Source organism: Cellulomonas sp. Leaf334, from assembly GCF_001424195.1.
Taxonomy (GTDB): Bacteria; Actinomycetota; Actinomycetes; order Actinomycetales; family Cellulomonadaceae; genus Cellulomonas.
Window position 1 is genome coordinate 2,090,766 of sequence record NZ_LMOO01000001.1, and the last position, 54,805, is coordinate 2,145,570.

At 73.1% G+C, this 54,805-nt stretch carries 57 protein-coding genes and 1 riboswitch (2 of these 58 only partly in view); of the genes, 38 read left to right on the top strand and 19 right to left on the bottom strand.

Translation table 11 applies throughout. The features are described 5' to 3' along the window. Together ASF78_RS09675 and ASF78_RS09680 are read left to right on the top strand one after the other, a co-directional pair. Positions 1-241: the 3' end of an NAD(P)/FAD-dependent oxidoreductase gene (locus ASF78_RS09675; protein WP_056587404.1), read on the top strand. Its footprint begins 926 nt before the window's first position; 241 of the gene's 1,167 nt are visible here — the last part of the coding sequence; its start codon lies beyond the left edge, outside the window; it ends in the stop codon at positions 239-241. A 30-nt stretch (positions 242-271) separates the two neighbouring features. Continuing rightward, on the top strand, positions 272-2,527 hold the full coding sequence (locus ASF78_RS09680; RefSeq protein WP_056587407.1) for a SpoIIE family protein phosphatase: 2,256 nt from the start codon (positions 272-274) through the stop codon (positions 2,525-2,527). 56 nt (positions 2,528-2,583) lie between these two features. On the opposite strand, the gene ASF78_RS09685 is transcribed toward ASF78_RS09680, so the two are convergent. Further along, positions 2,584-5,922, bottom strand: a complete 3,339-nt coding sequence (locus tag ASF78_RS09685; RefSeq protein ID WP_056587410.1) for a discoidin domain-containing protein — start codon at positions 5,920-5,922, stop codon at positions 2,584-2,586. A gap of 360 nt (positions 5,923-6,282) precedes the next feature. Between ASF78_RS09685 and ASF78_RS09690 the strand changes: the two genes are divergently transcribed. Then, positions 6,283-6,864: a 1-acyl-sn-glycerol-3-phosphate acyltransferase gene (locus tag ASF78_RS09690; RefSeq protein ID WP_056587414.1), complete on the top strand. Its 582-nt coding sequence runs from the start codon at positions 6,283-6,285 to the stop codon at positions 6,862-6,864. A gap of 2 nt (positions 6,865-6,866) precedes the next feature. Here ASF78_RS09690 and ASF78_RS09695 read toward each other — a convergent pair whose 3' ends face one another. Further along, entirely contained in the window at positions 6,867-7,949 is a 1,083-nt protein-coding gene (locus tag ASF78_RS09695) for an epoxide hydrolase family protein (RefSeq protein ID WP_056587417.1), read from the bottom strand. A gap of 93 nt (positions 7,950-8,042) precedes the next feature. Here ASF78_RS09695 and ASF78_RS09700 point away from each other — a divergent pair, with 93 nt between their 5' ends. The 8 genes from ASF78_RS09700 (at position 8,043) to ASF78_RS09735 (ending at position 12,589) form a co-directional block, all read left to right on the top strand. Next, positions 8,043-8,672 (top strand): TetR/AcrR family transcriptional regulator, encoded by a 630-nt coding sequence (locus ASF78_RS09700; protein ID WP_056587419.1) that lies wholly within the window; start codon positions 8,043-8,045, stop codon positions 8,670-8,672. 39 nt (positions 8,673-8,711) lie between these two features. Further along, positions 8,712-9,308 carry a DinB family protein gene (locus ASF78_RS09705; RefSeq protein WP_056587422.1) on the top strand — a complete coding sequence of 199 codons (597 nt, stop codon included), beginning with the start codon at positions 8,712-8,714 and terminating at the stop codon, positions 9,306-9,308. Continuing rightward, positions 9,298-9,744, top strand: coding sequence for an SRPBCC family protein (locus tag ASF78_RS09710; protein WP_056587425.1), 447 nt, complete (start codon positions 9,298-9,300; stop codon positions 9,742-9,744). The genes ASF78_RS09705 and ASF78_RS09710 overlap by 11 nt, the downstream gene beginning before the upstream one ends. A gap of 36 nt (positions 9,745-9,780) precedes the next feature. Continuing rightward, positions 9,781-9,951: a CsbD family protein gene (locus ASF78_RS09715; RefSeq protein WP_056587428.1), complete on the top strand. Its 171-nt coding sequence runs from the start codon at positions 9,781-9,783 to the stop codon at positions 9,949-9,951. 164 nt (positions 9,952-10,115) lie between these two features. Continuing rightward, positions 10,116-10,787: a helix-turn-helix transcriptional regulator gene (locus ASF78_RS09720; protein WP_056587431.1), complete on the top strand. Its 672-nt coding sequence runs from the start codon at positions 10,116-10,118 to the stop codon at positions 10,785-10,787. A 1-nt stretch (position 10,788) separates the two neighbouring features. Beyond that, positions 10,789-10,971: a hypothetical protein gene (locus ASF78_RS09725; protein WP_056587433.1), complete on the top strand. Its 183-nt coding sequence runs from the start codon at positions 10,789-10,791 to the stop codon at positions 10,969-10,971. A 161-nt stretch (positions 10,972-11,132) separates the two neighbouring features. Beyond that, positions 11,133-11,708, top strand: a complete 576-nt coding sequence (sigK, locus tag ASF78_RS09730; protein WP_235518462.1) for an ECF RNA polymerase sigma factor SigK — start codon at positions 11,133-11,135, stop codon at positions 11,706-11,708. Next, a complete protein-coding gene (locus tag ASF78_RS09735) occupies positions 11,705-12,589 on the top strand; it encodes an anti-sigma factor (protein ID WP_056587437.1) in 885 nt (294 codons plus the stop codon). Before sigK ends, ASF78_RS09735 begins: the two co-directional genes overlap by 4 nt. A gap of 256 nt (positions 12,590-12,845) precedes the next feature. Here the strand turns inward: ASF78_RS09735 and ASF78_RS09740 are convergent, their stop codons facing one another. Next, positions 12,846-13,520: a fasciclin domain-containing protein gene (locus tag ASF78_RS09740; RefSeq protein WP_056587440.1), complete on the bottom strand. Its 675-nt coding sequence runs from the start codon at positions 13,518-13,520 to the stop codon at positions 12,846-12,848. 156 nt (positions 13,521-13,676) lie between these two features. Between ASF78_RS09740 and ASF78_RS09745 the strand changes: the two genes are divergently transcribed. The 3 genes from ASF78_RS09745 to ASF78_RS09750 all read left to right on the top strand — a co-directional run bounded on the left by ASF78_RS09745 (position 13,677) and on the right by ASF78_RS09750 (position 16,516). Continuing rightward, positions 13,677-15,584, top strand: a complete 1,908-nt coding sequence (locus ASF78_RS09745; RefSeq protein WP_235518463.1) for a cytochrome c biogenesis protein DipZ — start codon at positions 13,677-13,679, stop codon at positions 15,582-15,584. A 124-nt stretch (positions 15,585-15,708) separates the two neighbouring features. Further along, positions 15,709-15,783, top strand: a riboswitch (cyclic di-GMP riboswitch). Between the two features lie 15 nt (positions 15,784-15,798). Further along, positions 15,799-15,945: a hypothetical protein gene (locus ASF78_RS22355; protein WP_156374094.1), complete on the top strand. Its 147-nt coding sequence runs from the start codon at positions 15,799-15,801 to the stop codon at positions 15,943-15,945. A 193-nt stretch (positions 15,946-16,138) separates the two neighbouring features. Further along, positions 16,139-16,516 (top strand): SHOCT domain-containing protein, encoded by a 378-nt coding sequence (locus ASF78_RS09750; RefSeq protein ID WP_056587442.1) that lies wholly within the window; start codon positions 16,139-16,141, stop codon positions 16,514-16,516. A 41-nt stretch (positions 16,517-16,557) separates the two neighbouring features. Here ASF78_RS09750 and ASF78_RS09755 read toward each other — a convergent pair whose 3' ends face one another. Further along, on the bottom strand, positions 16,558-19,089 hold the full coding sequence (locus ASF78_RS09755) for a lysylphosphatidylglycerol synthase transmembrane domain-containing protein (RefSeq protein ID WP_056587445.1): 2,532 nt from the start codon (positions 19,087-19,089) through the stop codon (positions 16,558-16,560). Between the two features lie 173 nt (positions 19,090-19,262). Here ASF78_RS09755 and ASF78_RS09760 point away from each other — a divergent pair, with 173 nt between their 5' ends. Then, positions 19,263-19,856 carry an HdeD family acid-resistance protein gene (locus tag ASF78_RS09760; RefSeq protein WP_056588456.1) on the top strand — a complete coding sequence of 198 codons (594 nt, stop codon included), beginning with the start codon at positions 19,263-19,265 and terminating at the stop codon, positions 19,854-19,856. Between the two features lie 3 nt (positions 19,857-19,859). On the opposite strand, the gene ASF78_RS09765 is transcribed toward ASF78_RS09760, so the two are convergent. After that, complete coding sequence (locus ASF78_RS09765; RefSeq protein WP_056588459.1) at positions 19,860-20,681, bottom strand: CPBP family intramembrane glutamic endopeptidase; 822 nt, start codon at positions 20,679-20,681, stop codon at positions 19,860-19,862. 110 nt (positions 20,682-20,791) lie between these two features. On the opposite strand from ASF78_RS09765, the gene ASF78_RS09770 reads away from it, so the two are divergent. Genes ASF78_RS09770 through ASF78_RS09785 form a run of 4 tightly spaced genes read left to right on the top strand, consistent with a single transcriptional unit; the run spans position 20,792 to position 23,397 of the window. Next, positions 20,792-21,421 (top strand): hypothetical protein, encoded by a 630-nt coding sequence (locus tag ASF78_RS09770; RefSeq protein WP_056587447.1) that lies wholly within the window; start codon positions 20,792-20,794, stop codon positions 21,419-21,421. Beyond that, positions 21,414-21,716 (top strand): transcriptional regulator, encoded by a 303-nt coding sequence (locus ASF78_RS09775; protein WP_056587450.1) that lies wholly within the window; start codon positions 21,414-21,416, stop codon positions 21,714-21,716. The genes ASF78_RS09770 and ASF78_RS09775 overlap by 8 nt, the downstream gene beginning before the upstream one ends. Then, on the top strand, positions 21,713-22,612 hold the full coding sequence (locus ASF78_RS09780) for an ABC transporter ATP-binding protein (protein ID WP_056587452.1): 900 nt from the start codon (positions 21,713-21,715) through the stop codon (positions 22,610-22,612). The genes ASF78_RS09775 and ASF78_RS09780 overlap by 4 nt, the downstream gene beginning before the upstream one ends. Next, the gene (locus tag ASF78_RS09785) at positions 22,609-23,397 is read left to right on the top strand and encodes an ABC transporter permease (RefSeq protein WP_056587454.1); all 789 of its coding nucleotides are present in this window, start codon (positions 22,609-22,611) and stop codon (positions 23,395-23,397) included. The genes ASF78_RS09780 and ASF78_RS09785 overlap by 4 nt, the downstream gene beginning before the upstream one ends. A gap of 33 nt (positions 23,398-23,430) precedes the next feature. Here ASF78_RS09785 and ASF78_RS09790 read toward each other — a convergent pair whose 3' ends face one another. From ASF78_RS09790 to ASF78_RS09800, 3 genes are read right to left on the bottom strand one after another with little or no spacing between them, the layout of a single operon-like run. Further along, on the bottom strand, positions 23,431-25,788 hold the full coding sequence (locus ASF78_RS09790) for a heavy metal translocating P-type ATPase (RefSeq protein ID WP_082494973.1): 2,358 nt from the start codon (positions 25,786-25,788) through the stop codon (positions 23,431-23,433). Positions 25,789-25,820: 32 nt separating this feature from the next. Further along, positions 25,821-26,057 carry a heavy-metal-associated domain-containing protein gene (locus tag ASF78_RS09795; RefSeq protein ID WP_056587460.1) on the bottom strand — a complete coding sequence of 79 codons (237 nt, stop codon included), beginning with the start codon at positions 26,055-26,057 and terminating at the stop codon, positions 25,821-25,823. A gap of 18 nt (positions 26,058-26,075) precedes the next feature. Continuing rightward, the gene (locus ASF78_RS09800; protein WP_056587462.1) at positions 26,076-26,369 is read right to left on the bottom strand and encodes a metal-sensitive transcriptional regulator; all 294 of its coding nucleotides are present in this window, start codon (positions 26,367-26,369) and stop codon (positions 26,076-26,078) included. Positions 26,370-26,462: 93 nt separating this feature from the next. Between ASF78_RS09800 and ASF78_RS09805 the strand changes: the two genes are divergently transcribed. Both ASF78_RS09805 and ASF78_RS09810 read left to right on the top strand, forming a co-directional pair. After that, positions 26,463-26,921, top strand: coding sequence for an Rrf2 family transcriptional regulator (locus ASF78_RS09805; RefSeq protein WP_056587465.1), 459 nt, complete (start codon positions 26,463-26,465; stop codon positions 26,919-26,921). Between the two features lie 108 nt (positions 26,922-27,029). Then, entirely contained in the window at positions 27,030-27,980 is a 951-nt protein-coding gene (locus tag ASF78_RS09810; protein WP_056587467.1) for a sulfite exporter TauE/SafE family protein, read from the top strand. Positions 27,981-28,041: 61 nt separating this feature from the next. Here the strand turns inward: ASF78_RS09810 and hemL are convergent, their stop codons facing one another. The 6 genes from hemL to hemE form a co-directional block, all read right to left on the bottom strand. Further along, a complete protein-coding gene (gene hemL / locus ASF78_RS09815) occupies positions 28,042-29,385 on the bottom strand; it encodes a glutamate-1-semialdehyde 2,1-aminomutase (RefSeq protein ID WP_056587469.1) in 1,344 nt (447 codons plus the stop codon). Continuing rightward, positions 29,382-30,371, bottom strand: coding sequence for a porphobilinogen synthase (gene hemB / locus ASF78_RS09820; RefSeq protein ID WP_056587472.1), 990 nt, complete (start codon positions 30,369-30,371; stop codon positions 29,382-29,384). The genes hemL and hemB overlap by 4 nt, the downstream gene beginning before the upstream one ends. Next, positions 30,368-31,198 (bottom strand): uroporphyrinogen-III synthase, encoded by an 831-nt coding sequence (locus ASF78_RS09825; protein WP_056587475.1) that lies wholly within the window; start codon positions 31,196-31,198, stop codon positions 30,368-30,370. Before ASF78_RS09825 ends, hemB begins: the two co-directional genes overlap by 4 nt. Continuing rightward, positions 31,195-32,166 carry a hydroxymethylbilane synthase gene (gene hemC, locus ASF78_RS09830; protein ID WP_056587477.1) on the bottom strand — a complete coding sequence of 324 codons (972 nt, stop codon included), beginning with the start codon at positions 32,164-32,166 and terminating at the stop codon, positions 31,195-31,197. The genes ASF78_RS09825 and hemC overlap by 4 nt, the downstream gene beginning before the upstream one ends. Positions 32,167-32,323: 157 nt before the next feature. Then, complete coding sequence (locus ASF78_RS09835; RefSeq protein WP_056587480.1) at positions 32,324-33,607, bottom strand: NAD(P)/FAD-dependent oxidoreductase; 1,284 nt, start codon at positions 33,605-33,607, stop codon at positions 32,324-32,326. 2 nt (positions 33,608-33,609) lie between these two features. Continuing rightward, the gene (gene hemE, locus ASF78_RS09840; RefSeq protein WP_056587482.1) at positions 33,610-34,674 is read right to left on the bottom strand and encodes a uroporphyrinogen decarboxylase; all 1,065 of its coding nucleotides are present in this window, start codon (positions 34,672-34,674) and stop codon (positions 33,610-33,612) included. A 46-nt stretch (positions 34,675-34,720) separates the two neighbouring features. On the opposite strand from hemE, the gene ASF78_RS09845 reads away from it, so the two are divergent. Then, entirely contained in the window at positions 34,721-35,986 is a 1,266-nt protein-coding gene (locus ASF78_RS09845; protein WP_056587485.1) for a glutamyl-tRNA reductase, read from the top strand. 222 nt (positions 35,987-36,208) lie between these two features. On the opposite strand, the gene ASF78_RS09850 is transcribed toward ASF78_RS09845, so the two are convergent. Both ASF78_RS09850 and purB read right to left on the bottom strand, forming a co-directional pair. After that, positions 36,209-37,063 carry a hypothetical protein gene (locus ASF78_RS09850; protein WP_235523389.1) on the bottom strand — a complete coding sequence of 285 codons (855 nt, stop codon included), beginning with the start codon at positions 37,061-37,063 and terminating at the stop codon, positions 36,209-36,211. A 271-nt stretch (positions 37,064-37,334) separates the two neighbouring features. Then, positions 37,335-38,762, bottom strand: a complete 1,428-nt coding sequence (gene purB / locus ASF78_RS09855) for an adenylosuccinate lyase (RefSeq protein ID WP_056587488.1) — start codon at positions 38,760-38,762, stop codon at positions 37,335-37,337. 99 nt (positions 38,763-38,861) lie between these two features. Here purB and ASF78_RS09860 point away from each other — a divergent pair, with 99 nt between their 5' ends. The 8 genes from ASF78_RS09860 to ASF78_RS09895 all read left to right on the top strand — a co-directional run bounded on the left by ASF78_RS09860 (position 38,862) and on the right by ASF78_RS09895 (position 45,047). Beyond that, positions 38,862-39,236, top strand: coding sequence for a DoxX family protein (locus ASF78_RS09860; protein WP_056587491.1), 375 nt, complete (start codon positions 38,862-38,864; stop codon positions 39,234-39,236). 80 nt (positions 39,237-39,316) lie between these two features. Next, positions 39,317-40,033, top strand: a complete 717-nt coding sequence (locus ASF78_RS09865) for a DUF4129 domain-containing protein (protein ID WP_056587494.1) — start codon at positions 39,317-39,319, stop codon at positions 40,031-40,033. Then, the gene (locus ASF78_RS09870) at positions 40,030-40,515 is read left to right on the top strand and encodes a hypothetical protein (RefSeq protein ID WP_156374095.1); all 486 of its coding nucleotides are present in this window, start codon (positions 40,030-40,032) and stop codon (positions 40,513-40,515) included. Before ASF78_RS09865 ends, ASF78_RS09870 begins: the two co-directional genes overlap by 4 nt. Beyond that, on the top strand, positions 40,512-41,492 hold the full coding sequence (locus ASF78_RS09875; RefSeq protein WP_056587500.1) for a MoxR family ATPase: 981 nt from the start codon (positions 40,512-40,514) through the stop codon (positions 41,490-41,492). Before ASF78_RS09870 ends, ASF78_RS09875 begins: the two co-directional genes overlap by 4 nt. Continuing rightward, positions 41,489-42,760 (top strand): DUF58 domain-containing protein, encoded by a 1,272-nt coding sequence (locus ASF78_RS09880; RefSeq protein ID WP_056587502.1) that lies wholly within the window; start codon positions 41,489-41,491, stop codon positions 42,758-42,760. The genes ASF78_RS09875 and ASF78_RS09880 overlap by 4 nt, the downstream gene beginning before the upstream one ends. 5 nt (positions 42,761-42,765) lie before the next feature. Beyond that, positions 42,766-43,269, top strand: coding sequence for a hypothetical protein (locus ASF78_RS09885; RefSeq protein ID WP_156374096.1), 504 nt, complete (start codon positions 42,766-42,768; stop codon positions 43,267-43,269). A gap of 93 nt (positions 43,270-43,362) precedes the next feature. Then, positions 43,363-43,590: a hypothetical protein gene (locus ASF78_RS09890; RefSeq protein WP_056587508.1), complete on the top strand. Its 228-nt coding sequence runs from the start codon at positions 43,363-43,365 to the stop codon at positions 43,588-43,590. Beyond that, positions 43,587-45,047 (top strand): hypothetical protein, encoded by a 1,461-nt coding sequence (locus ASF78_RS09895; RefSeq protein ID WP_056587511.1) that lies wholly within the window; start codon positions 43,587-43,589, stop codon positions 45,045-45,047. The genes ASF78_RS09890 and ASF78_RS09895 overlap by 4 nt, the downstream gene beginning before the upstream one ends. Here ASF78_RS09895 and ASF78_RS09900 read toward each other — a convergent pair. After that, positions 45,037-45,447: a phage holin family protein gene (locus tag ASF78_RS09900; protein ID WP_056587512.1), complete on the bottom strand. Its 411-nt coding sequence runs from the start codon at positions 45,445-45,447 to the stop codon at positions 45,037-45,039. The two genes, ASF78_RS09895 and ASF78_RS09900, sit on opposite strands and share 11 nt — an antisense overlap. Before the next feature lie 124 nt (positions 45,448-45,571). Here ASF78_RS09900 and hisC point away from each other — a divergent pair, with 124 nt between their 5' ends. The 5 genes from hisC to ASF78_RS09925 all read left to right on the top strand — a co-directional run bounded on the left by hisC (position 45,572) and on the right by ASF78_RS09925 (position 51,075). Continuing rightward, complete coding sequence (gene hisC / locus ASF78_RS09905) at positions 45,572-46,639, top strand: histidinol-phosphate transaminase (RefSeq protein WP_056587515.1); 1,068 nt, start codon at positions 45,572-45,574, stop codon at positions 46,637-46,639. A 157-nt stretch (positions 46,640-46,796) separates the two neighbouring features. Further along, a complete protein-coding gene (gene pdhA, locus ASF78_RS09910) occupies positions 46,797-47,930 on the top strand; it encodes a pyruvate dehydrogenase (acetyl-transferring) E1 component subunit alpha (protein ID WP_056587518.1) in 1,134 nt (377 codons plus the stop codon). After that, positions 47,927-48,913, top strand: a complete 987-nt coding sequence (locus ASF78_RS09915; RefSeq protein ID WP_056587520.1) for an alpha-ketoacid dehydrogenase subunit beta — start codon at positions 47,927-47,929, stop codon at positions 48,911-48,913. Before pdhA ends, ASF78_RS09915 begins: the two co-directional genes overlap by 4 nt. A 10-nt stretch (positions 48,914-48,923) precedes the next feature. Further along, positions 48,924-50,411: a dihydrolipoamide acetyltransferase family protein gene (locus ASF78_RS09920; RefSeq protein WP_056587523.1), complete on the top strand. Its 1,488-nt coding sequence runs from the start codon at positions 48,924-48,926 to the stop codon at positions 50,409-50,411. 28 nt (positions 50,412-50,439) lie between these two features. Further along, on the top strand, positions 50,440-51,075 hold the full coding sequence (locus ASF78_RS09925) for a hypothetical protein (RefSeq protein ID WP_056587526.1): 636 nt from the start codon (positions 50,440-50,442) through the stop codon (positions 51,073-51,075). A gap of 25 nt (positions 51,076-51,100) precedes the next feature. Here the strand turns inward: ASF78_RS09925 and ASF78_RS09930 are convergent, their stop codons facing one another. Both ASF78_RS09930 and ASF78_RS09935 read right to left on the bottom strand, forming a co-directional pair. Beyond that, positions 51,101-51,736, bottom strand: coding sequence for a hypothetical protein (locus ASF78_RS09930; protein ID WP_056587528.1), 636 nt, complete (start codon positions 51,734-51,736; stop codon positions 51,101-51,103). Next, the gene (locus ASF78_RS09935) at positions 51,733-52,695 is read right to left on the bottom strand and encodes a hypothetical protein (RefSeq protein ID WP_056587529.1); all 963 of its coding nucleotides are present in this window, start codon (positions 52,693-52,695) and stop codon (positions 51,733-51,735) included. Before ASF78_RS09935 ends, ASF78_RS09930 begins: the two co-directional genes overlap by 4 nt. 290 nt (positions 52,696-52,985) lie before the next feature. Here ASF78_RS09935 and ASF78_RS21960 point away from each other — a divergent pair, with 290 nt between their 5' ends. The 3 genes in view from ASF78_RS21960 to ASF78_RS09945 are tightly spaced (at most 38 nt apart) and all read left to right on the top strand, a layout consistent with a single transcriptional unit that may run on beyond the window. Continuing rightward, positions 52,986-53,555 carry a hypothetical protein gene (locus ASF78_RS21960; protein WP_082494892.1) on the top strand — a complete coding sequence of 190 codons (570 nt, stop codon included), beginning with the start codon at positions 52,986-52,988 and terminating at the stop codon, positions 53,553-53,555. A gap of 38 nt (positions 53,556-53,593) precedes the next feature. Continuing rightward, positions 53,594-54,613: an amidoligase family protein gene (locus ASF78_RS09940; protein WP_082494893.1), complete on the top strand. Its 1,020-nt coding sequence runs from the start codon at positions 53,594-53,596 to the stop codon at positions 54,611-54,613. After that, positions 54,610-54,805 carry the beginning of an RNA polymerase sigma factor gene (locus tag ASF78_RS09945; RefSeq protein ID WP_200940537.1) on the top strand. The gene runs 356 nt beyond the window's last position, so 196 of the gene's 552 nt are visible here — the first part of the coding sequence; it begins with the start codon at positions 54,610-54,612; the stop codon falls past the right edge of the window. The genes ASF78_RS09940 and ASF78_RS09945 overlap by 4 nt, the downstream gene beginning before the upstream one ends.

Sequence of the window (54,805 nt, forward strand, 5' to 3'; positions counted from 1 at the left end):
GGGCCGGGCGGGCAAGCCGTTCCGGTACCTCGGGCTCGGTCAGGCGGCGTCGTTCGGGGTCGGCCGCGGGGTCGCGGACCTGTACGGGTTCCCGCTCACCGGGTGGGTGGCGTGGCTGATGCGGGTCGGGTTCTTCCTGCGTTTCATGCCGTCACGCGGCCGTGCGGTGCGGGTCCCGGGCGAGCTCGTCCGACGCTCACGGAGCACCCGGATCCCGGCGCGGGTGGTCGTCCCGCGCTGAGCCCGGCCGACCACGTGACAGGGTTGGCCCATGGCGGACACGGAAGGGACGACGTTCCTCGCGCCCGGCGAGCCGGTCGACCTGGACAACTGCGCTCGCGAGCCCATCCACGTGCCGGGCAGCATCCAGCCGCGCGGGGTCTTCCTGGCCGTCACGGAGCCGGACCTGGTGGTGCGGCACGCGTCGGAGAACGTGCCCGAGATCCTCGGGCACGCGGTCGCCGACGTCCTGGGCCACCCCCTGGAGCGCGTGCTCGGGGCCGACGCAGCCGGCGCGATCGAGCACCACGTCCGCACGTGGGGCAACCTCCGAGCCCGCAACCCGGTGCTGGTCACGGTGGGTGGCGTCGAGCTCGACGTGGTCCTGCACCGCATCCTCAGCGGCGAGAGCACCCTGCTGATCGTCGAGCTGGAACCCGCGTCGGGACCGCGCCCGTTCTCGTTCCCGAACACGTACCAGGCGGTACGGGGTGCGGTCGAGCAGCTCAACCACGCGCACGACCTGGCGCAGCTCTACGAGATCACCGCGCGTGAGGTCCGGGCGCTCACGGGGTTCGACCGTGTGATGATCTACCGCTTCGACGACGAGTACAACGGCGAGGTCGTCGCGGAGGCCAGGCGCCCGGACCTCAACCCGTTCCTGGGCCTGCACTACCCCGCGTCCGACATCCCGCCGCAGGCTCGCGCGCTCTACGAGCAGAGCTGGGTGCGGCTCATCTCCGACGTCGGCTACACCCCGGCACGGATCGTGCCGGGTCTCGACGAGGAGACAGGCCTGCCGCTCGACCTCACGCACTCGATCCTGCGCAGCGTCTCGCCCATCCACATCGAGTACCTGGGCAACATGGGCGTCGCCGCGTCGATGTCGATCTCGCTGCTGCGCGACGGCCGGCTCTGGGGGCTGATCGCGTGCCACCACTACTCGGGCCCGCACGACCCTCCGTACGGGGTGCGTGCAGCGGCGGAGTTCCTCGGCTCCAGCCTGTCGCTGCGTCTGGTGGCGCGCGTCGAGGAGGACGAGCTCGAGGCCCGTGTCCGTGCGGCGCAGACCCTGACGGTGCTGCTGAGCGCCGGCCGGGACCACGACCGCGCGCTGGCGTCCACCCTCGTCGGCAGGACGTCCGTGCTCGACCTCGTCCCGGCGCAGGGTGCGGTCGTCTGCGCGGACGGCGTCGTCGACCACGTCGGGCGCGTCCCCGCCGACCCCACGGCCCTGCTGGCGTGGGTGGCGGAGCAGGACGCCGAGGTCGTCGTCCGCGACGCTCTGCCCGAGCAGGAGCCCGCGCTCGCCGCGCACGTCCCGGAGGTCGCCGGCCTGCTCGCCCTGCGCCTCCCCGACGGGCAGTCGGTCGTGTGGCTCCGGCACGAGGCGGTGCACAACGTCGACTGGGGTGGTGACCCGCACAACAAGGCGATCGCCACCCGCGAGGGCGACGACGTCCGCCTCAGCCCGCGCAAGTCGTTCGCGGCGTGGCGGGAGACCGTGCGAGGGCGCAGCGAGCCGTGGACCGAGCGGGAGGTGCGGTCCGCGGAGGAGCTGCGGGCGCGCCTGCTGGAGGTGCTCCTGGAGCGGTCACGGCTGCAGGTCCGGGCCGCCGAGACCGTGCAGCGCAGCCTGCTGCCGGCGACCGTCCCCGACCCGGAGGGCTGGTCTGTCCACGCCCGCTACGAGCCCGCCGCCGGTGGCAGGGTGGGCGGCGACTGGTACGACGCCCTCGAGCTCCCGGACGGACGGCTCGCGGTGGTGGTCGGTGACGTCGCGGGGCACGGGCTCTCGGCCGCGGCGGCGATGGGACAGCTCCGCAACGCGCTGCGGGCGTACCTGCTCCGCGGCGACTCCCCGGCGCAGACCCTCGCCTCGCTGGACCACGTGGTCCGCTGGACGATGCCGTTCGAGATGGCGACCGTCGTCGTCGCCCTCGTGGACCTGGCCGCGGGCGAGGTCGAGCTCTCGGTCGCGGGCCACCCGCGGCCCCTGCTCCTGTCACCCGGCGGTTCCGCGGAGCTGCTCGAGCTGCCCGTCGACCGGCCGCTCGGCGCCGGGACGGGCGAGCCGCCGACGACGACGCTGACCCTGCCTCCCGGTGGGGGGCTCGTGCTGTACAGCGACGGGCTCGTCGACTCCCGCCAGACCTCGCTGCGCGCGGGGCTGCGGCGTCTGCGCGCCCAGTTCGACGGGAGTGACGGGCGTCCCGTCGACATCGACGAGGTCCTGCGCGAGTGCCGCGACCCCGCGTCGGTGGACGACGTGACGCTGCTGCTGCTCTGCCGGGACGCCGACCAGTAGGGCGACGACGGACGGTCGGGACCGCACTCCGACCGTCCGCCGCCGCGATCGAGGGGTCAGTTCCGGGTGATGGTGAACGTGGACGTCGTGTTCTTGATGTCCTGCGCGTTGCCGCTCAGGCGCAGGTTGGTGAAGGTCACCGACCCGACCGCGGGCCCCTGACCCTGCTCCGGCATCTCGTTGACCCAGATGCCGAACCCGGACTTCGCGTCCCAGGCGTCGCCGCTCTTGCGGGCACCCGTGATCGACACGTTGGTGAACGTGGTGTCGGTGATCGGGTTCTGCGGCTGGCTGCCCACGTAGTTGGTCTGGAACATGATCCCGGAGTACGTCGGGTCGACGATGTCCACGTCGCTGACCCGGATGCCCTGGAACTTCTTCGAGGCGGAGAACACCCAGATCGCGGGGAACGTCTGGTTGCCCCAGAAGTGGCCGCCGGCGCGCACGATCGAGATGTTCTGGAAGCTCGTCGGTGCCGCGGAACCGAACTCGTCCATCGGGTACCCGAAGTCCAGCGAGCTGATCGTGATGCCGGAGTACACGAGCGTGTCCGCGATGTAGATGTTCCGGAACACGTTCCCGTACCCGCCGTAGACGGCGAGGCCCGCCGCGCGCCAGGTGACCAGGGACGTCAGGTTCTCGTAGACGTTCCCTGTCTGGCCGGTCCCGCCCGCGTCGGTGGCCGCGAACAGGGCGAACGAGTCGTCACCCGTGCCGCGCGCCTCGATGTTGGCGACGCGGTTGTTCGCGCTGCCGTTGGTCATGTTGATGCCGTCGGCGAACGTGTTCCGGATGCGCGAGTTCGTGATGGTGCTGCTGTCCATGTTGGACGCCCAGAACATGCAGATCATGTGCTCGACCCAGAGGTCGTCGACCGTCATGTTGGCGACGTTGGTGAAGTCCAGCACCTTGCCCGGGCCGTCGATGCGGCTGGTGTAGTTGCCGAAGTAGGCGAACCCGCGGAACTTCGAGCCGTTGGACGACGCCTCTGCACGGAAGCCGACGTCGGTGTTCTCCTGGCCCGTGGGCGCGAAGAACCGGGTGAACCAGGGCCCGGCGCCGACGATGTCGACCGCCTTGCCGTACACCTGGAACTTGCTCGACGTGCTGTAGTCCCCGGCGGGCAGGTACACGCCCTTGATCGCCCCGGTGGTGTCCATGCGCGCCCGGTCGAGCGCGTTCTGCACGTCCTGGTGCGTGAAGCCGGTGGGCTGCACGTACTGCGCCGGGTTCGGGTTCGGCTTGGCGGTCGCCAGCTCGGTGTTGATGAAGTCGATCGTCACCGGCTGCGGGTTGCTCGCGGTGCGCTGCAGGCGGATCGTGGCGCCGGCCGGGACCGTGGTGCCGAGCAGGGTGCTGGCCTCGTCGTAGATGTGCCGCGGTCCTCCCGAGCCCGGCTGGTTGTTCGGGTTGGTCTCGTTGCCGTACAGCCACGCGAACCGTGACGTCAGGTCGAGGCGCTTGAGGAACGTGCCGTTGACGACGATGTCGATGCTGCCGCTGGCCCCGGTCCCGGCCGCGTTGTCCGGGATGGAGAAGCGCGTGACCAGCGTGTTCGTCGGATTCTTCGTCGTCCATTCCACGTAGGAGCCGACGGCGGACAAGGTGGCGGCACGTCGCCCCGACGCTTCGCCGGCCAGGTCGCCGACCGTGCGGTTGGGGCCGACGAGCACCGCGCCGCCGCCCGTGCGGCCTTCCTCGGACTCGTACATGTCGAACGGCAGGCGCGCACCGCGACCGACGAAGATCCCGCTGGTGACCACGTTGTTCGCCTGCTTGCCGGGCACCTCGGTGGAGTCTGCGGCCACCGCGCTGGACACGTCGTACGTGCCGTTCCCGGCGGTCCAGGTGCCCAGGTTCACCGACCCGCTCGTCGCCCCGGCGGCGATCGCGCCGCCGATCGAGCCGGTGAGCGTCCTGACCACGGTGCCCGTCGTCGAGTCCTTGATCGTGACCGTCAGGCCGTGCGCGGCGGTCGACGTCGCGATGGTGCCGTTGTTGGCGACGGCGCCTGTGAACGTCACGACCGCGCCCGCGGCGGGGTTGCTCGGCGACCAGCTGACCACGGGGACCAGGTCGGAGCTCTGCACCGGCGAGACCACGAGCTTCGTCGGGTTGCTGAAGGCGTTGTTCGACTCGTTCTGCTCGACCACGGTGTTCGCCGGGTCGACGGTGGCGCCGATCGTGTACGAGCCGGCCGCCCGGGCGCCGATCGATCCCGTGACGGTCGCGGTGGCGCCGGCGGCCAGGGCGCCGACGTTCGCGGTGACGGCGTTCTGCCCGTCGACCTGGAACGCGAGGGTCGTGGCCGCCGACGCGGACGTGCCGACGTTCCTCACCGTCGCGGTGAGGGTGACCGGGGTGGACTCCGTCGCGTTGGCCGTCCCCGTCACCCCGGTGACGGTGAGGTCCGGGTTGGGGGCCGCCGCGCCGAACACCTGGAGCTCGGCCACCTGGCCGTTGCCGGCGCCCGTGTTGCCCGTGAAGACGAGCCGGACGTCGGTCGCGGTGCCGCTGACGGGCACGGTGACGGTGTTGCCGGTGGACGGGCTGAACGCCCGGCCCGCGGACGTCGCGAGCGTGGTGAACGCCCCGGTCCCCGTGCGGCCCTGCACCTCGAACGTCTGGGTGCGGTTGCCCCACGCGCCGTCCGGGTTGAGCTTGACCGTGACGGCCGACAGCTGGCTGGCCGACGCGAGCGTCACCGTGAGGTTGCTCGGGTACTGGCCGCCCGCACCCTCCCAGTAGGTGCCGAGGTTGCCGTCGACCGCGTTGCCGGCGCCGTAGGTCCACTCGGTGGAGGACGCGGCGATCGGGCGGCTGAGCGCGAGGTTCTGGCCGGTGGGCGGGGACGTCGTCGTCGGGGTGGGTGTCGGCGTGCTGGTGCCGTGGACCTCGAGCTCCGAGAGCTGTCCTGCGGGCCAGCCGGTGTTGCCGGTGATGCTCAGCCGGACGTACCGCACGGAGGTGTCGGTGACGTCGACGTTCACGGTGTTGGCCTGGCCGGGGTCGAACGTGTAGCCGGCCTGGCTCTTCAGGGTGCTGAACGTGGTGCCGTTGGTGGAGCCCTGCACGGTGATCGTCTGCGTGCGGGCGCCCCACGCGCCCGTCGGCAGCTTGAGGGTCAGGTCGGTGACCGTGGCGGCGCTGCCGAGGTCCACCTGCACCCACTGCGGGAACTGGTTGTTGGTCGACTCCCAGTACGTGGCCTGGTTCCCGTCGGTGACGTTGCCCGCGCCGTAGACGTCCGCCGTGCTGCTGGCGGTGGCGGGCTTGCCCGCGGCGAGGTTGGGCTCGGCGGCCGTCGCGCTCGGCGCCACCAGCGCGAGGCCGAGCGGTACGACGAGCGCAGCCGTGGTGGCGCCCGCGACGGCGAGCCTGACGTTCCTTCTCATGGGTCGTCCTCGTTCTCCCGCGTTCTGCGGGCTCGGCGCCGGGCGGGCTGCTCGGACCGAGGACCTGCGCGCCCGGCTCTGGACGCGCGGGACCGGCCCGCCGGGGGCGTCGGTGCCCCGTCGGCGCGAGCACGGCGGTGAACTGCGGAGCTGTTTTTCGGGCATGGCTTTCTTGCACGACGTAGCCGAGTCGTCCGACTGTTGCGACCCTGCACACCACTTTGTGCGCAGTCCTTGTCGAGTTTTTGCGGCTTCGTGACCAGACACTACGAAGCACGGTCGGGGGAGTCAAGGGATGGCGCGAAATGGGCACAGCAGCCTGTGACTGCACGCGCTCCCACGGCCAGGTACCGTCCCCCCGTGACGCTCCGACGAACCCTGGCCCGCGCCTACTGGCGAGTGAGCCGCTGGACCCTGCAGACGGAACGCGTGCCCGTCGACGGTGCCGGGCTGTTGATCGGCGCGCCCCACACGTCGAACTGGGACTTCATCCTCATGCTGGCGATCTCCGGCGAGGCCGGCCTGAAGATCCGCTGGCTCGGCAAGCACCAGCTCTTCACAGGCCTCGCCGGACCGCTGATGCGCGGGCTCGGCGGCATCCCGGTGGACCGTCGGGACCCCGCGGGTCTGGTCGACGAGCTCGTGGCGCGGATCCAGGGCGGCGACCGGTTCTACCTCGTCGTCACGCCCGAGGGCACGCGCAGCGGCTCGGGCTGGAAGTCGGGGTTCTACCGGATCGCCCGCGCCACCGACCTGCCGGTCACCCTCGGGTACGTGGACCGGACCACGATGACCGCCGGGCTCGGACCGACTCTGCGGCTGACCGGCGACGTCGCCGCCGACATGGACGTCGTGCGCGCCTTCTACGCCGACAAGTCCGGCTTCGCGCCCTCCCGCCGGACCGAGCCGCGCCTCCGGGAGGAGCTCCCGGAGGCGCCCTGACCTCAGGCGAGCGAGCGGAAGAACGCGTCGACGTCCTCGACCAGCACGTCCGTCGCCTCGTGCGCTGCGTAGTGGCCGGGGGTGTCGTAGACGTTCCAGCGCACGATGTTCGCGTGGTCGCGGTGCGCGAACCGGCGGACCGACAGGAAGTCGTTGGTCGAGCCGGCGAGCGCCGTGGGGGTGGTGGTCGGGCCGGCCGGGTGCTCCGTCGAGTCGGTCATCTCCTTGTAGAAGCGGATCGACGAGCCGGCGGTGCGCGTGAACCACGAGACCGCGACGTTGGCGACGACGAACTCGTCGTCCAGCCCGACCATGAGCTGGCCGTTCCAGCCGAGCAGCCCGGTCGGGGAGTCCGCGAGCGCGTGCGCGAGGGTCTGCGGCTGCTGGGACTGGAGCACGTTGAACGCGCCCATCGACTCCCAGAACCACTGCAGCTTCGCCATCGCCGCCTGCTCGTCCTCGGTGAGGTCTGCCAGCTCCGCCGGGTCACCCGACGGGAACGAGAACAGCTGGGTGACGTGCACGCCGATGACGTGCGGGTCGATCCGGCCGAGCTCGGGGGAGATCATCGAGCCGGCGTCGTTGCCCACGGCGCCGTAGCGCTCGTAGCCGAGGCGTGCCATGAGCTCCTTCCAGGCGCGGGCGGTCCGGGGGATGTCCCAGCCGCGGTCGGTCGTCGGCCCGGAGAACCCGAAGCCCGGCAGCGAGGGGATGACCAGGTCGTAGCCGGCGGCGGTGAGGGGCTCGATCACGTCGAGGTACTCGACGACGGACCCGGGCCAGCCGTGCGTGAGGATCAGCGCGACGGGGTCGGCCGCGCCGGAGCGGACGTGCAGGAAGTGGATGCTCTGCCCGTCGATCTCGGTGGTGAACTGCGGGTACGCGTTGAGGCGCGCCTCGAGCGCGCGCCAGTCGAAGGTCGTGCGCCAGTGCTCCGCCCACGCCTTCACCTGGCTGAGGGCGACGCCGTAGTCGCTGCCCGAGCCGGGGAGCTCGTCGGTCCACCGGGTGCGGGCGAGCCGGTCCTGGAGGTCGTCGAGCTCGGCCTGCGGGACATCGACGCGGAAGGGCTGGATGGTGGACATGGCGGCCTCCTCAAGTTGGAACGGAACGTACCGTTCCGCTGAGAACGAGAGTAGCGGAATGAATCATTCCGTTCAAGTGCTAGCGTCCTCGTCATGACCACTCCCCTGAGCGGGCGCAAGGCCCAGGCGGCGCGCAACGACGAGGCGATCCTGGCGGCGGCGCGGACCGTGTTCATGCGCTCGCCCGATGCACCGATCTCGGCGGTCGCGCAGGAGGCCGGCGTCGGGATCAGTGCGCTCTACCGCCGGTTCGCCGGCAAGGAGGACCTGCTGGCCACCCTCTGCGCCGACGGGCTGCGGCGGTTCATCGCCGTCGCCGAGCGTGCCGCGCAGCTGCCGGACCCGTGGGAGTCGTTCGTCGCGTTCGTCGGCGGCGTGATCGAGGAGGACACCCACTCGCTGACCGTGCACCTCGCCGGCACGTTCACGCCGACCCCCGAGCTCCGCGGGCTCGCGCAGCAGGCCAGCGACCTCGGCGACGCGATCTTCGGTCGCGCCGTCGCCGCAGGCGCGGTCCGCGCGGACCTCGTGACGGAGGACGTCGCCATGATCTTCGAGCAGGTCACCGCCGTCCGCCTCGACGACCCCGGGCGCACGCGCGTCCTGCGGGCGCGGTACCTCGCGCTGCTGCTCGACGCCGTGCGCCCCGCAGCCCGGACCGAGGCCCTGCCCGGCCCTGGTCCCACCGGCCCCGAGCTCGGTGCGCGGTGGGTCCCGCGCTGAGCAGGCCGGTGTCGGAGGGTGTCGCTACGGTCGGGACGCATGGACGAGTTCGACTGGTCGATCCTCAGCATCCCCACGCCCCGCGCCGTCGTCCGCGGACAGCTCGAGTTCTCCTGGTGGGAGCTCGGGCAACGGCTCGAGACCGTCACGCAGGACGAGTTCACCTGGGAACCCGGACCCGGGGCGCTGAGCGTCCGCCGTCGCGAGGAGTCCACCGCGCCGCGGACGTTCGGCGTCGGCGAGTGGGTGGTCGAGTGGCCCGCGTCGGGGGACGACCACCCCGGTCCCCGGACGATCGCCTGGCTGGTCGCGCACCTGACCGACGTGCTCACCGAGCGCTACGAGTGGACGTTCGGCGACCACGCGGCCCGTCGCGAGACCCTCACGTACTCCGGTGAGGTCGGACCGGCCGTCGACGGGCTGACGCGCGTGGCAGACCTCTGGCGGGCGGGCATCGCGGAGATGTCCGACGACGACATCTTCACCGTCGGGTTCAGCCAGGCCAACGAGATCGACCAGCAGTCGCCGTTCGCGCACCTCGTGGCGCACATCAACCGCGAGATCATCCACCACGGCTCCGAGATCAACACGTTGACGGACCTGTACCGCGTGCGAGGAGGAAGCCATGTCCGATAACCACGTCGCCCGAGCGACGGTCCAGGTCCCCGCGTCCGCCGAGGCGGTCTGGGACACGCTCGTCGACCCCGACGCGACCTGGATGATGGGCGCCCAGGTGCGCAGCACCTACGTCGTCGGTGTGCCCATCACGTTCCACGGCGAGTGGGACGGCAAGCCGTTCGAGGACCACGGCGAGATCCTCGAGGTCGATCGCCCGAGGCGCCTGCGGTACACCCACTGGTCACCCCTCAGCGGACAGCCGGACGTGCCCGAGAACTACCACCACCTGAGCTTCACCTTCGAGGAGCACGACGGCTCCACGCAGGTCACGCTCGAGCAGGACGGCAACGGCTCGGCGGAGGAGGCGGAGCACGCGACCGCCAACTGGGAGCAGGTCCTCGGGGCGCTCCGGGACGCGGTCGCTCCGGATGCGGGCGCCGGGCGTGCGACGTAGCGTCGACCCGTTGCCAACCCGAGAGGAGTGATTCTGATGGGTCTCGACGACAAGATCAGCAACGCTGCGGAAGAAGCCAAGGGCAAGGTCAAGGAATCGGCCGGCAAGGCGACTGACGACGAGCGTCTCGAACGAGAAGGCAAGGCAGATCAGGCCAGCGCGAACATCAAGCAGGCCGGCGAGAACGTCAAGGACGCGTTCAAGTGATCTGAGGAACGACGCGAAGGCCCCCACCTCGGTGGGGGCCTTCGTCGTGTCCGGGCGCGGCGTTCGATGGATCGGCGGTCGTCCCCGCCGGCGATCGTAGATTCGCAACACCCGTTGCGCAACGACCCTTGCGCAAGGAGCGTTGCGAGTTCTACCCTTGACGCATGAGCACTCCCGAGGCCGGCGACACCCGCCACAGCCCGAGCGACCCGGAACGCATGCGAGCCCTCGCGCACCCGCTGCGGCTCGCGCTCCTGCAGTTCCTGGACGACGTCGGCGAGGCGACCGCGACGCAGTGCGCCAGGCACACGGGGGAGTCGGTGGCCAACTGCTCCTTCCACCTGCGCCTGCTCGCCCGCTACGGCTTCATCGAGCCGGCGGAGCCGCGCGGCCGCGAGCGGCCGTGGCGCAGCGCCGAACGCACCCACTTCGAGCCCGACCCGTCGGTACCCGGATCGATCCGCGCCGTCGTCGGTCTGGCCGAGGCCACCGCCCGCCAGGAGGTCGAGGGGTTCGTCGGCTTCCTGCGCGAGCGCGCCGACCGGGCAGACGAGCTCGCCGGCATCCCGCTGCCCGTCTCGTTGACCAAGGACAGCTACTGGGCCACGCCCGCGGAGACCGAGGAGCTCCAGCAGGCGATGAACGACCTGCTCGCCCCCTACGTCCGTCGCGTCCGGGACGCGGCGGACCGACCGGCCGGCGCACGCCTCATGCGCTGGTTCGCGACCAGCCACCCCGACCTCGCGTTCCCTCCCGCACCAGGTCCGGAGGCGTCCGACGCCCCCGACGCGGCCCCCGAGCCGCCCGAGCCGCCCTCGCCCGACAAGGAGGCGTGACATGGTCGCGCTGACGTACGACGTGCGCACCGTGCGCATCCCCGTCCCCCGGATCGTTCTCCCCGTCCGCGCGCCGCGCAGGCCCGCCCGTCACGCCCTCGAGCCGTGGCAGCACGCCGAGCGCACCGCGGCCGAGCGGCGCCTTGACGCCCACCGCGACGCGGCGCTCGCCGCCCACCGCTGACAGGTCACGCCACCGAGCAATCCGGGTGCTCGTCGGCGACGAACCACGGGTGCCCCATCCTCGCCGGACGACAGGATCCGATGTCCCCCGCCCAGCTCTGCGCGCCCCCGGCGCGGCCCGCCGAAGCGCGGGCCGCCGGACCGTGGGGCACACTGGCCCGCGTGGAGCGAGGACCGGACGAGGCCGACGCGCCCCGCTCCGCCGAGTCCCTGCTCTCGGACGTCGCGCGGGGTGACGACGCGGCGTTCGCGCTCCTGTACGACACGCTCGGCCGCGGCGTGTTCGGCACCTGCCTGGGCGTCCTGCGGGACCCGGACCACGCCGCCGAGGTCGCGCAGGAGGTGTGGGTCGAGGTCTGGCGCACCGCAGCGCGGTTCGACGCCGGGCGCGGCTCCGCGCGGACCTGGACCCTGACGCTCGCCCACCGGCGCGCCGTCGACCGCGTCCGAGCGGTGCAGGCCCAGCGCGACCGTGACCAGCGCGTCCTCGACGGGAGCGCCGAGCGCGAGTTCGACGTCGTCGCCGACGAGGTCGAGTCCGCCCTCGAGCAGGTCCGCGTCCGCGACTGCCTCGGCACCCTGACCCCCACGCAGAAGCAGGCGGTCGTCCTCGCCTACTACGGCGGGCGGACCTACCGTGAGGTGGCCGACGAGCTCGCCGCACCGCTGCCCACGGTCAAGACGCGGATCCGGGACGGCCTGCTCCGCCTGCGCGACTGCCTGGGGGTGACGACATGAGCGACTCGTTCTCCTCCGACGACGTGCGCTCGCTCCTCGGCGCCTACGCGCTCGACGCCGTCGACGCGGACGAGCGAGCCGCCGTCGAACGTCTCGTCGCCACCGACCCGTCTGCCGCCGCCGAGCTGGCACAGCTGCTCGCGGTCGCGGCCACCCTGGGCGACGCCGTCGCCGGCGAACCCCCGGCCGCGCTGCGGTCCGCCGTCCTCGCCGCCGTCCCCGGCGTCTCGCAGCTCGGTCCGCTGCCAGGCCCCCAGGAAGTCCGGCCCGACCCGCGGCCGACCGCACCCGACCTCCCGACGACGCCCGCCGACGCGGCACCCGACCTCCCGGCGCGGGCCGACGACACGGTGGGGCTCGGAGCCGGGGCCCCGGACGTCGGCCCCGGCGCCACGGGCGGACCCGGTGTCACGTACCTCGCCGACCGTCGCCGCCCGTCGCGCACCCGCTGGCTGGCCGTCGCTGCCGCGCTCGTCGTCGGCGCCGCCGTGCCGACCGCGCTCGCGGTCCAGCAGGCGCAGCGGGCGACCCAGGCCGAGGAGCAGCAGCAGGCGCTCGCGGACCTTCTGACCGACCCGTCGGCGGTCGTCGTGCACGGCGACGTCACCGGCGGCGGCACCGCGACGGCGATCCTCACCGACGACCGTGCGCTCTTCAGCGCGACCGGCCTGCCGGACCCGGGCGACGACAAGGCCTACCAGCTCTGGGTCGTCGACGCCGACGGTGCTGCCTCCGCGGGTGTGCTCGCCGACGACGCCGGAGCGGTCCGCCAGCTGACCGACGACTTCTCGACGGGCGACGCCCTCGCGATCACGATCGAGCCGGAGACCGGCTCCACCCAGCCGACGACCACCCCCCTGGTCGTCCTGAGCGCCACCTGACGGTCTGCCCGCCCACCACCCCCGGCCGGGTGCGAACCAACTCGTCGCTCCCGGCCGACCTCGTCCGTTGCAACCGACGAGCTGGGCTGCGACTGACGAGTTGGGCTGCGACCGACGGCCTCGGCTGCAGCGGACCAGTGGTTCCGGACGCGACGGAGCCCCCTCGCCGTACCCTGCGAGGGGGCTCCGCGGCTCGCCCGTGCCGGGGCGAGCGAGGACGGACCGGCCGCCGCAGGCGACCGGTCCGCCGGGTCGGTCACATCGTCGGCATGAGCACCGAGTCGATGAGGTAGACGGTCGCGTTGGCGGTGTGCACGCCGCCGCAGATGACGCTGGCACCGTTGACCATGAGCGAGTCGCCGGAGCCGGTGACCTCGACGGTGCCGCCCTGGACGGTGGTCTGCGTGCCCTCGACCATGTCCGGCGACAGCTGCCCGGGCACCACGTGGTACGTGAGGATCGAGGACAGCGTCGCGGCGTCGGTCTTGAGGGACTCGATGGTCGCGGGGTCGATCTTCGCGAACGCGTCGTCGACCGGCGCGAAGACGGTGAACTCGTCACCGTTCAGGGTGTCGACGAGGTTGACCTCGGGGTTCAGCTCGCCGGACACGGCCATGACGAGGGTCGTGAGGAGCGGGTTGTTCGACGCGGCGACGGCGACCGGGTCGGCCGACATGCCCGTCACGGAGCCGGGACCGTCGGGGACGGCGGCGGCGTAGTCGGCACACCCGGGGCCGACGAGGTCGGCCGCGGGGTCCGCGGTCATCGTGTCGTCCATGGGCGTCTCCGTCTCCATGGGCGCCTCCATCGACGCGGACGAGTCGGATCCTGCGGTGTCGTCGGCCGTGCCCGAGCTGCAGGCGGTCAGGGCGAGGCCCGTGACGCCGGCGAGCAGGACGGCGGCGATGCGGGTGCGGTTCGTGGTGCGCATGGTGGCTCTCCCTCGATTCAGGTCCGGGTGGGTACCCGCCCGGTCATCTCTCGGGTGGGGTTCGGGACCGTCGGGGGAGCGGATGGGTGGGATTGCCGACGAGTTCTCGGCGGCTCCTCGACCCATTCTCGGACGTCACGGCGGCGAACCCCCGCCATGGACCTGCTCACGCTCGCGCTCATCGGGCTCGTCGGTGGCCTCATCACCGGCATCTCGCCGTGCATCCTGCCTGTGCTGCCCGTGGTGTTCTTCGCGGGCGGCGTGGAGGGTGCACGCGGACGACCCACCGTGAAGACGACGGGGAACAACGCCAAGGGGGCGGCCGGTTCGGTGGGGGCGATGGCGCAACCGTCGTTCCTCTCGGGCGGCACCCGCGGCACGACCGGCACGTCCGGCACCGGGACGACCGGCGGTGCGAGCAGCGGCGGCGTCGCGACGCTCGACCGCCCTGCGCCCGGGGACCGGCGGCGCGACCGTGTCGCCGCGCGCCGTCCGTACCTGGTCATCGCGGGCCTGGTCACCAGCTTCACGCTGGTCACCCTCGTCGGCACGCTGCTGCTCAACCTGCTGGGCCTCCCGCAGGACCTGCTGCGCTGGGCGGGCATCGCGGTCCTGGCGCTGCTGGGTCTGGGGCTGCTGGTGCCGCGGTTCGAGGAGGTCCTGGAGCGCCCGTTCCAGCGGCTGACCCCGACGCGTGCGCCGGGTGCGTCGCGGGGCGGGTTCGTCCTGGGGCTGGGGCTCGGTGCGGTGTACGTGCCGTGCGCGGGACCGGTGCTGGCGGCGATCACGGTGGCGGGTGCGACGGGCTCGGTCGGACCGGGCACGGTGGTGCTGACGGTGTCGTTCGCGCTCGGTGCGGCGGTCCCGCTGCTGGTCCTGGCGCTCGCGGGCCGCCGGGTGGCCGAGCGCATCGCGGCCTTCCGCACGCACCAGCGGGGCATCCGGGCGGCGGGTGGGGCGCTGATGCTCGCGCTCGCCCTCGCGCTCGCGTTCAACCTCACCGACGCGATCCAGCGCGCGCTGCCCGGCTACACGGAGTCGTTGCAGGCGAGGGTCGCCGCGAACGAGACCGTGCGGGAGCAGCTCGACCTCGGCGGGCTGGTCACCGACGAGAACCGACAGCTGGCGGAGTGCAGCAACAACTCGGCGGTGCTCGAGGACTGCGGTCCCGCGCCGGAGATCCGGGGCATCGACACGTGGCTGAACACCCCGGACGGTGCGGCGGTCGACCTGGCGGACCTGCGGGGCAAGGTCGTGCTGCTCGACTTCTGGGCGTACTCCTGCATCAACTGCCAGCGCTCGGTCCCGCACGTGACGGCGTGGCAGGAGGCGTACGGCGACGCGGGCCTCGAGGTCATCGGCATCCACACGCCCGAGTACGCGTTCGAGCGCGAGACCCGCAACGTCGTCGACGGCGCGGAGCGGCTGGGCATCACGTACGCGGTGGCGCAGGACAACTCGTACGCCACGTGGACCGCGTACCGGAACCGGTACTGGCCGGCGCACTACCTGATCGACGCCGAGGGGCAGATCCGTCAGGTGTCGCAGGGCGAGGGCGGGTACGCCCAGACGGAGTCGCTGATCCGCGAGCTGCTGGAGCAGGCCGACCCCGGGGTGGAGCTGCCGGCCCGCACCCAGGTGGACGACGCGACGCCGGAGGGTGACGTCACGCAGGAGACGTTCCTGTCGGTCAGCAAGAAGTCGAACGTGGCCGGCGAGTACCGAGAGGGCGAGGCGTCGTACACGCTCCCGCAGGACCAGCCGGCGGACACCGTCGCGCTCGGCGGCACGTGGACGACGGACTACCAGGGCGCGACGGCGGGCGCGGAGGCGGCACTACGCCTGCGCTATCACGCGAAGGTGGTGCAGGTCGTGCTCGGAGGATCCGGGAGCGTCCGGGCGACCGTGCGGGACGAGGGCGGTGCGGTCGTGGACCGCGTGGAGATCGCCGTCAGCGGTTCACCGCGTGCGTACTCCCTGGTCACGGCCCCATCCATCGGCAACGGGACGGTCGAGCTGGCTGTCTCGCAGGGCGTTCAGGCCTTCTCGTTCACGTTCGGGTGACGCTCGCGCGGAGGCGCTCGAAAGTATCGGTGATACGTCCGACCGGGTGAAATGGACGCGTGTCCGATATTGGTCCGTTGACACGCTTCCACGGGCTCTCATGTTGCTCTAATGTCTGACTTGTCAGCGAAAACGGCAAACCCTCTGCGAAGAGGGGACGCAAAGCCACGGGACCTACATGGTCAGCCGGGCTACCGAACAGACAGGACCTGTCATGGACCAGCGTGGGTACTCAGCAGACCCGTCCGAGACCTCCACCCCGGCTTTTCCGGCTCCCCGCGTCAAGGCGTGGGCCGGGCTCGCTGCCCGTCGCAGCGTGATCGAGCTGGTGCCGGCGCAGCGCGAGCACGCGGCGGCCTGAGAGCGGTCTCGGCAAGCACGCCCGAGCTCTCTCCGCAGAGCTCGTCACAGAACCCCTCGGACCCGCCGGTCCGGGGGGTTCTGTGATGTCGCAGGTCAGGCGGTCGTGACTCTCGCATTTCGGGCGACTCGCCGTTAGCCTCGGCCTCAGCGGGCTTGCCAGTAGAGGACAGCCGCCGTTGAGAGAAGGTCACATGGACAGCTTTGCGCAGTGGTTCTGGCTGCTGATCTGGTGGTTCCTGTTCTTTGCCTACCTCGTCATCCTCTTCCAGATCATCGGGGACCTCTTCCGCGACCACGCACTGAGCGGGTGGTGGAAGGCTGTCTGGATCGTCTTCCTGATCGTCGTGCCTTTCCTCACGGCTCTGATCTACATCATTGCCCGCGGCAAGGGGATGGCGGAGAGGCAGATCCAGGCCGTGCAGCAGGCCAAGTCGGACACCGACAGCTACATCCGCGAGGTGGCGGGCAAGTCGCCTGCAGAGCACATCGCGGACGCGAAGGCGCTGCTCGACGCCGGCACGATCGACCAGAACGAGTTCGCCCAGCTGAAGGCCAAGGCGCTCGCCTGACCGACTCTCTCCGGGCCGGCACCGTACGGGTGCCGGCCCGTCTACAGCTCGCCGGTCTTCTGCAGGTACCGCATGGCCGCCCAGCCGATCGGGATCCGCAGCCAGTAGGTGGCCACGCGGAAGAGCACCGCGACCGACGTGGCGATACCGGCGTTGATGCCGGTGGTGGTGGTCAGCGCGGTGGCGAGGGCAAGCTCGATGGTGCCCATGCCGCCAGGCGTCGGGACCAGTGCTCCGGCCGTGTTGCCGGCCAGGTAGACGAGCGCCACCTGGATCAGGCTGGCCTCCTGCCCGAACGCGGCCAGGCTGGCGTCGAACGCGAAGATGAAGCCGAGCGTCATGAGCAGGTTGCCGCTGACGGCCAGCGCCAGACGCCACGGCTGCCCGAGCACCTCGATGAGCCGCGGCCACGTCTGCCGCAGGGTCGGCATCGTCTTGGCGAGCACCCACTGGCGGACCTTGGGCACCAGCAGCCCCGACGCGACGAGCGCGGCGACGATCCCGATGGCGAAGAGCACGCCCGGGGAGATCGGCAGTGCCGACTCGTTGGAGCCGGACGCGAGGCTGAGCACGAGGAGCAGTGCGAGGGTCACCACGAACTGGCTGACCTGCACCAGGGCGACGGTCGCTGCCGCGAGGCTCGTCGACACGCCACGCCGCGTGAGCATGCGGAGGTTGAGCGCGGCCGGGCCGATGCCCGCAGGAGCGGCCAGCCCGACGAAGGTCGCCGCGGTCTGCACCAGGGTCGCGCGCCAGAAGGGCAGCTTGACCGGGGAGAACGCGACGAACGCCAGCGCGGCACCGAACAGCGTGACGAGGCCGAGCGCGAACGCGACGACCGTCCAGCGCCAGTCGCCCTTGGACAGGGCGGAGGTGATCTCGTCGACGTTGATGCTGGTGATGACGAAGACGATCGCGACGATCGGCACCAGGATCGTGAGCACGGTCCGGGCGCCGAACCGGACCAGCTGCTGCGGGGCGACGTCGGCCTCGGGCAGGTGGGCGACGAGCGCGGACCGGAGCTCGGCGAGCACCTTCTTGTTCACCCGCATCTCGTCGCGGGTGAGGCGCGGCAACGTGATCATCTGCAGGAGCGGCCCGATCGCAGCGATGTGCTCGTCGGGCAGGACGGCGGCCGCGGAGTCGAGGGCCCGGGTGGCGCCGACCCGCAGGGCGAGCAGCGCCAGCAGCTGGGTGGTGTCCATCCGCCGCGCGAGCTCCGAGGACGCGACGTCGCCCTGCTCCCAGCTGGTCAGCCAGACGATGGGGCGCCCGACGACCATCTCCACGAGCAGCACGTCGCTGGTCAGCGACCGGTGCGCGATGCCGGCGTCGTGCGCGAGCTGGAGCTGGGCCCAGATCTCCTGGAGCACCTCGTCGGTGAGCTGCTCGGAGTCGAGGTCGCCCAGCGGCACGGCGCGGTCGGGCCGCTCCTGCACGAGCAGCATCGAGTCGTCGGCCTCCGCCATGCTCAGCAGCCGGGGCGTGCGGACCCCGGCCGCGCGAGCGGCGTAGGCCAGCAGCGCGGCACGCTCGGCGGCCTGCCGGAGGGACACGACGGAGCGCCCCTCGATCCCGCGCATCCGCAGGGACCGCCACAGCCGGGTCAGCATGCCGACCACCTGCCGGTCGCCGTCGACGACGACCAGGTCGAGCTCCTGGCCGTCGCGCGTCGTCAGCTCGTAGAGGCGGTGGTCGGTGGACCGGGTCAGCGCCCGCGCAGCCTGGTCGCCGTCGAGGCCGGGGGCGTCCTGGGGCGTGGTCTCGTCGGCCACCCGGAGGAGCCGCACGGGCTCGATGCCGGCCCGTCGGACACCCGCGACGAGACTGTCCCCGTAGGCCCGCTCGGACACGACCCCCGACAGGTACCGCACCGCGAGCCCGGTCACGCGACCGATGAGGAAGGAGACGACCAGGCCGGGCAGGGACACCCCGGCGGTGATGAGCAGGACGCCGACGGCGAACCACAGCAGGTTCCACGACCACTTGACCGTGCGGCGTCGGCCACGGGGCCCCACCACGGTGAGCAGCCCGACGAGCAGCGCGACGTACCCGGGGAGGACCACCTTCCACTCGCCACCCGAGCGGATGGCCATCCCGATGATGAGCTCCTCGGAGCCGAAGGTCTCGATCGCCCAGATGACCGCGACGTTGAGGACCACGGCCGCGAACGCCGCGATCAGGCCTTCGAGCAGCTGTCGGCCCAGCCGGCGGAACGCGAGCTCGGTGATGACGGCGAGCGGAACGGCGATCGTGACGAAGCCCTCGAGCCCGCGCCGGGGGACGAAGAGGATCCGGTTCAGCAGGGTGGCGAACCCCTGGACGTCCTCGGCCACGCCGGACGTCGTGTTGTGCGCGTAGGTGGCCAGGACGAGGACGAGCGCGATGCCGAGGGCCGACAGGACCATGCCGAGCAGGTCGCTCGGGTGGTGCACGCGGACGTCGGGGACGTCGACGATCTCGACGTCCGCCGGGGGCGTGTCGGCGGCGGGTGCGGCGTCGCCGAGGGGCGCGGGGACGTCGGCGGCGGTACCCGCGTCGACGTCCGCGCGGCTGGCGGGCGTCGCGGACATAGGGGCGAGTCTAGGCAGCCGTCCCGCTCCCGCCCGTCGAAGCGGGCGGGCGGCGCCGATCCGCTCGTTGACCTGCCGGTTCGCGGGCTCCGCGCGAGTCGCGGCGGTTCGTCCGGGTCGTCCACTACCGTGGCGCTCGACAGCTCATCGAACCGCTCCTCGTGGAGGCACCGATGTCAGACGACCTGACTGCCGCCGACGTCTCGGCCGCGCTGACCCGCCGCTCCTGGTGGGTCCCGGTCCTCCGGGGGACGGTGCTGCTGGTGCTGGGTCTGCTGATGCTCGTGCAGCCGCTCTGGTCGGTGACGGCCCTCGTCTGGATCTTCGGCATCTTCGCGCTGCTGGACGGCATCGTCACCGTCGTCCAGTGGTTCGTGAACCGCAAGGAGCCCGGTGCGGGGTGGTTCCTGCTGTCGGGCCTGGTCGGGATCGGCTTCGGTGTCGTGGTCGTGCTCTGGACCCCCGAGACGGCGCAGATCCTCTTCTACCTGATCGCCGGCTGGGTGCTCGTCCTCGGGGTGCTCGGGATCATCGCGTCGGTCGTGCTCTACCGGGCGCGGGACGCGGGCTGGTACTGGGTGCTGACCTTCGGCCTGGTGAACTTCCTGTTCGGCCTGCTGCTCCTGACGCACCCGCAGGAGTCCGTGAAGGTCGTCGTCGTGCTGCTGGGGCTCTTCGCGTTCGTCGGTGGTGTCGTCCTGGTGGTCAGCGGGTTCGCGACGAAGCAGGCCGTCAACGAGCTCGGGACCAGCTCGGCGACCGTCTGACGCTCAGTTGAGCCCGATCGCCGCGATCCACGCGGCGGGGATCAGGGAGTAGCCGACGAACACGACCGTGTCCATGATCGTGTGCGCCATCACGAGCGGCATCACCCGTCGCTTGCGCCGGTAGTACTCGGCGAACAGCAGGCCCATGATCACGTTCCCGACGAACGCGCCCCACCCCTGGTACAGGTGGTACGAACCGCGCACGAGCGCGCTGGTGACGACGATCGCGGGGGCGCTCCAGCGCAGCTCGCGCAGCCGTTCCATGAGGTAGCCGACGACGATGACCTCCTCGAGCAGCGCGTTCTGCAGCGCGGCGAGGAGCAGCACGGGGATGGTCCACCACGCGGCGTTCAGCGCGGCGGCCTGTACCTCGACGGCGAGCCCGAGGGTCCGCGCGACCGCGTAGAGGCCCAGGCCCGGGATGCCGATCGCGGCGGCCAGACCGACGCCGACCGCCAGGTCCCGCCAGGGGCGGGTGAACTCCAGGCCGATGCGGCGGACCGCCGACTTCCCGTTGGCGGACAACAGGTAGAGCGCGAGCGCGACCGGCACCAGCGCGAAGCCGACCTGCAGCAGCTGGTAGGTCAGGTCCAGCCACGGGCGGGGGGACCGGCTCGGGTTGAGCGTCGTCGTCTGGTCGCCGAGCGGGGGGCCGGCGGTGAGCCGGTCGATGATGTTGACGACCGCGTAGAGGCCCGACTTGCCGAGCGAGAGCCCGAGGACGATCCAGATCTCGGTGGTGATCCGTCGGCGGTAGGCGCGTTCGCCGGGCGGCGGGGCGACGCCGACGGCGATGGGCGCGTCGGCGGGCGGCGGCGCGGTCATGCCCGAAGCGTAGGCCGGGTCGCTGGGTGCCACCTGGACGTCGCCTGGGTAGGGGGTTGCGCGCCGGGGTACTTGCAAACTACTTTGTGGTGCAAACCTTTGGAGGATCGATGACCACCGACGAACCGCGACCCGACGCCGACGCGGCCCCTGATCTCGCCGACGCGCTCGCGATCATCGCCGCGCAGCGGGCGCGCGCCGACGACACCCGTCCCGTGGGTGCGCTGTTGTTCGGGGTCTGGGGCGCCGCCTGGCTCGTCGGGTACGGCGCACTGTGGCTGACGGCCCGCGACGACGGCGACGCGTCGCTGCTCGCCGTCGGGGTGGCGATCACCGCCGGCGTCGTCGCGCTCGTCGTGACGATCACGCACGTGCTCCACCGGACACGCGGGATCGCCGGGGCCAGTGCCCGGGAGGGCGCCCTGTACGGCCTCGCGTGGCCCGTCGCGTTCCTCGCGCAGAGCATGATCGTCGGTGGGCTCTCCCAGGCGGGGGCCTCCGGCGAGGTGATCTCGCTCGCGGCGAACGCCATCGCGGCCCTGGTGGTCGGCCTGCTCTACATCGCCGGTGGCCTGCTCTGGCGCGCGACCTCCATGTACGTGCTCGGCGCCTGGATGGCGCTGACGGGCGCGGCGGCGGCCCTCACGGGGTTCCCGGACTCCTACCTGGTGATGGCGGTCGCCGGGGGTGGCGGGATGCTCGTCGGCGCCCTCGTCGTGACGGTCCGCTCCCGTGGCTGAGGTCGAGCTGGACCCCGTCATCCACGCGCAGGCACGACTGCGCGTCGTCGCGACCCTGGCGTCTCTCGGCGCCCACGACCGCATCGCCTTCCCACGGCTGCAGAAGCTGCTCGACATGACCGCGGGAAACCTGTCCACCCATCTGCGCCGACTCGAGGAGGCGGACTACGTGCTCATCACGAAGACCCATGAAGGCCGGACCCCGGCCACGTACGTGGAGCTCACGCTCGCGGGACGGCTGGCGTTCCAGACCTACACGCAGTCGCTGCGCGCGCTGCTCGGCGGTGCGTCATGACCGCCGTCGTCGAGCTGACCGGCGTCACCCGCACGTTCGGCGCGGTCACCGCGCTGGACGACGTGTCGCTCACCGTCGGGGAGGGGCAGCTCGTCGGGCTGCTGGGCCCCAACGGCGCCGGCAAGACGACCCTGCTCAGCCTGGTCAGCGGCCTGCGTCGCGCGGACTCCGGCACGGTCCGGCTGTTCGGCGCCGACCCGCGCGCCGCGTCGTCGCGGATCGCGCTCGGCACCACGCCGCAGGAGACCGGCCTGCCGCCGACGCTGACGGTCGGGGAGGTCGTGGACCTCGTCGCGAAGCACTACCCGGCCCCCATGACGCGGGCCGAGGTGCTCGCGCGGTTCGGGCTGGAGGACCTGGTCGCGCGTCAGACGGGCGGGCTGTCGGGCGGGCAGAAGCGGCGGCTCGCGGTCGCGCTCGCGCTGGTCGGGCGGCCGCGGCTGGTGCTTCTCGACGAGCCGACCACCGGCCTCGACGTCGAGGCGCGGCACATCCTGTGGCAGGCGCTGCGCGACTACCACGCCGACGGTGCGACCGTGCTGCTGACCAGCCACTACCTGGAGGAGATCGAGGCGCTCGCCGAGCGCGTCGTCGTGATCGGCGGCGGTCGCGTGCTCGCCGACGACAGCCTCGCGTCGGTGCTCGGCCTCGTCGCGCTGCGCCGGGTCGTGCTCTCGCTGCCGCCGGGCCTCGACGTCGACCTCGCCCGCCTGCCGGGTGCGTACAGCGCGCAGCAGGGCCTCGACGGGCGCTGGACGGTGCTCGCGAACGACGCCGACCGGCTCGTGCGGGCGCTCGTCGTCGACGACGTCCCGTTCCACGACCTGGAGCTGCGCGGGGCGTCCCTCGAAGAGGCGTTCCTGTCCCTCACGACCACGGAGGAGGTCGCCCGATGACCACGACCACGCTGACGCCGAAGCTCGGTCCACGACCCTTCTGGGCGCTGGCCATCGTGCACGCCCGGTTCCAGTTCCTGGAGACCGTGCGCATCCCCATCGCGGTGATCGGGAACCTGCTGTTCCCGTCGCTCGCGCTGCTGTTCTTCGTCATCCCGCAGCGCGCGGTGGCCGACGACCCGGGCATCGCCACCGCCGCGGTCGCGCAGCTCGGGGTCTTCGCGGTGATGTCGACGTGCCTGTTCTCGTTCGGCGTGGGCGTCTCGGAGGACCGCGCGATGCCGTTCGACCCGTTCCTGCGCACCCTCCCGGCGGGCGCCGGTCCGCGGCTCACCGGCCGGGTCCTCAACGGGGTGCTCTGGTCGTACCTCGCGCTGGTGCCGCTCGTCCTCCTGGGGGCGTTCCTGACGGCGGCGACCCTGACGCCGTCCCAGGCCCTCGCCGCGGTCGTCATGGTGCCCGCGGTGGCCGTGCCGTTCCTGCTGCTCGGTCTGGCGATCGGGTACCGGCTCAGCTCGAAGGCCGCGATCGCCGTCGTGCAGGCGACCCTGTTCCCGCTGGCGTTCGCCGGTGGGCTGTTCATGCCGCCGGAGGCGTTCCCGGCGTGGCTCGACGCGATCAGCAAGCTGCTCCCGTCCCGCGCGGCTCGCGACCTCGCCGTCCAGGCGGTCACCGGCTACGAGGCGTACACCGGCGCCCTCGTGGTGATCCTCGCGTGGACGGCGGTGTTCGCGGCGCTGGCGGTCACGGCGTACCGACGCGACGAGGGCCGCCGCTTCCACTGAGGTTCGGGGAGGGCCCGCCCTGGAGGGCCCTCCCTACTCGAAGCGGCGCAGCCGCAGCGAGTTGCCGACGACCAGCACCGAGGACAGAGCCATCGCGGCACCGGCGATCATCGGGTTGAGCAGCCCGAGGGCGGCCAGCGGGATCGCGGCGACGTTGTAGGCGAACGCCCAGAACAGGTTCTGCTTGATCACCCGCAGGGTCCGTCGGGACAGCCGGATCGCGTCGCCGGCGGACCGCAGGTCGCCCCGGACGAGCGTGATGTCGGACGCCTCGATGGCGACGTCGGTGCCGGTGCCCATCGCCAGACCGAGGTCCGCGGTGGCCAGCGCGGCCGCGTCGTTGACCCCGTCCCCGACCATCGCGACGCGTGCGCCCTCGCGCTGCAGACGTTCCACGACGGCGACCTTGTCGGCGGGCAGGACGTGCGCGACGACGTCGGTGATCCCGACCTCGCGGGCGGCTGCCCGGGCCGCGCCCTCGTTGTCGCCGGTGAGCAGGACCGGGCGCAGGCCGAGTGCCCGGAGCTCCGCGACCGCCTGCGCCGACGTCGGCTTGACCGGGTCGCGCAGGACCAGCACGCCGCGGGGCGAGCCGTCCCAGGCGACCATGACCGCCGTGGCCCCGTCGGCCTCGGCGGCGTCGACGGCACCCTGGAACGCGGCCGGGTCGATGCCCTGGTCGTGCAGCCAGGCGGGCTTGCCGACGAGGACGCGCCGCCCCAGCCCGACGCCGGAGTGCGCGGTGCGCACGACGCCGGAGACGCCGTGGCCCGCCTCGGCGCGGAAGTCGTGCACCTGGTCCGCGCCGATGACGACGCCGTCGCCACCGGTCGGGCCGTCCTGCTCCGTGACGGCGGCCGCGATGGCGCGGCCGATCGGGTGCTCGGCGAGCTGCTCGACGGCTGCGGCGTACCGGAGCACCTCGTCGTCGCCCACGACGTCCACCAGTGCCATCCGGCCCTCTGTGACGGTGCCGGTCTTGTCGAGCACGACCGTGTCGATGGTGCGGGTCTGCTCGAGGATCTCCGGACCCTTGATGAGGATGCCGCGCTGCGCGCCGCGACCGGTGCCGACCAGCAGGGCGGTCGGCGTGGCGAGGCCGAGGGCGCACGGGCACGCGATGATCAGCACGGCGACCGCGGCGGTGAACGCGGCCTGGGCGCCGGCGCCGCTGACCAGCCAGACGACCAGGGTGCCCAGCGCGAGGACCAGCACGACCGGCACGAAGACCGCGGAGATGCGGTCGGCCAGTCGCTGCACGGGGGCCTTGCCGGTCTGGGCGGTGGCGACGAGCCGGCCGATCTGTGCCAGCCGGGTGTCCGCCCCGACGCGGGTGGCGCGCACGACGAGCGCGCCGGAGGTGTTGATGGTCGCGCCGGTGACGTCGTCGCCGGGGCCGACGTCGACGGGAACCGGCTCGCCCGTGAGCAGCGACGTGTCCAGCGCGGACGTGCCGCTGACCACGACGCCGTCGGTCGCGACCTTCTCGCCCGGCCGGACCACGAACTCGTCGCCGACGGCCAGCCGGTCGACGGGGACGCGCCGCTCGGTGCCACCGACCAGCAGCGACACGTCCTTGGCGCCCAGGTCGAGCAGCGCGCGCAGGGCGTCGCCGGCGCGTCGGCGGGACCGGTGCTCGGCGTACCGGCCGGCGAGCAGGAACGTGGTGACGACGGCGGCGACCTCGAAGTAGAGCTCGGGCACCTCCTCCATCCCCATGGAGTCCCCCGGCCACAGCGACGGCGTCATGACCAGACCCAGCTCGCCGGCGCCCCCGAGCAGCAGCGCCCACAGGGACCAGCCCGTCGCCGCGATGATGCCGATCGAGACGAGGGTGTCCATCGTCGAGGCGCCGTGCCGGGCCGCCCGGAACGCGGTCCGGTGGAACGGCCAGGCGGCCCAGGTGACCACGGGCAGCGCGAGCGCGGTGACCACCCACTGCCAGCCGGTGAACTGGAGGGCGGGGATCATCGAGAGGAGCAGGACGGGGACCGTCAGGACGCTCGCCACGCGCAGGCGTCCGCGCAGCTCGGTGCCGCGCGCGTCGGTCGGGGCGGACGTGTCCTCGTCGGGGTCCATGTCGTGCCCCGGCGCCATCGAGTGGCCGGACAGGGCGTGCTCGAAAGGGTCCATGTCGTGGTGCATGAACTCCGCCGAGGAGCCGTGGTGGTCGGGCGGGGACGGCCGCGGGGCCTGGGGCGTCGGAGCGCCGACGACCGTGGCGTCGTACCCGGCGGACCGGACGGCCGCGATGAGCGCGTCGCTGTCCGTGGTCTCGTCGGCCGTGATCGTCACCCGCGCCGACTCGAGCGGCAGGTTCACGGTCGCCTCGACCCCGGGCAGGCGGTTCAGCTTCTTCTCGACACGCGCGACGCAGGAGGCGCAGGTCATGCCCTCGATCGCGAGATCGACGGTCCGGTCGGTCACAGCAAGGACCTCCGCGGGGTGACGGCGTAGCCCGCCTCGACGACGGCCTCGGCGACGGCCGAGTCGGTCAGGGGCGCCTCGGAGACGACCGAGACGGTCGACGAGCCGCCGACGACGAGCTGGATCGCGATGTCGTGGACGCCGGGCAGGGCGGACAGCTCGGAGGTGACTGCGGAGACGCAGTGGCCGCAGGTCATGCCGTCGACGCCGAACGTGGTGGTGCTGGTGCTCATGGTGTGGGTCTCCTTCGATCAGCTGCGGACGAGGCGGGCGATGGCGTCGGCGGCTTCCTTCACCTTCGCCGCACCCTCCTCGGGGGACTGGCGGGCGGCGTCGACGACGCAGTGTGCGAGGTGGTCCTCGACCAGGCCGATGCTCACGGCCTGCAGCGCCTTCGTGACGGCGGCGACCTGCGTGAGGATGTCGATGCAGTACACGTCCTCGTCGACCATCCGCGCGATGCCGCGCACCTGCCCCTCGACCCGGCGCAGGCGCTTGAGGTAGTCGTCCTTGGCGTCGGTGTAGCCGTGAGCTGCGTGCTGCATGGTTCCTCGTTCCGTGGTCGAGCGGGTGCTCTTTGCGCAACACCATACCCCTAGGGGGTATTCCGAGGCTGTGCACGGGGCACAATCGACGGCATGCGGGTCTCGGCGAAGGCGGACTATGCGGTGCGGGCGTGTGCCGAGCTGGCGGCGTCCCCTCACGGGGACCCGGTGCGGGCGGACGACCTGGCGGGCGGGCAGCAGCTCCCGGTCGCGTTCCTGGAGCGGATCCTGGGTGACCTGCGACGTGGTGGTGTCATCACCAGCGTCCGCGGGCGGTCCGGCGGCTACCGGCTGGCGCGCCCGGCGGACCAGATCACGCTCGCGGACGTGATCCGGGCCGTCGACGGCCCGCTGGTGACCGTCCGCGACGAACGGCCGACCGCGCTGGAGTACGGGGGGTCGGCGCAGGCGCTGCTGGAGGTCTGGGTGGCGCTACGGGTGAGCGTCCGGGACGTGCTCGACCAGGTGACGCTCGCGAGCCTGGTCTCCGGCGAGCTCCCGCCGCACGTGCACGAGCTCGGTGCGCGCGAGGACGCCTGGGTCAACCCGTAGTCGTCCCACGATACGACCGTCCATCTCACGGGCTGATACCGCACTACCGGTAGACCAAGAAGGTCGGGATTATCGGGTGGTCGTTCTCCCCATCCGAGGTGGTCTCTCGTGCGCACGTTGATCCTGCTCGCTCTCGTCGGGCTCGCCGCCCAGCTCGTCGACGGCGCTCTCGGCATGGCCTACGGCGTCACGTCGACCACGCTGCTGCTGGCCATCGGTACCAACCCGGCGGCGGCCTCGGCGACCATCCACCTCAGCGAGATCGGCACCACCCTGGTGTCCGGCTTCTCGCACTGGCGGTTCGGGAACGTCGACTGGAAGGTCGTCCTGCGCATCGGCGTGCCCGGTGCGGTCGGCGCGTTCCTCGGCGCGTACGTCCTGTCCAACCTCGCGACGGACGTGGCCAAGCCCGTCATGTCCGGGATCCTGCTCGCGCTCGGCATCTACATCCTGATCCGGTTCACGCTCTTCGGGCTGCGCAAGGACCGCCTCGGCCTCCCGCTGCGCAAGCGGTTCCTCGCTCCTCTCGGCCTGTTCGCCGGCTTCGTCGACGCGACCGGTGGCGGCGGGTGGGGCCCGGTCGGTACACCGGCGCTCCTGGCGTCGGGCCGCATCGAGCCCCGCAAGGTCATCGGCTCGATCGACACGTCCGAGTTCCTGGTCGCCCTCGCCGCCAGCGTCGGTTTCCTGCTCGCACTCGGGTCGCAGGGCATCAACCCCGCCTGGGTCCTCGCGCTCCTCGTCGGCGGGGTCATCGCCGCCCCGATCGCCGCGTGGCTCGTCCGCAAGATCCCCGGCCGCATCCTCGGCTCGGCCGTCGGCGGGCTGATCGTCCTCACCAACGTCCGCACGCTCCTCCGCAGCGACTGGGTCGGCCTGGCCGACACCCCCGCGGAGGGGCTGATCCTCGGGGCGATCGCGCTCGTCTGGGCCGCTGCCATCACGTGGTCGGTGCGGGCCTACCGCAACGAGCTGGCCCTGGAGGCTGCGACGGTCACCGCGGACGACGAGGCCCTGCTCGACGCCGAGACGGTCGGATCGGCCCGGCCGGCCAGCTGACGCCGCACGAACGACGAAGGGACCCGCCGCGTGGCGGGTCCCTTCGTCGTCGGCACAGGTGTCAGTCGGTCGGTGCCGTGGCCTGTGCGGCGGCGCGCACGGCGGCGGGGAGCGCGGCGACGACCCGGTCCACCGCGTCGTCGTCGTGCGCGGCGGACACGAACCACGCCTCGAACGGCGACGGCGGTGCGTACACCCCGGACTCGAGCAGCGACGTGAAGAAGGGTGCGTAGCGCCACGACTCGCTGGCGAGCACGGCCGCGTAGTCCCGGGCGCCGTGCGCGGCGGCGTCGGCACCGAAGAACGCGCTGAACAGGTTGCCGGCCCACTGGACGGCGTGCGGCTGCCCCTCGGCCGAGAGCGCCGCGGTGAGCTCACCGCGCAGCTGGGCGGAGACGGCGTCGACGCGGGCGTAGACCGACGCGTCCGCGAGGCGCAGCGTCGCCAGGCCGGCGGCGGTCGCCACCGGGTTCCCCGACAGGGTGCCCGCCTGGTACACGGGGCCCGTCGGCGCGAGCAGGCTCATGACGTCCCGGCGTCCACCGACGGCGGCGACCGGCAGGCCTCCGCCGATGACCTTGCCGAACGTGTGCAGGTCGGCCGCCCAGCCCTCGCGGAGGCCCTCGAGCCCCCACCAGCCGGAGTAGCCGACGCGGAAGCCCGTGAGGACCTCGTCCTGGATGAGCAGCGCGCCGTGCGTGAGCGTGAGGCGGCGCAGCGTGGCGTTGAACCCGGGCAGCGGGGGGACGACGCCCATGTTGGCGGGTGCGGCCTCGGTGATGACGGCGGCGATGCGGGGGCCGTGCTCGGAGAACACGGCCTCGACGGCCTCGACGTCGTTGTACGGGACGACGATGGTCTCGCTGGTGACCGCGGCGGAGACGCCCGCGGAGTCGGGCAGTCCGAGCGTCGCGACGCCGGACCCGGCGGAGGCCAGGAGGGCGTCGACGTGCCCGTGGTAGCAGCCGGCGAACTTCACGATCAGGTCGCGGCCGGTGAACGCGCGCGCCAGGCGCAGCGCCGTCATCGTCGCCTCGGTACCGGTGGAGACGAGGCGGACCTTCTCGGCCGGGGGGACCCGCGAGCGGATCTCGTCGACGAGGTCGGTCTCCGTCAGCGTCGGGGCGCCGAAGCTCAGGCCGCGCCCGGCCGCGTCACGGACGGCGTCGACGACCTCGGGGTGCGCGTGGCCGAGCAGGGCGGGACCCCACGAGCCGACGAGGTCGACGTACTCGTTGCCGTCGACGTCGGTGACGTAGGGGCCCTGGGCTGACGCAAGGAACCGGGGCGTCCCGCCGACGTTTCCGAACGCGCGCACGGGGGAGTTGACCCCGCCGGGGATGACGGCCTGCGCGCGAGCGAACGCCGTGGCGCTCGTCGTCGCGTTCGAGGTGGTGACGCTCATCGGATCTCCTCTGCCAGCCAACCGGCCAGCTCTGTCGCAGAGTACGTGAGTACGTGATCGGCACCGGCGCGGCGGATGCTGAGCACGGACTCCAGGATCGCCCGTCTGCGCTCGATCCAGCCTCGCGCAGCGGCGGCCTCGATCATGGCGTACTCACCGGAGACCTGGTAGGCCGCGACCGGAACTGTGGACATCTCGGCCACGTCGGACAGGATGTCGAGGTAGGCGAGGGCGGGTTTGACCATGACGATGTCGGCGCCCTCGGCGAGGTCGATGGCGACCTCCCGGACGGCCTCCCGGCGGTTCGCGGGGTCCATCTGGTAGGTGCGGCGGTCGCCCTCGAGCTGGGACTCGACCGCGTCCCGGAACGGTCCGTAGAACGCCGACGCGTACTTGGCCGCATAGGCCAGCACCGCGACGTCGTCGCGGCCGGCCGCGTCGAGGGCGTCCCGGACGTAGCCGACCTGGCCGTCCATCATGCCGCTGAGACCGACCACGTGAGCGCCTGCCGACGCCTGCGCCAGGGCCATCTCCGCGTACCGGACCAGGGTCGCGTCGTTGTCGACGGCACCGCCCGGGGTGAGGACGCCGCAGTGCCCGTGGTCGGTGAACTCGTCGAGACAGAGGTCGGCCTGCACGACGAGCGCGTCGCCCACCTCGGCGACCGTGTCCGCGATCGCGACGTTGAGGATCCCGTCGGGGTCCGTCGCCTGCGAGCCGACGGCGTCCCGCACCGTCGGGATCGCGAAGAGCATGACGCCCCCGAGCCCGGCACCCGCCGCCTCGGCGACCGCCTTCCGCAGCGAGTCGCGCGTGTGCTGGAGGACGCCCGGCATCGAGCTGATCTCGCGCGGCTCCGTCAGCCCTTCCTTGACGAACACGGGGAGCACCAGCTGGGCGGCGTCGAGCCGCGTCTCGGCGGTCAGCCGGCGCAGCGCGGGGGTGGCGCGCAGCCGGCGCGGACGGACCCGGCGGGCGTCGGTCATCGGAGCTCCTCGGGGCTGGGGATGGGGGCGGGCAGGACCGTGGTGACCGCCCGGGTGAGCGCGTCGACCATGCCGAGCATCGTCTGCTCGGTCGCGATGCCGGCCAGGGGAAGTCCCAGGCGGGCGGCCTCGGCGGCGGTGGACGGGCCGATGCCGATCATCAGGGTGGTCGTCGGAGGCGTGCCCAGCCGGTGGGCCAGCTCGCGCACCGTGCTGGCCGACGTGAGCAGGGCCGCGCGGATGGTGCCGTCGGTCCAGGCCTCGCGCACCTCCGGGGGCGGTGGGGCAGCCGGCACGGTCCGGTACGCGACGACGTCGGCCACGTCCCAGCCGCGCGCCTGGAGCCCGTCGGCGACCGTGGTCGCCGCCAGGTCGCCGCGGGGGAAGAGCACGCGAGCCGGTTCGGTGGGGGGCGGGAATGCCTCGACCAACCCGCGCGAGGTCGACCGGCCGCGGGGCACCAGGTCGGGTTCGACGCCGACCTCGCGCAGCGCGCGCGCCGTGCCGGGACCGATGGCCGCGACCCGGACCTGGCCGTCGGCGAGCAGCTGCGTCAGGCTCCCGGCGCTCTCCTGCGCGCGGTCCACGAGCACGGGCACCGCGGCGGCGCTCGTGACGACGAGCCACCCGAACCAGCCGGACTCCAGGGCCAGCAGGGCGTCGTCCAGCTCGGTGGGGTCCTCGGGCGGCACGGTCTCGATCAGCGGCACGACGACCGCCTCGGCACCGGCTGCGGCGAGCGCGACGACGGCGGGGCTGCGGCCGGCGGACGGGCGGGGCACCAGGACCCGCCACCCGGACAGCGGCAGCACGGGGGGCGCGGTCATCGGGCGGCGCCCAGCGCGGCGAGGTCGGCGGCACCGGCGTCGAGTAGGACCTCCGCGAGCCGCGTGCCGAGCGCGCGGGCGTCCGCGGCGCTGTCGGAGCCCAGCGTCGCCGTCAGGCCGCGGCGCAGGGTCGCACCGCCGTCGGGGCGGACGATCACGGCGTCGAGGAACAGGGTGCGGCCGTCGTCGGCGAGGCGTCCCGTGGCGCCGATCGGTGCGGCGCAGCCGGCCTCCAGGCGGGCGAGGAGCGCCCGCTCGGCGAGGACCGCGAGGTGGGTCGGGCGGTGGTCGAGCGTGCGGAGCGCCCGGGCGAGCGGCTGGTCCGGGTCGAGCCCGGCGCGCACCTCGACCGCGAGCGCACCCTGTCCGGGGGCGGGCGACATGACGTCGGGACCGAACGCCTCCGTGACCGCGTCGAGCCGCCCCAGCCGGGCCAGGCCCGCCCGGGCGAGCACGACGGCGTCCAGGTCGCCCGGGCCCGTGGCGGACCCGGCCACGCGGCCGAGCCGGGTGTCGACGTTGCCGCGGATGTCGACGACGTCGAGGTCGGGGCGCGCGGCGAGGAGCTGGGCGGCCCGCCGGGGGGAACCGGTGCCGACGCGGGCACCGGTGGGCAGCAGGTCGAGGGTCAGGCCGTCGCGGGCGCACAGGGCGTCGGCGGGGTCCTCGCGCGGCGGGACGGCCCCGAGGACCAGCCCGTCCGCGTCGCCCGTCGGCAGGTCCTTGAGGGAGTGCACCGCGACGTCGCAGCGACCGTCGAGGAGCGCGTCGCGCAGGGCCGTGACGAAGACCCCGGTGCCGCCGAGGCTCTGCAGCGACCCGGTCAGGCGGTCGCCGTCGGTGCGGACGTGCACGGTCTCGAGGGTGAGGTCGCCGCGTCCGAGGACGGCGAGGGCGTCGACCACATGGCCGGTCTGCGTGAGCGCGAGAGCGCTCGCGCGCGTCCCGACCCGCACGTGCTGGAGCATGCGGCCAGTGTCCCTCTCCGTCGCGGGGATGTCGAAGCGCGGGGATTTGCAGGAAACATCGTGACAGCTTGTCAGCAAATATCGCCGAGAAATGTGACCCACGACATTCTTCCACCGCTTGCCGACGCGTTGTCAGAAAATGACGAAGGAATTCGGCTCAGAGGACGGACCGCGCCGCCGCCCGGGCGTCGGGAACCACCGACGCCACCCCGTTCCCGGCCACCCACGCCCCGCACACCGCCACCCCGGGCAACGGCTCGACCGCCGCCCGCACGCCCGCGACCACCCGCGCGTGGTCGGCGCTCGGCCGGGGCAGCGCCTGCGTCCACCGGACGACCGCGTGCCCCTGGAGCTGGTCGGCGGACAGCGGGACACCCAGCAGGACGGACGCGTCGCGCAGGGCCACGTCGGCGTCGGGCCGCACGTCCTCGCCGGCGCGCCCGTACGACAGCCGCACCACGTGGCGCCCCGGTCCCGCGGTCTGCGCGAGCCACACCCACTTGGCGGTCGCGTGCGTGAGCGCCTTGGCGGTGACGTCCGTGGCCTCGCGTGCGACCAGCACCCCGGTGCCGCGCGGTGCCGCGTCGAGCGCGGGCGCGTCCAGCACCAGGGTGACCAGCGTGACCTGCGCACCGGGGTCGGGGCGACCGACCTCCAGCCCCAGCAGGTCGACCGCCGACGGGGTGGCCAGCACCCAGCGGTCGGCGCGCTCGTCGTCCAGCGACGTGACGGTCACGCCCGTGCGGACGGTGCCGCCGTGCGCCTCGAGGTCCGCCACCAGGGCGTCGACCAGCAGGTGCAGGCCACCCGCGAGCCCCTGCACCGCCGACCCCGCCGGGCCCGACGCCCGCAAGCTCCGGACCGCCCGCGACAGCGAGCCGCGCTCCCGGCGGAGCGCGTCGGACAGGCCTGGCGCCACCGCGTCCACCGCGAGGTCGTCAGGATCCGCGGCGTGCACCCCGCCGACCACCGGGCGCACCAGCCGGTCCAGCGCGCGGGCGCCCATGCGCCGGCGGACCAGCTCGCCGAGCAAGGTCGCCCCGGTCGCCGGCAGTACCGCGTCCAGGCTCGCGCGCGCGGCGCCGACGAGCCCGAGCGTCCGGCGCGCGGCCCAGGGGTCGGTGGGGATGCCCAGCAGGCCCGTGCGAGGCAGCGGACCGTCCCCGTGCGGGAGGTGCACCCAGGCGCCGTGCGGCTCGGGCACCCGGATGCGGTCCGCGAGGCCGAGCTCGCCGAGCAGCACCGCGACCGTGCCACCGCGCGTGGCGTACGACTCGGCCCCCGCGTCGAGCCGCAGCCCGGCGACCGTGTGCCCGGTGACCGCCCCGCCCAGGGTGTCGCGCTCCTCCAGGACGAGCGTCCGCAGGCCCTCATGGGCGAGCTCGCGGGCCGCGACGAGCCCCGCGATCCCGCCGCCGACGACGACCGCGTCCCAGGTCATCGTCAGATCTCGTGGACCAGCTGGGCCACGCGCGTGAGCACGGTCGGGTCGGTCTCCGGCGGGACGCCGTGACCGAGGTTCACCACGTGCCCGGGGGCGACGGAACCGCGCGCGACGACGTCGCGGACGTGCGCCTCGAGCACCGGCCAGGGCGCCGCCAGCAGCGCCGGGTCGATGTTGCCCTGCAGCGGTGTGGTGCCACCGAGCCGACGGTTCGCCTCGTCGAGCGGCAGGCGGTAGTCGACCCCGACGACGTCCGCGCCGACGTCCCGCATCGCCACGAGCAGCTCGCTGGTGCCGGTGCCGAAGTGCACCTTCTTCACGTCCAGGTCGGCGACGTGCGTGAGCGCCCGTGCCGACGCCGGCGCGACGTGCGCGGTGTAGTCGGCGAGGCTCAGCGAGCCCGCCCACGAGTCGAACAGCTGCGTCGCGCTGGCCCCGGCCAGGACCTGCGCCCGCAGGAACGCGCCCGTCACGTCGGCCGCCCACTGCGTCAGCGCCGTCCACGTGGCCGGGTCAGCGTGCATGAGCGTCCGGGCCGCCAGGTGGTCGCGTGACGGACCGCCTTCCACCAGGTACGCGGCCAGCGTGAACGGGGCGCCCGCGAAGCCGATCAGGGGCGTCGCGCCCAGGGCGTCGACCGTGAGCGCGACCCCGTCCGAGACGGGCTGCAGCGCCTCCGGGGTCAGCGGGCCGAGGTCGCGCAGGCGGGCGACGTCGTCGGCGGTGCGCACCGCGGAGCCCATCACGGGGCCGACACCGGGCTTGATCTCCACGTCGACGCCCGCGAGCTTGAGCGGCACCACGATGTCCGAGAAGAAGATCGCGGCGTCCACGTCGTGCCGGCGCACCGGCTGCAGCGTGATCTCGCTGGCGAGCGCCGGGTCCAGGCAGGCGTCGAGCATCGCGGTGCCGACGCGCGCCGCGCGGTACTCGGGCAGCGACCTGCCGGCCTGCCGCATGAACCACACCGGTCGTCGCGACGGCACCTGGCCGGAATACGCACGGACCAGCGAAGAATTCTTCGTGCGGCCGTCGACGAGGGGGTGCGAGGAAGGAAGGTTCACGTCGCCGATTGTGCCGGACAATTGTCGAGATGATTAACTCGGGCACGTGGTGCTGCTGTCCCTCGCCGCCAGTCACCACGACCTCGACCTCGATGTGCTGGAACGTCTCTCGTCGGACGTCCAGGCCGTCGCGTCCGAGCTCGTGGGCTCGACGGCCCACAGGTTCGTGTCCGGTGCCGTCGTCCTGGCGACGTGCAACCGGTTCGAGCTGTACCTGGAGGTCGACGACGCGGCCAACACCCCGTCGGCCCGGACCGCGGCCGCGCAGGCCGTCGCCAGCCGGTCGGGCTACACCACGGCTCAGGTCGACACGCACCTGCGGGTCCGGACCGGTACCGACGCCGCCGCCCACCTGTTCTCCGTCGCCAGCGGCCTCGACTCGATGGTCGTCGGCGAGCGGGAGATCCAGGGGCAGGTCCGCCGCGCCCTGACCGCCGCCCGTCGCGACGGCACCACCACCTCCGGGCTCGAGTCCCTGTTCCAGGCCGCGTCCCGCGTCTCGCGGCTGGTCGAGAGCCGCACCGGGCTCGGCGCCACCGGCCGCTCCGTGGTCGGCGTCGCGCTCGACATCGCCGAGCGGCAGCTGCCCGACTGGTCCGAGGTCCGCTGCGTGCTCATCGGCACCGGCTCCTACGCCGGTGCGTCGCTCGCCGCCCTCAAGGCCCGCGGCGCCGGCGACATCCGCGTGTACTCCGCCTCCGGGCGGGCTCGTGCGTTCGCCGCCGCCCGCGGGGTCCGGTCGCTGCCCGCGTCCGCCGACCTCGCCGCCGAGGTCTCCGACGTCGACCTCGTCGTCGCGTGCAGCGGCGCAGCCGGTGCGGTGCTCGGGGTCGACGCGCTCGCGTCCGCGCGGCAGGGCTCGGCGGCCCCGCTCACGGTCGTCGACCTCGCGCTGCGCCACGACGTCGACCCGGGCGTCCGCTCCCTGCCCGGCGTCCGGCTCGTCAGCCTGCACACCGTCGCCGAGCACGCGCCCGCGGAGCACGCCGCCGTGCAGGTCGCCCACGACGTCGTCGTCGCGGCCGCGGAGGCCTACGAGGCCGACCGCCGGGTGCGGGAGTGGAACCCCGCGGTCGTCGCGGAGCGCACCCGGATCCTCGGTGGGCTGGAGGCGGGCCTGAGCGAGCTGCCCGACGACGCCCGCGACGAGCGTGCCGAGCGTGCCCTGCGCCGACGCACCCGCGCCCTGCTGCACGCCCCGACGGTCCGTGCCCGCGAGGCGGCACGCGCCGGGGACGCGATGACGTACGCGGCTGCGCTGACCGAGCTGGCGTCGATCCCGGTGCCGACCGTGGCGGCCGACGCACACTGACGGTCCGGTCCGCCCGACGGCTGCGGTCTCGCAGCGGTGGGGCGTCCTCGCTGCGCGGCGACCAGCCGATCGGCTGTGATCTCGCGATGTGCTGCGCGAGCGCAGCGATGAAGTAGAGCGTGCCGGGCCTGGACGGGGGGGAGGGCCAGGCCCGGCACGCGTCCCGTGAGGGTCACATCACGCTGGCGTGACCCTGGTTACGGAACCCTCGGTGTGGCGCGCTCAGGAGCGCACCACCTGCTGTTGGGGGGCAGCAGGCCCGGGGGCCCAGGTGTGGGGGACCACCTGGTTGGTCTGGATGTCGGTGAGCTCGGCGGCATAGACGATGCCTTCGTACACGCCGGCCTCGACACGGGTGAGGTGGAGACGCTCGGCGCGCTCGATGTCGTCGCCGAGGTGGGAGATGCGGGCGACCACGTAGCGCTGGGCGTCCTGCCACTGGTCGACGACGCGGACGCTCAGGCCGTTCCAGCGGGCCGTGAGGTCCAGCTCGAACAGCTCGGTCACGTCCTCGCGGGCGACCCGGCGGTACCAGCGGCCCGACGGGGACTGGTGGAAGCCGGTCTCGGCGAGCGGCGGGTTGGCCAGGGCCAGGACGACCGTGTGGCCGCTGTCGACGACGTCGGCCTCGAGGTAGGCGCCGTGCCACTTGGCGACGGGGCCGACGCAGCGGGAGAGCGACGCGAGCGACGGGCGGGGGGCTCCGAGCTGCGTGACCGTCCACCCGGCGCCGACGTCTCCGTACCGCGCCAGCAGGGTGGAGGTCCCGTTGTCGTAGATGCGGATGAGCTCGGCGCCCGGGGGGATGCGCGAGTGGCGGAGCCACCACAGCGGGAGGATGTAGCCGGGCACGTCGCGGTACTGCAGCTGGGGGGATGACTCGAAGCGCAGCACATCGATCGAGCGGTCGTAGGGGCTGAAGGGCGAACCCTCGTACCCGAGACCGTGCACCTCGAACAGCTGAGCCGGGGTCGTCGCGAAAGCGACGTCCTCGGCGCGCACCACGTACCCCGCCAGACGGTCATGGCCCGCGGTGAGATGTGCGCGGGTGAGCGCTGGCGTGATCGCCTTCTGCATGAGCGTCACGATGGGCATCCTTGCCAGAAAAGGGGTGAACCGGATGTTTCAGACCGGTCGGTGCACGATTGTGCAGGGCATACCGGGCACCTGTCCAGAAGCGGTCACCCTTTCGGATGAAATTGCAGGTCAGAGGCATGAGAGCGGTCCCGTCGAAGCGCTTCCTCTTCTGCTTGCCGGTCGGCAGAAGGTGGTCGGACAGCGCCGTTCGTTCACCCGAATGGAGCAGCGGGGTCTGGACGACTCCGCCGGATGGGTGTACCGCCCGAACTCAGGCGTCCAGGTAGGCCACGAGACTGTCCGCCAGCCCCGTGTACGACGCCGGGGTGAGGTCCGCGAGCCGCGCGGCGACGTCGTCGGGAAGCCCGAGCCCTCCGATGAACTCGCGCATGTCCGCCGCCGTCAGGCGACGTCCCCGGGTCAGCTCCTTGAGCCGCTCGTAGGGGTTCTCCATGCCGGTCACCCCCGCGACGGACGCGGCGCGCATGGCCGACTGCACGGGCTCGCCGAGGACCTCCCAGTTCTCGTCGAGCTCCCGCGCCAGCAGCGCCTCGTCGACCGACAGCGCCCGCAGCCCCCGCGCCACGTTGTCGATGGCCAGCAGCGAGTGCCCGAACGCCGGCCCGATGTTGCGCTGCGTGGTCGAGTCCGTCAGGTCGCGCTGGAGCCGGCTGGTCACCAGGGTGCTGGCCAGGGTGTCCAGCAGGGCGCTCGAGAGCTCGAGGTTGGCCTCGGCGTTCTCGAACCGGATCGGGTTCACCTTGTGCGGCATCGTCGAGGAGCCCGTCGCCCCCGCCACCGGGATCTGGATGAAGACCCCGCGCGAGATGTACGTCCACACGTCCGTGGCCAGGTTGTGCAGCACCCGGTTGAACCGCGCGACGTCCGCGTACAGCTCGGCCTGCCAGTCGTGCGACTCGATCTGCGTGGTCAGCGGGTTCCACGTCAGCCCCAGGTGCTCGACGAACGCCCTGCTGACCGCCGGCCAGTCCGCCCCCGGCACCGCCACGACGTGCGCCCCGTAGGTGCCCGTCGCACCGTTGAGCTTGCCCAGGTACTCGTCGCCGCCGATGCGCGAGAGCTGCCGACGCAGCCGGTGCGCGAGGACCGCGAGCTCCTTGCCGAGCGTCGTGGGCGTCGCCGGCTGCCCGTGCGTCAGAGCGAGCATCGGCTGGTCCCGCAGCGACCGCGCCAGCTCGGCCACCTGGTCGACGAGCGCCGTCGCCGCCGGTGCCCACACCTCCCGCACCGCGCCCCGGACCATCAGCGCGTACGACAGGTTGTTGATGTCCTCGCTGGTGCACGCGAAGTGCACCAGCTCCCCGACCTCACGCAGCGCCGACCCCTCCGGCGCGGCCGCGAGCCGGCTCTTGAGGAAGTACTCGACCGCCTTGACGTCGTGCACGGTGATCTTCTCGATCGCCGCCAGCTCCGCGACCTCGTCGGGCCCGAACGTCGCGACGACGTCCCGCAGGTACGCGACGTCCTCGTCGGTCAGCCGCGGCGCCCCCGGGACGACCTCGTGCTGCGCCAGGTGGATCAGCCACTCGACCTCGACGTGCACCCGCTCACGGTTCAGCGCCGCCTCGCTCAGGTGGTCGACCAGCGGCGCGACGGCCGCACGGTAGCGGCCGTCGAGCGGGCCCAGGGCGATGTGGGGGGTGACGTCCGCGAGCCGGACACGTGCGGGGGAGGTCATAGGACCATCATCCCAGAGCGGGCCGTTCCCCCCCCGGAGCGTCCCACGACCGGCCGTAGGCTGCGCGCGAGCCCGTCCCTCCCTCGTCGGAAAGAGCCCATGAACCTCGCCCTGTGGATCGCTGCCGCCCTGCTCGCCCTCGCGTTCCTCGCCACCGGCCTGCTGAAGATCACGCAGTCGAAGGAGAAGCTCGCCGCGGCGGGGATGGGCTGGACCGAGAGCTTCAGCCCGTCGACGATCACGGCGATCGGCGTCGCCGAGGTGCTCGGTGCGATCGGCCTGATCCTGCCCGCCGTGCTCGACGTCGCGCCCGTGCTCGTGCCCGTCGCGGCCGTCGGTCTGGCGCTCGTCATGGTCGGTGCGGCCGTCACCCACCTGCGCCGCAAGGAGACGCAGATGGTCGTCGTCAACGTCGTCCTGCTCGCGCTGGCGGTGTTCGTCGCGTGGGGGCGGTTCGGCGCGTACGCGTTCTGACGACGCCCCCGCCGCGGACCGCCGATCAGTAGCCTGTGCGCACCGGCGCACCCCGCCGGTCCCCGACGACGAGGAGCCCCGTGGCGACGCAGACCCGCAGGCCGAGCGCGGTGCTGCTGGTCGGTGCGTTCGTCGTGGTCGCGGTGGTCGGGTCGGCGTTCGCAGGGCCGCTGCGACTGGGGCACCGGAACACGGGGCTCCCGACGGTCACGATGCCCGCCACCCTGGCGCCGACCACCACGGGCCCGACCGACCCCGAGCAGGTGCTCGACGGGGAGCAGGTGCTGCCGGTGATGCAGCGCTGGGTCTACCTGGTGATCCTGCTGGTCCTGGCAGCGCTGCTCGCGGTCGTGCTGGGGCTGCTGGTCCGGTGGATCCGCAGGAAGCTGCAGGAGCGGACGCCGTTCGACGTCGACGCCGCCGACCCGGACGTCGAGCTCGCGGGGGACGTCCAGGACAGTGCGACGCCGGCGCTGCGCGAGGGCGTCCGGCGCGCCGCGCAGGTGCTCGAGGACGAGGTGCCGCCCGGCGACGCGGTGATCGCGGCGTGGGTGGCGCTGGAGGCGTCGGCGGAGCGCAGCGGTCTCGTGCGGGACCGCGCGCAGACGGCCACGGAGTTCACGGTCGAGGTGCTCGACAGCACTCGCGCGGACCCGGGGGCGACGCGCGTCCTGCTGGAGCTGTACCTGGCGGCGCGGTACTCGGACCATGTGCTCACCCCCCGGGACGTCGAGGCGGCCCGCACGAGCCTGGCGGCGATCGCCGGCGACCTGACCCGACGGGTGCAGGAACCGTGAGGTGGGACTGGCGGCCGCCTACCGGGTTCCTCGGCGCCTTCGTCCTCTGTGTGGCAGGCGGGCTGACCGTGGTGTCGTCGGTGCTCGTCGGGCTGGTCGTGGCGGCGGCCGTGCTGCTCGTCACGCGGATGGACGGGGCGGCCGACCCCGGTTGGGACCGCAGGCACTACGTCCGGCGGCACGGCGCGCGCGGCGAGGTGCAGGACCTGGTGTGGACGATGGTCGGCCGGGACGGGCGGATCGGTGAGCGCGTCCTGCGCCAGCTGCGCGAGGTGGGACGGAGCCGGCTCGCGCGGCACGGGCTGACGCTGGACGACCCGGAGGTCGAGCAGGTCCTCGGCTCGCGCGCCCTCCGCACGCTGACCACCACGCGCTCACCGCTGCCGAGCGTCGCCGACGTCCGGCACACCCTCGACGTGCTCGACCGCCTCGGACCGACGCGAGAGACCCGCACCGACAACCCTGGGAGCCCCCTGTCATGACCGAGCAGCCCACCACCCTCACCGTCGCGCAGGTCGCGGACCGCGGGAGCGCTGTGCTCGACGAGGTCGCGACGCTCGTCGTCGGCATGCGCGAGCCGCTGAAAGTTGCGCTCGCGGCCGTCCTCGGCGGTGGCCACGTGCTGTTCGAGGACGTGCCCGGGCTGGGCAAGACGCTGGCCGCCCGGAGCCTCGCGACCGCCCTGGGGCTCGCGTTCCGGCGGGTGCAGTGCACGCCCGACCTGCTGCCGTCGGACATCACCGGGTCCAGCGTCTTCGACCCGGCGACGGCGTCGTTCGCGTTCCGCCCGGGACCTGTCTTCGCGGGGCTGCTCCTGGCCGACGAGATCAACCGGACCGCCCCGAAGACCCAGTCGGCGCTGCTGGAGGCGATGGCCGAGCGGCAGGTCACCGTCGACGGCGAGACGTACCGGCTGCCCGACCCGTTCCACGTCGTCGCCACGTCGAACCCCGTCGAGTACGAGGGCACGTACCCGCTCCCGGAGGCCCAGCTCGACCGGTTCATGGTCCGCGTCGCGGTGGGCTACCCCGAGCGCGACGCGGAGGTCGACGTGCTCGCTCGCCGGCTCGCGCGGCGGCAGGAGATGGGCTCCGTGCGGACCGTCGTCGACGCGGCCACGCTGCGCGCGATGCAGGCCGGCGTCGAGGCCGTCACCGTGGACACCGACATCCTGCGGTACTGCGTCGACCTCGCCGCGGCCACCCGAGCGCACGACGCCGTCGAGGTGGGTGCCTCGCCGCGCGGCTCGCAGGCCCTGGTGCTCGTCGCGCGGTCGCTCGCGGTGCTCTCCGGCCGGGACTTCGTGACGCCCGAGGACGTCAAGGCCGTCGCCGTGCCCGCGCTGGCCCACCGCCTCTCGCTGACCCCGCAGGCCTGGGCCACCGGCACGGCGCCGCAAGGGGTCGTCGAGGACGTCCTGACGCGGGTGGCGGGTCCGACGACGGCGCGACGCCTATGACCTGGGTGCGCTCGCGCGCGACGACGGTCGGCGTCGTCGCCGGCCTGGCGCTGGTCGTCGTCGGGGCACTGCTGGGGCGGCCGGACGTCGCGGTGCTCGGTGTCGCGCCGCTGATCGCCGGGGTGCGGGACTGGCAGCGCCGGCCGTCGGTCGACCCGACGGTGCGGCTGGAGGCCTCGGACGCGCCGCCGGCCGCGGGGACCCTGCGGGCCGACGTGGTGGTCACGGCACCGGGGACGGTGCTCGTCGGTGCCCGGCGCGCCTCCAGCGTGCTGCTCGACGCGTGGGTCGTCGTCGACGGCACCCGCCGCTTCCCGCTCGTCGTGCGCACCGTCCGCACCGGCCCGCAGGACCTCGCGTTCGTCGACGTGCAGGGTGTCGGACCCGGCGCCGCGAGCCTGTCCGAGCCCAGCGCTCCCGCGTCACGCTCCGCCCTCGTGCTGCCCGGCGCCCGCCCGCTCGGCGACCTGCCGCTCCCGCCGCGGCTGCGCGGGCTGACCGGTGCCCACGAGTCCCGGCGACCCGGAGAGGGCGGCGGCCTGCGCGACGTGCACCCGTTCGCACCCGGGGACCGGCTGCGACGGATCGACTGGCGCGTCACGGCCCGGCGCGCCCCCGACCTGCACGAGCTCTACGTCCGGCGCGAGCACGCGCTCGCCGAGGCGGTCGTCGTCCTGGTCGTGGACTCCCGCGACGACGTCGGGCCCGACCCCATGACGTGGCGGGGCTCGACGCCGCCGCGGGCGCAGGACCCGACCTCGCTCGACCTCGCCCGGCAGGCGGCGACGTCGGCCGCGCAGGGGTTCCTCAACCTCGGCGACCGGGTGGGGCTCGACGACCTCGGCGCGGTCCGGCGACCGCTCCCGCCGGGCGGGGGGCGACGACAGCTCGACCGCATCCGGCACGCGCTGGCCCTCACGCACCCCGAGGGGGACCCGTTGCGTCGCCTGCGCGCCCCGCAGCTCCCCTCGGGCGCGCTCGTGATGCTCTTCTCCACGTTCCTCGACGACGAGGCGTCCCTCGTGGCCGGTGTCTGGCGGCGTGCCGGGCACCGCGTGGTCGCGGTCGACGTGCTGCCGACGCTGCGGGAGCGGAACCTCGGCGACCGGGAACGGCTCGCGATGCGGATGATCCGGATGGCCCGCGAGGACCGGCTGGCCGAGCTGGCCGACCTGGACGTCGAGCTGGTGACGTGGCGGGACTCGCCGCACGTCGCGCTCGCGACGCTGGCGAGGCGCGCGCAGCGCAGGGCGGGGGCCGCACGATGAGCGAGGTGAGCGTCGACCTCGTCCGGCCGGTCCCGGCCTGGGCGCTGCGCGGTGTGGTCGGGGTGCTCGGTGCGGCGACGCTGCTGGTCGCGTTCGCCGGGGCGCGGCTCCACCCGGTGCTCGTGGCGGGGTTCGTCGCGCTGGTCGTCGCGGCCGTCGTCATCCCGGGGCTCGGGCTGACCGCGCTCGTCGTCCTGGTCGTCGCGGCGCGGGTGGCCACGGGCGAGCCGCTCGCGCTGGGCATGCTCATGCTCCTGGTCCTGCTGGTGCACCTGATGCTCTGGGCGGGGGCGCTCGCGGCGCGAACGTCGTGGCGGACGCAGGTCGAGCTCGGGGTCGTGGTGCAGGGGCTGCGGGACGTCGCGATTGTGCAGGTGGGAGTCCAGGTGCTGGCCGTGGTGGCGACGGTGCTCGGTGGCGTGGCGCTCGGGGGCGGCGACCTGTGGCGGGCGCTCGCGCTCGTCGCGGCGATCGGTGCGTCGGTGCTGCTGCTGCCCCGGCGGTCCTAGTCCAGCGTGACGCCGTAGCGATCGAGCCGCCCACAGCCCGCAGGCTCCACAGGCGTTCCCCGTCATCGTGCCGGTCTTCGTAGCGTCTCCGGCATGCCTCCCGCCGACGGTCTGCCCCTGGTCCTGCGCGCGCTCGACGACATCGAGTCCGCGTCGCGGGCGCTGCGCGGCGCCACCGCGATGTCGTGGTCGTCCGGCGCCGCGGACCGGTTCCGCGCCGCTCTCGACGAGGCGCACGGATCCGTGCACGGGGTGCTGGTGGCGGTCGAGCGGACGGTGCAGCCGGTCGCGGCGGCGGACCTGGGGACGGGAGGCCTGTGACCGGCTACGTCGTCGTCGGCGGTCCCGGGCCGACGGTCGCCGACCTGGAGGAGCTCGCGTACACGTGCCGGTTGCTCGAGGGCGCCGCCGACCGGCTCGAGGCCGTGGCGTGGACCCTGGCGCGTGCGGGAGAGGCGTGCGACCCGCTCAGCCCCGCGGGGACGGAGGCGCGGCGGACTCTTGCGGCCGTGCGGGCCTCACCGTGGCGGGTCGCCGACCACCTACGAGGGTTGGCGACCTCGCTGCGCCGGGTCGTGGAGCTGTACACGGAGGCCGAGTCGCTCGCGCACCGTGCCGTGCGAGGGGCTGTCGTCGCGGTCGCGGGGGAGCTCGGGGAGCGGCCGCTCGTGGCTGCGGGGCTCGGCGCGCTGGGGACGGGTGTCGTCGCGGCGGCCGTGGGCGGCGTGGTCGCGGGCAGCGCGGTCCGGTCGCTGCTGTTCCAGCGGCCAGACCCGTTCGCGCCTCTGATCGCCCAGCACGCCCGACGTGCCGCGGGCGCGCTGACCGCCGACGGTCGCGTGGAGCTGGAGCTGCTGGCCGTCGGCGCGTTCGTCCGCGCGTCCGCGCCCGGGCGGCAGGTCCCGACCCTGCGGCCCGTCCCCGAGGGTGCTCGCCTCCTGTTCGGCGCCGTGCCGCCCGCCGGTCCGACCGCCCTGCTCGCGGTCGGCGACCCGCCACAGCTGCCCGTGCCGGGGACGGTGGCCGCCGTCCTCGACAACGTGGCCCGCAGCTACGACCGCGAGCCCACCCCGTTCCGCCTGGGGACGCCCGAGGGTGTGGTCTCCGTGCAGGAGCTCACGCACCCCGACGGGACGACGGGCTGGGTGGTCGAGATCCCGGGCACCGAGGACTGGGATCTCAACGACGACAACCCGATGGACCTGACGACCAACGGCCGGCTGCTGGCAGGCATGCCCGACGACCTGACGGACGCGGTGCTCGACGCCATGCGGCGGTCCGGGATCGGGGCGGACGAGCCGGTCCTGCTGGCGGGGCACAGCCAGGGCGGGATGGTGGGCATGTCGGTCGCGGCGGCGGTCGGCGGGGCGTACTCGGTGCGCGCGGTCGTGACGGCCGGAGCGCCGGACATCCCGAAGCCCGTGCCGCCGGGGGTGCAGGTGCGCCACTACCGGCACACCGAGGACGTCGTCCCACAGCTGGACGGCTTCCCGGACCGGACGAGCGCGAACGTCACGGTGGTCACCCGGGACCTGGCGACAAGCGGCGGGCCGACGGCTCCGACCATCGTCGAGGCGCACGCGATCCGCCGCTATGTCGAGACCGCGGCCGAGGCCGAGCGGGAGCTCGCGGGGAGCCCGGGCATGCGGGCGTTCGACGCCGCGGCCCAGGAGGTGCTCGGGCCGCCCGGCACGACCGCCGTCACCCGCCAGTTCCAGGTGACGCGGGACCCGGCGGTCGTCGCGGCACAGGTGCCGACGGTGCGGCCTAGTAGCTGACCTCGGTGGACGACGAGCGCTCGACCCGCGGACCCGGGATGAGGACCGAGAGGACGAGGCTGACGATCGAGATGATGATGGCGCCCCAGCACGCGACCCCGAAGTTGTCGATCCGCAGACCCCAGCTGGTCGCCTCGGTGATCCACGCGGTCAGCATGAGCATGAGGGCGTTCACGATGATGGTGAACAGGCCGAGGGTGAGGATGTACAGCGGGATCGAGATGAACGCGACGATCGGCTTCACGATGGCGTTGACGATCCCGAACACCAGCGCGATGAGCAGGATGATCCAGAGGTTCTGCCACCCACCGTCGCCGCCGACGATCTCGAGGCCGGGCAGGATCAGCGTCGCCAGCCAGATGGCGACACCGTTGATGAGCACGCGGACGAGGAAGGCCATGGGCCGATCCTGCCATCGGGTGCGTGGGGGCGCTCCGAGGCGCGCTGCCGGGTTCGTCCACCTCGGGCACAGCCCCGGCGTCCCGTCTGGCGGTGCCCGCGGCGGGCGGTGGCATGCTGGGCCCGTGACTCGCGTCCCCCTGCGTCCGGCCCTGGCAGACCTGCCGCCCTACGTCCCCGGGGCCCGCGTCCCGGTCGGCGCCGCGGCGTTCAAGCTGTCGTCCAACGAGAACCCGTACCCGCCCCTGCCGTCGGTGGTGCTCGCCATCTCCGACGCGGCCGAGGACGTCAACCGGTACCCGGACATGTACGCCACCGAGCTGGTCGGGGCGATCGCGGCGTCGCTCGGGGTGGCGCCCGAGGCCATCGTGGCCGGGTGCGGCTCCGTCGCGGTGCTCGGGCACGTGCTGACCGCGGTGTGCCAGCCGGACGACGAGGTGGTCGTGCCGTGGCGCTCGTTCGAGGCGTACCCGATCGCCGTGACGCTGGCGGGCGCCCGGGGCGTGCAGGTGCCGGTGGGCGACGACGGGCGGCTCGACCTCGAGGCGATGGCCGCGGCGGTCACCGAGCGGACCAAGGTCGTGCTGGTGTGCACCCCGAACAACCCGACCGGCCCCGCGGTGCACGCCGACGAGCTGGCCACCTTCCTGGCGGCGGTGCCCAAGGACGTGCTGGTCGTGCTCGACGAGGCGTACGTCGAGTTCGTGCGCGACCCGGAGGCGCCCGACGGGCTGGCCGTGTTCGCCGACCACCCGAACGTGGTGCTGCTGCGGACGTTCTCGAAGGCGTTCGGGCTGGCGGGTCTGCGGGTCGGCTACGCGGTCGCGCGTCCTCGCCTGGCGGCCGGGATCCGCGCGGCGTCGACCCCGTTCGGCGTCTCCCACGTCGGCCAGCTCGCGGCCCTCGCGTCGCTGCGCGCGACCGCCGAGCTCATGACCAGGGTCGACGCGATCGTCGCCGAGCGTGCTCGGCTCCTGGCCGGTCTCCGGAAGCAGGGCTGGACGGTCCCCGACAGCCAGGCCAACTTCGTCTGGCTGCCGCTGGGTGACCACGCGGCGGCGTTCGCGGAGCGCTCCGGGCGTGCCGGGGTGCTCGTGCGCCCGTTCCAGGGCGACGGCGTCCGGGTGAGCGTCGGTGAGCCCGAGGCGACCGACCTGCTGCTCGAGATCACCGCGGAGTGGCTCGACCGCTGACGGTGCGGGAGGAGGTGTAGGGACTCGACAAGGGGTGGCGTCGAGGCTTGTGCGGGTCTTTCTCGCGCAACCTACGGTGCCGTAGCCTACGCTGTCGTAGGTTTCGAGCCTCACCCCGGCGCGGCCCACCCGCCGCTGCACCGAGAAGGAGAACCGCGTGGTCCCGAACGGCCCCCAGACCGACGACGGCCTCGTGCAGCTGCTGACCCCCACCGGGCAGCGCACCGCACACCCCGACTACGACCCGCGCATCGCCCACCTCGACCCCGACGCCCTGCGCGCGCTCTATCGCGACATGGTGCTGGTGCGCCGGTTCGACAACGAGGCGACGTCGCTGCAGCGGCAGGGCGAGCTCGCGCTGTACGCGCAGTGCCTCGGCCAGGAGGCCGCGCAGATCGGCTCCGGCCGCGCGCTGGCCCCGCAGGACCAGGTGTTCCCCAGCTACCGCGAGCACGGCGTCGCGTACACGCGGGGCGTCGACCTGGCGGACGTGCTGCGGCTGTTCCGCGGCATCGACCACGGCGGCTGGGACCCGACGGCGTACGGGTTCCACCTGTACACGCTGGTCATCGGCTCGCACACGCTGCACGCCACCGGCTACGCGATGGGGCTGCAGCGGGACGGTGCGGTCGGCACGGGCGACCCTGCCCGGGACTCGGCCGTCGTCACGTACTTCGGCGACGGGTCGACCTCGCAGGGTGACGTCAACGAGGCGCTCGTGTTCGCCGCGGTGAACAACGCCCCGGTCGTCTTCTTCTGCCAGAACAACCAGTGGGCCATCTCCGAGCCCACCAGCCGGCAGTCCCGCGTGCCGCTGGCCGACCGCGGTCCCGGGTTCGGCATCCCGAGCGTGCGCGTCGACGGCAACGACGTCCTGGCCACGTACGCGGTGACGGCCGAGGCGCTCGAACGGGCTCGCTCCGGCGGTGGCCCGACGTTCATCGAGGCGTTCACGTACCGGATGGGCGCGCACACCACCTCCGACGACCCGAGCCGCTACCGCTCGGCCGCCGAGGAGGAGTACTGGCGCCAGCGGGACCCGATCGACCGTCTCCGGCTGTACCTGGAGGACCGCGGCGCGCTGCCGCAGGACTTCCTCGACACCCTGGCTGCCGAGGGCGACGCGCTCGGTGAGCGCATCCGGACCGCGGTGCGCGCGATGGGCCGCCCGTCGGCGGCGTCGATGTTCGAGCACGTCTACGCGACGCCGAACTCCGTCGTGGAGGCCGAGCGGCAGTGGTTCGAGCAGTACGAGTCGTCGTTCCTTGACGGTGAGGGGAGCCACCGATGAGCACCATCACGTTCGCCAAGGCGATCAACCACGGCCTGCGCAAGGCGCTCGAGCAGAGCCCCAAGGTGCTCCTCATGGGTGAGGACATCGGGGCGCTCGGTGGCGTGTTCCGCGTGACCGACGGGCTGCAGAAGGACTTCGGCCAGGACCGCGTCGTCGACACCCCGCTGGCCGAGTCCGGCATCGTCGGGACCGCGATCGGCCTGGCCCTGCGCGGCTACCGGCCCGTGTGCGAGATCCAGTTCGACGGGTTCATCTTCCCGGCGTTCGACCAGATCACGACCCAGCTGGCCAAGATGCACTACCGGTCGAAGGGGCGGCTCACGCTCCCCGTCGTCATCCGCGTGCCGTACGGCGGCGGGATCGGCGCGGTCGAGCACCACAGCGAGTCGCCCGAGGCGCTGTTCGCGCACACCGCCGGCCTGCGCGTGATCAGCCCGTCCAGCCCGGCCGAGGCGTTCACGATGATCCAGCAGGCCATCGCCTCCCCGGACCCGGTGCTCTTCTTCGAGCCGAAGGGCCGCTACTGGGAGAAGGGTGACGTCGACCTGGACGCGGCGGTCGACGCCCCGCACCCGGCGCTGGACTCGGCGAAGGTGCTCCGTGCGGGCACGGACCTCACGCTCGTCGCCTACGGCCCGACCGTGCAGACCGCGCTCAAGGCCGCCGAGACCGCCGCCGCCGAGGGCACGTCCATCGAGGTCGTCGACCTGCGGACCCTGTCCCCGCTCGACACCGCCACGGTCGCGGCGTCGGTCCAGCGCACCGGCCGCTGCGTCGTCGTGCACGAGGCCCCGGTCCTGTACGGCACCGGTGCCGAGGTGGCCGCGCGCATCACCGAGGACTGCTTCTTCCACCTGGAGGCCCCGGTCCTGCGCGTCGGCGGGTTCCACACCCCGTACCCGGTGGCCAAGATCGAGCACGACTACCTGCCCGGGCTGGACCGCGTCCTCGACGCGGTCGACCGCTCGCTGGCCTTCTGAGGAGACCCCCGTGCCGACCTTCCAGCAGTTCCCGCTCCCGGACGCGGGCGAAGGCCTGACCGAGGCCGAGATCGTCGCCTGGCACGTGGCCGTCGGCGACACCGTCGAGGTCAACCAGACGATCGTCGAGATCGAGACCGCGAAGTCGCTGGTCGACCTGCCGAGCCCGTGGGCCGGCGTCGTGACGCGGCTGCTGGTCGAGCCCGGCCAGACCGTCGATGTCGGGACGCCGATCATCGAGGTCGACACCGATCCGACGGGCGACGCGCCGCAGACCGACGACGCCCCGCCCGCGGCGGCGTCGACGGGTGGCGCCATCGAGCACGGCCACCGCGGTGGCGGGAACCGGCACGCGGGCGTGGAGCCCGGCGGGTCCGACGAGATCGCGGCGGCACGTGCCGATCGCGTGGCCGACCCGAAGCCGGAGCCGGCAGCGCGCGAGGCGGTGCTCGTCGGCTACGGGCTCGCCGAGCCCTCCACCGGCCGGCGCGGGCGGACCGCGGACGGCTCCCCGGCAGCCACGACACCGTCGGCACCCGCCGCCACGTCGCCGGTCCGCCCGGCCGCCACCTCGTCGCAGCGCGAGGCCACCCGGCACGCGCTCGCCAAGCCCCCGGTCCGCAAGCTGGCCCGTGAGCTGGGCGTCGACCTGGACTCGATCTCCCCGACGGGCCCGGGCGGCATCGTCACGCGCGAGGACGTGCTCGGCCGCGCGGCGCAGGCCGAGGCGCGGACCCTGGCCACCTACCCCGGCGACGACGCCCCCTGGCTGGCCAGCGGCACGGTGTCCTCCGACGGCCGCCAGACGCGCGTGCCCGTGAAGTCGGTGCGCAAGCGGACCGCGGAGGCGATGGTCACGAGCGCGTTCACCGCACCGCACGTCACCGTGTTCCACACGGTCGACGTCACCAAGACGATGAAGCTGGTCGAGCGCCTGCGGGCCGACCGCGAGTTCGCCGACGTCCGCGTCACACCGCTGCTCATCGCCGCCAAGGCGCTGATGCTCGCCGTGCGCCGGCACCCGGAGATCAACGGGAGCTGGGACGAGGCGACGCAGGAGATCGTCTACAAGCACTACATCAACCTCGGGATCGCGGCGGCGACGCCCCGAGGGCTCGTCGTGCCGAACATGAAGGACGCGCACCGGCTGAACCTCAAGGACCTCGCGGGGGCGCTCGCGGACCTGACGTCGACCGCGCGGGCCGGGAAGACGTCGCCCACGGACATGTCCGACGGCACGATCACGATCACGAACGTCGGCGTCTTCGGCATCGACACGGGTACCCCGATCATCAACCCGGGGGAGGCGGCGATCCTCGCGTTCGGCGCCATCCGCGAGCAGCCGTGGGTGCACAAGGGCAAGATCCGGATCCGGCACGTCACGCAGCTGGCGCTGAGCTTCGACCACCGGCTGGTGGACGGGGCGCTGGGCTCGCAGGTGCTCGCGGACGTCGCGCGCGTGCTGCACGACCCGTCGCACGGCCTCGTCTGGGGCTGAGCGCCCACCACCGTGTGACACTCACCCGATGATCCGGACCCTGACCGAGGACGACGCCCTCGACCTCGAACGGGTCGGCTACGAACGCGGGGACGTGCTGCGGGCCGCCACGGGGAGGCCCGACGCGCACCGCTACCGCGTCGACCCGGCCAACCCGCTGGTCGTCGACGGCCTGGTGCTGCTGGAGGAGGACGACGGTGCCGTCCGGTTCCTCGACACCAACCGCGTCCCGCTGACCGTGCGCGACCTGCGCCGGTTCCGCATCCTCGAGAAGGTGGCCGACGCGCCCCCGACGGACCAGGAGCCGACGGGCGTCTCTTCGCAGCCGGCAACCCCGGACCTCGTCGACCTGCGGGACGACGCCCTCGACAACGACCTGGTCGACGGGGTCGACTTCGCGATCGGCGCGTCCACCGCGCGCGAGGCCATCACGTTCGACGACGGGTTCGTCGTCGGCTACCGGGACGCCGGGACGACGACCACCCTGTTCACGTCGCGGTCGTTCGCGCAGGCGCGCGCGGTGTTCCTCGACGAGGCGTGCTGGCTCGGGGCGGAGCGGGGGCGCGGTCCGTACGTCGGTCGTGACCAGGCCGTCGGCACGGAGGGGTGGACGTCGGCGCAGGTCGTGGCGGCGTACGAGCGACGGCTGCTCGAGGGGCCCTAGAGACGGGCGCCCGGGCCCAGAACCCTCAGGCAGCTGGGACGACGCGCTGCACGAGCAGCCGAACCCTGGCGGCCGCAGCCCCGCTCAGGAACTGGTTGGGCCTCCTCGTGCCGAACCTGTCGTGCAGCACCTTCGCTGCGGCGGGTGCCTCGACCCTGGTGGGCCAGTCCTGCGCCGTGCGGCCTGCGACGTTCGCCGCTTCGAGCAGCCGGTGGATGTCGATCGCGTCGGACCTGGCGAGCCGGCCCACGTAGGAGTGGGCCTTCATCACTAGAGCCGCACCGACGTCCGGCAGGAGCAGGGTCATCCTGACCTCGGTCCCGTCGGTCAGGTTGGCGGTGATCTCGACGACCGTCGGCTGTTCGAGCAGCGCGGTCTGGAGGCCGGGGATCTCGTCGACCACGAGTCGCCCGTGTTCCTGGTGGGTGACGAGCCGCCCCAAGTACGAGGGTGCGAGCACGTCGATCACCAGCTCACGGTGGCCGTCCAGGCGCACGAACCGATTGCCCTCGGTCTGCACGTACCCGGCGCGCAGCAGCGCTGCGAACAACCTTTCATCGCCGCGCACGTCGAACGGCACACCCATGTCGGCGTCAGCCGTCTCGCGAGCCGGAGCGACGTCGGTCGCGCGCGACGTCGACGCGAGGGTCAGATCGCTCATGTGGGGACCCCAGCGCCGTCCAGGAGCCGCGCGCGCAGATGGTTCGCTGCGGCCTCGTCACCGTCCTGGGTCAGCGTGACCCACACCCTCCACGGGTCGCTCAGGCGCAGCCCGTCGCGCTCGACGGCGTCATGCAGCGCCCGTGGATCGTCCGGGACGACGATCGTCACGGTCGCGTCCGCCGCTACGACAGGCGTGCAGCGGGCGGCGGACAGGTCGACGAGGCGTTCTGCCCAGATCGTGGTGCGGTCAGGCCGTGCCCATGGCGCATAGCGGTCTGCGGCGACCTGGCCGGTGACCGCGTACTCCACCCCCGCGTCGCTCAGGACTTCCGCGATCACCGTGGTCGCCAGCACGGGGGCGTCGAGCGTCAGCCAGGTCGCCGACGTCTTGGGGCGCGGGTAGTTCTCGACCAACCAGTTGCTCGCGAGCTCCCGCCGCCTGATCGTCCATCCGTCGTGGCGGCGCTCGACCATGTCGTTCAGCTGCTTGAAGGATTGCGACACCCGAGCCTGTGTCAGGTCGGTCTCGCGCGCGAGCTCGGTCTGCGACCGGGGTGTGGGGTCGTTCAGCAGCGCCAGCGTGAGCGCGAGCTGTCCCCAGGGCGAGCGACCAGGCTTCGTTGGCGGGTCGTTCGGTGGCTCGTGCGAAGTCTCGATGGTGTGCGACCGACCGTCGCGGTCGATGAGCGTGCCGGTCACCGGGCCGCGCTCCGGCGCGACGAGAACGGACAGGCCGGCGTCACGGGCGGCATCGAGCGCGACGGAGGTGGCGGACTCGGTGATGACCAAGGGGCGGGCCGCGGGGTATGCCACGAACTTCTTGGCGTACCTGCTGACGAGAGAGGGGTGCAACGCTGCGACGGTCTTCACGTCGTAAGCGGTCGGGAGCAGCTCGGGGCCCTCGAGCACGATGTCGGCGCGCCGGTCCAGGGTGAGGGTCGGCCGAATGGCGTGCACCTGTGCCAACTCTGCCCAGACGTCACCTATAAGCATTGCCAACCTCCACTCGACATTGCTTATAGTCTAGCGCTGACCACGCGCATCATCAACGAGGTGTCGCTCCGCCAGGTCGTGGCTGGTCGATCATCGGCGCCGTCCCGCTCGCTCGAGCGCGAGATCACCACCTGGATCGAGGGGCACGGGCCGACGTTGGCTGACCCACAACGACACGATCTGGACTGCACACCTGGGCGTCGAGCCGCGTTCTAGGTGGGTACGCACATCCGCACGCAGCTCCGGAGGACCTCATGGACGCCAGCACCACGCACCACCGCCCCACCACTCGACGCTTCGTGGCCATCGGGGTCGTCGCGGTCGGCCTGTGCGTCGTCGGCACCGGGGTCGCGGCCGCGGCCGCCCCGACCTCGGCGCTGTCCCGGTCGGTCACCGGGCTCCTGCAGTCCGCGGGCGTCGACTGGTCGACGATGCCGGACGGGTACACGCCCGAGCAGTACGAGGCGTTCTGGGGTGCCGGGTACACGCCGGAGAGCGTCGAGGAGCTCAGCGCGCTGTGGAACCTCGGAACCACGGAGACGAAGGCGCGGGCCGGGCAGCTGATCCTCGACGGGCTGCCGGTGCCGGTGGCTGTCGCGCCGACGGACACCGCGACGTCCGACGCCGGGGACGAGGGCGCGGTGCTGCTGACGGACGAGCAGTTCGAGGCGTTCTGGGGTGCCGGCTACACGGACGCGGACGTCGAGGCGCTGGGGGAGATCTGGAACACGGAGTACGCGGAGACCAAGGCGCGGGCCGGGCAGCTGCTCCTCGACGGGCAGACTCCTCCCGTGGCGCCCAGCGGCACGCCCGGCCAGTCCTGAGCCCGTCGCCCGGCACGACCCTTCGTGAGGAGTACGACGTGGACGAGCTGTCGCTGCGGACCGGGTTCGAGATCGAGCTCCTGGCCCCCGCGGGATCGGACCGGCAGGTGCTGGCCGACGACCTGGCCGCGCGCCTGGGCGGTCAGGTGCGACGGTCGTTCCACACCGACTCCGAGCCGTCGGTCGTGCCGGGCGTCGGTGTCTTCCGGCACCTGTCGCCGGCGTTCGACGTGGTCGACGCCGCGGGACGTCCCGTGGCGCGGCTCGTCGACGACATCACCCTCGTGGCCGACCTGGTGCCCGGAGCCCCGCGGCGTCCGGGCTGGTACCGCGTCCTGTGCGACGACGCCCGGCTGCTGCGTCTGATCGAGCGGCACGCCGACCCCGACGCCCCGCTCACCACGGTGCTGGACCCGCTCGCCGAGCTGTTCGGGGTGCGCACCGAGCTGGTCGGCTCGGCGGCCCGGGTCGACGACCCCAGCGGTGCCACCGTCGCCGTCGCGATGCCGCTGCCGGCGGGGCGGGAACGGCCGTGCGAGATCATCACGCCGCCCATCGACACCGACCACGGGGCCGCGCTCGAACGGCTGCTGGTGCCCGCGCGTGAGCTCGGCTTCACCGTCCCGCGGGAGGCCGCCGTGCACCTGCACGTCGACGGGGCACCGTTCCGTCGGCCGGAGGCCTTCGCCAACGTCGTGCGGCTGTTCGGCCACTGGCGGGACCAGCTGTGGGCCGCGCTGGACACCAACCCCGCGTGCCGGCGCCTGGCGCCGCTGCCGGACGCGCTGCTGGACCTGGTCGAGACCGATGCCGACGCTGTCACGCACGCGACCGGTCTGACCAAGTACGCCGACGTCAACCTCACGCAGCTCGTCACCAGCAAGCCTGTGCGGGACACGCTCGAGGTGCGGATCCTGCCCGGTGCGATCGACGGGCCGAGCATCGTGCGACGGGCCGCGCTCGTCGAGGCGCTGCTCGCCCGCTGCCTCGACCCGCAGCCGCTGCCCCGCCCCGGCGAGGGCGCGACGGTGCACGACCTCGTCGCGGTGCACCGGTGAGCGCGGGGGTGACGTCGCCGGAGAGTGCCGCGATCCCGGTCGTCGAGCCCGAGTTGGACGACCTGGTCCGGGTCCACCTCGCGGGGCTGCTGCGCTACGCGACGGTCCTCACCGGAGACGGGCACACCGCCGCCGACCTGGTCCAGGAGGTGCTCCTGCGGGCGCACGTGCGCTGGACCCGGATCGCTCTGA

Excerpts from the sequence above, each read along its gene's own strand:
- ASF78_RS09765 (WP_056588459.1), bottom strand. The coding sequence starts at position 20,681 with ATGACCGCGCCGCCGCCCGCCGACGCGCCCATCGCCGTCGGCGTCGCC.
- ASF78_RS09890 (WP_056587508.1), top strand. The coding sequence starts at position 43,363 with ATGCCTCCCGCCGACGGTCTGCCCCTGGTCCTGCGCGCGCTCGACGAC.
- ASF78_RS09755 (WP_056587445.1), bottom strand. The coding sequence starts at position 19,089 with ATGTCCGCGACGCCCGCCAGCCGCGCGGACGTCGACGCGGGTACCGCC.
- ASF78_RS09740 (WP_056587440.1), bottom strand. The coding sequence starts at position 13,520 with ATGCGCACCACGAACCGCACCCGCATCGCCGCCGTCCTGCTCGCCGGC.
- ASF78_RS09835 (WP_056587480.1), bottom strand. The coding sequence starts at position 33,607 with ATGACCTGGGACGCGGTCGTCGTCGGCGGCGGGATCGCGGGGCTCGTC.
- ASF78_RS09725 (WP_056587433.1), top strand. The coding sequence starts at position 10,789 with ATGGTCGCGCTGACGTACGACGTGCGCACCGTGCGCATCCCCGTCCCC.
- ASF78_RS09770 (WP_056587447.1), top strand. The coding sequence starts at position 20,792 with ATGACCACCGACGAACCGCGACCCGACGCCGACGCGGCCCCTGATCTC.
- ASF78_RS09780 (WP_056587452.1), top strand. The coding sequence starts at position 21,713 with ATGACCGCCGTCGTCGAGCTGACCGGCGTCACCCGCACGTTCGGCGCG.
- ASF78_RS09760 (WP_056588456.1), top strand. The coding sequence starts at position 19,263 with ATGTCAGACGACCTGACTGCCGCCGACGTCTCGGCCGCGCTGACCCGC.
- ASF78_RS09800 (WP_056587462.1), bottom strand. The coding sequence starts at position 26,369 with ATGCAGCACGCAGCTCACGGCTACACCGACGCCAAGGACGACTACCTC.
- ASF78_RS09795 (WP_056587460.1), bottom strand. The coding sequence starts at position 26,057 with ATGAGCACCAGCACCACCACGTTCGGCGTCGACGGCATGACCTGCGGC.
- ASF78_RS09680 (WP_056587407.1), top strand. The coding sequence starts at position 272 with ATGGCGGACACGGAAGGGACGACGTTCCTCGCGCCCGGCGAGCCGGTC.
- ASF78_RS09750 (WP_056587442.1), top strand. The coding sequence starts at position 16,139 with ATGGACAGCTTTGCGCAGTGGTTCTGGCTGCTGATCTGGTGGTTCCTG.
- ASF78_RS09860 (WP_056587491.1), top strand. The coding sequence starts at position 38,862 with ATGAACCTCGCCCTGTGGATCGCTGCCGCCCTGCTCGCCCTCGCGTTC.
- ASF78_RS21960 (WP_082494892.1), top strand. The coding sequence starts at position 52,986 with ATGGACGCCAGCACCACGCACCACCGCCCCACCACTCGACGCTTCGTG.
- ASF78_RS09715 (WP_056587428.1), top strand. The coding sequence starts at position 9,781 with ATGGGTCTCGACGACAAGATCAGCAACGCTGCGGAAGAAGCCAAGGGC.
- ASF78_RS22355 (WP_156374094.1), top strand. The coding sequence starts at position 15,799 with ATGGACCAGCGTGGGTACTCAGCAGACCCGTCCGAGACCTCCACCCCG.
- ASF78_RS09825 (WP_056587475.1), bottom strand. The coding sequence starts at position 31,198 with ATGACCGCGCCCCCCGTGCTGCCGCTGTCCGGGTGGCGGGTCCTGGTG.
- ASF78_RS09900 (WP_056587512.1), bottom strand. The coding sequence starts at position 45,447 with ATGGCCTTCCTCGTCCGCGTGCTCATCAACGGTGTCGCCATCTGGCTG.
- ASF78_RS09915 (WP_056587520.1), top strand. The coding sequence starts at position 47,927 with ATGAGCACCATCACGTTCGCCAAGGCGATCAACCACGGCCTGCGCAAG.
- ASF78_RS09710 (WP_056587425.1), top strand. The coding sequence starts at position 9,298 with ATGTCCGATAACCACGTCGCCCGAGCGACGGTCCAGGTCCCCGCGTCC.
- hemL (WP_056587469.1), bottom strand. The coding sequence starts at position 29,385 with ATGAGCGTCACCACCTCGAACGCGACGACGAGCGCCACGGCGTTCGCT.
- ASF78_RS09805 (WP_056587465.1), top strand. The coding sequence starts at position 26,463 with ATGCGGGTCTCGGCGAAGGCGGACTATGCGGTGCGGGCGTGTGCCGAG.
- ASF78_RS09785 (WP_056587454.1), top strand. The coding sequence starts at position 22,609 with ATGACCACGACCACGCTGACGCCGAAGCTCGGTCCACGACCCTTCTGG.
- ASF78_RS09930 (WP_056587528.1), bottom strand. The coding sequence starts at position 51,736 with ATGAGCGATCTGACCCTCGCGTCGACGTCGCGCGCGACCGACGTCGCT.
- ASF78_RS09695 (WP_056587417.1), bottom strand. The coding sequence starts at position 7,949 with ATGTCCACCATCCAGCCCTTCCGCGTCGATGTCCCGCAGGCCGAGCTC.
- purB (WP_056587488.1), bottom strand. The coding sequence starts at position 38,762 with ATGACCTCCCCCGCACGTGTCCGGCTCGCGGACGTCACCCCCCACATC.
- ASF78_RS09925 (WP_056587526.1), top strand. The coding sequence starts at position 50,440 with ATGATCCGGACCCTGACCGAGGACGACGCCCTCGACCTCGAACGGGTC.
- ASF78_RS09700 (WP_056587419.1), top strand. The coding sequence starts at position 8,043 with ATGACCACTCCCCTGAGCGGGCGCAAGGCCCAGGCGGCGCGCAACGAC.
- hemB (WP_056587472.1), bottom strand. The coding sequence starts at position 30,371 with ATGACCGACGCCCGCCGGGTCCGTCCGCGCCGGCTGCGCGCCACCCCC.
- ASF78_RS09705 (WP_056587422.1), top strand. The coding sequence starts at position 8,712 with ATGGACGAGTTCGACTGGTCGATCCTCAGCATCCCCACGCCCCGCGCC.
- ASF78_RS09735 (WP_056587437.1), top strand. The coding sequence starts at position 11,705 with ATGAGCGACTCGTTCTCCTCCGACGACGTGCGCTCGCTCCTCGGCGCC.
- ASF78_RS09720 (WP_056587431.1), top strand. The coding sequence starts at position 10,116 with ATGAGCACTCCCGAGGCCGGCGACACCCGCCACAGCCCGAGCGACCCG.
- ASF78_RS09745 (WP_235518463.1), top strand. The coding sequence starts at position 13,677 with ATGGACCTGCTCACGCTCGCGCTCATCGGGCTCGTCGGTGGCCTCATC.
- ASF78_RS09685 (WP_056587410.1), bottom strand. The coding sequence starts at position 5,922 with ATGAGAAGGAACGTCAGGCTCGCCGTCGCGGGCGCCACCACGGCTGCG.
- ASF78_RS09790 (WP_082494973.1), bottom strand. The coding sequence starts at position 25,788 with ATGACCTGCGCCTCCTGCGTCGCGCGTGTCGAGAAGAAGCTGAACCGC.
- ASF78_RS09875 (WP_056587500.1), top strand. The coding sequence starts at position 40,512 with ATGACCGAGCAGCCCACCACCCTCACCGTCGCGCAGGTCGCGGACCGC.
- hemC (WP_056587477.1), bottom strand. The coding sequence starts at position 32,166 with ATGCTCCAGCACGTGCGGGTCGGGACGCGCGCGAGCGCTCTCGCGCTC.
- ASF78_RS09880 (WP_056587502.1), top strand. The coding sequence starts at position 41,489 with ATGACCTGGGTGCGCTCGCGCGCGACGACGGTCGGCGTCGTCGCCGGC.
- ASF78_RS09850 (WP_235523389.1), bottom strand. The coding sequence starts at position 37,063 with ATGCAGAAGGCGATCACGCCAGCGCTCACCCGCGCACATCTCACCGCG.